The 52,334-nt window shown below is 66.3% G+C and carries 69 protein-coding genes, 1 tRNA gene and 2 pseudogenes (1 of these 72 running past the window's edge); 17 read left to right on the top strand and 55 right to left on the bottom strand.

Annotation, left to right across the window (positions count from 1 at the left end; all coding sequences use genetic code 11):
* Positions 1-189, top strand: the 3' end of a protein-coding gene (locus tag ASE61_RS12700; protein ID WP_061967444.1) for a MarR family winged helix-turn-helix transcriptional regulator. It extends 309 nt beyond the left edge of the window; 189 of the gene's 498 nt are visible here — the last part of the coding sequence; the start codon falls outside the window, past its left edge; its stop codon occupies positions 187-189.
* Between the two features lie 15 nt (positions 190-204).
* On the opposite strand, the gene ASE61_RS12695 is transcribed toward ASE61_RS12700, so the two are convergent.
* Positions 205-642: a DUF1489 family protein gene (locus ASE61_RS12695; protein WP_061967442.1), complete on the bottom strand. Its 438-nt coding sequence runs from the start codon at positions 640-642 to the stop codon at positions 205-207.
* Between the two features lie 64 nt (positions 643-706).
* Complete coding sequence (locus ASE61_RS12690; RefSeq protein WP_061967441.1) at positions 707-1,063, bottom strand: VOC family protein; 357 nt, start codon at positions 1,061-1,063, stop codon at positions 707-709.
* A gap of 33 nt (positions 1,064-1,096) precedes the next feature.
* Between ASE61_RS12690 and ASE61_RS12685 the strand changes: the two genes are divergently transcribed.
* Both ASE61_RS12685 and ASE61_RS12680 read left to right on the top strand, forming a co-directional pair.
* Positions 1,097-1,864 carry an SDR family oxidoreductase gene (locus tag ASE61_RS12685; protein WP_061967439.1) on the top strand — a complete coding sequence of 256 codons (768 nt, stop codon included), beginning with the start codon at positions 1,097-1,099 and terminating at the stop codon, positions 1,862-1,864.
* Complete coding sequence (locus ASE61_RS12680; protein WP_061967437.1) at positions 1,861-2,706, top strand: aminoglycoside phosphotransferase family protein; 846 nt, start codon at positions 1,861-1,863, stop codon at positions 2,704-2,706. The genes ASE61_RS12685 and ASE61_RS12680 overlap by 4 nt, the downstream gene beginning before the upstream one ends.
* A 154-nt stretch (positions 2,707-2,860) precedes the next feature.
* On the opposite strand, the gene ASE61_RS12675 is transcribed toward ASE61_RS12680, so the two are convergent.
* The 4 genes from ASE61_RS12675 to ASE61_RS12660 all read right to left on the bottom strand — a co-directional run bounded on the left by ASE61_RS12675 (position 2,861) and on the right by ASE61_RS12660 (position 7,106).
* Positions 2,861-4,846 (bottom strand): acetyl/propionyl/methylcrotonyl-CoA carboxylase subunit alpha, encoded by a 1,986-nt coding sequence (locus ASE61_RS12675; RefSeq protein WP_061967435.1) that lies wholly within the window; start codon positions 4,844-4,846, stop codon positions 2,861-2,863.
* Positions 4,847-4,877: 31 nt separating this feature from the next.
* On the bottom strand, positions 4,878-5,564 hold the full coding sequence (locus ASE61_RS12670) for a cation transporter (protein WP_061967433.1): 687 nt from the start codon (positions 5,562-5,564) through the stop codon (positions 4,878-4,880).
* A gap of 106 nt (positions 5,565-5,670) precedes the next feature.
* Complete coding sequence (locus tag ASE61_RS12665) at positions 5,671-6,432, bottom strand: SDR family oxidoreductase (RefSeq protein ID WP_061967432.1); 762 nt, start codon at positions 6,430-6,432, stop codon at positions 5,671-5,673.
* Between the two features lie 221 nt (positions 6,433-6,653).
* The gene (locus ASE61_RS12660; RefSeq protein ID WP_061967430.1) at positions 6,654-7,106 is read right to left on the bottom strand and encodes a winged helix-turn-helix transcriptional regulator; all 453 of its coding nucleotides are present in this window, start codon (positions 7,104-7,106) and stop codon (positions 6,654-6,656) included.
* 188 nt (positions 7,107-7,294) lie between these two features.
* Here ASE61_RS12660 and ASE61_RS12655 point away from each other — a divergent pair, with 188 nt between their 5' ends.
* From ASE61_RS12655 to ASE61_RS12645, 3 genes are all read left to right on the top strand, one after another.
* Complete coding sequence (locus ASE61_RS12655; protein ID WP_061967428.1) at positions 7,295-8,515, top strand: MFS transporter; 1,221 nt, start codon at positions 7,295-7,297, stop codon at positions 8,513-8,515.
* A gap of 97 nt (positions 8,516-8,612) precedes the next feature.
* Positions 8,613-9,086 carry a hypothetical protein gene (locus ASE61_RS12650; protein WP_156407081.1) on the top strand — a complete coding sequence of 158 codons (474 nt, stop codon included), beginning with the start codon at positions 8,613-8,615 and terminating at the stop codon, positions 9,084-9,086.
* Positions 9,087-9,332: 246 nt separating this feature from the next.
* Complete coding sequence (locus tag ASE61_RS12645; RefSeq protein ID WP_061967424.1) at positions 9,333-9,869, top strand: hypothetical protein; 537 nt, start codon at positions 9,333-9,335, stop codon at positions 9,867-9,869.
* Between the two features lie 40 nt (positions 9,870-9,909).
* Here the strand turns inward: ASE61_RS12645 and ASE61_RS12640 are convergent, their stop codons facing one another.
* The 3 genes from ASE61_RS12640 to lipB all read right to left on the bottom strand — a co-directional run bounded on the left by ASE61_RS12640 (position 9,910) and on the right by lipB (position 12,600).
* Complete coding sequence (locus ASE61_RS12640) at positions 9,910-11,517, bottom strand: carboxyl transferase domain-containing protein (RefSeq protein ID WP_061967423.1); 1,608 nt, start codon at positions 11,515-11,517, stop codon at positions 9,910-9,912.
* Positions 11,518-11,629: 112 nt separating this feature from the next.
* Positions 11,630-11,797 (bottom strand): hypothetical protein, encoded by a 168-nt coding sequence (locus ASE61_RS12635; protein ID WP_156407080.1) that lies wholly within the window; start codon positions 11,795-11,797, stop codon positions 11,630-11,632.
* A gap of 98 nt (positions 11,798-11,895) precedes the next feature.
* Entirely contained in the window at positions 11,896-12,600 is a 705-nt protein-coding gene (gene lipB, locus ASE61_RS12630; RefSeq protein ID WP_061967419.1) for a lipoyl(octanoyl) transferase LipB, read from the bottom strand.
* Positions 12,601-12,739: 139 nt separating this feature from the next.
* Here lipB and ASE61_RS12625 point away from each other — a divergent pair, with 139 nt between their 5' ends.
* The 5 genes and pseudogenes from ASE61_RS12625 to ASE61_RS12605 all read left to right on the top strand — a co-directional run bounded on the left by ASE61_RS12625 (position 12,740) and on the right by ASE61_RS12605 (position 16,693).
* Positions 12,740-13,009, top strand: a complete 270-nt coding sequence (locus tag ASE61_RS12625; RefSeq protein ID WP_082617404.1) for a FliM/FliN family flagellar motor switch protein — start codon at positions 12,740-12,742, stop codon at positions 13,007-13,009.
* A 125-nt stretch (positions 13,010-13,134) separates the two neighbouring features.
* Positions 13,135-13,219: transfer RNA gene (locus tag ASE61_RS12620), tRNA-Leu, on the top strand.
* 219 nt (positions 13,220-13,438) lie between these two features.
* Positions 13,439-14,212 (top strand): annotated as a pseudogene (locus ASE61_RS12615) (GH25 family lysozyme); the annotation flags it as partial.
* 349 nt (positions 14,213-14,561) lie between these two features.
* On the top strand, positions 14,562-15,527 hold the full coding sequence (locus tag ASE61_RS12610) for a GH25 family lysozyme (RefSeq protein WP_082617402.1): 966 nt from the start codon (positions 14,562-14,564) through the stop codon (positions 15,525-15,527).
* A gap of 173 nt (positions 15,528-15,700) precedes the next feature.
* On the top strand, positions 15,701-16,693 hold the full coding sequence (locus tag ASE61_RS12605) for a CorA family divalent cation transporter (RefSeq protein WP_061967417.1): 993 nt from the start codon (positions 15,701-15,703) through the stop codon (positions 16,691-16,693).
* A gap of 21 nt (positions 16,694-16,714) precedes the next feature.
* Here the strand turns inward: ASE61_RS12605 and dmeF are convergent, their stop codons facing one another.
* Positions 16,715-17,722: a CDF family Co(II)/Ni(II) efflux transporter DmeF gene (gene dmeF, locus ASE61_RS12600; protein ID WP_061967416.1), complete on the bottom strand. Its 1,008-nt coding sequence runs from the start codon at positions 17,720-17,722 to the stop codon at positions 16,715-16,717.
* A gap of 17 nt (positions 17,723-17,739) precedes the next feature.
* Positions 17,740-18,006, bottom strand: coding sequence for a metal-sensing transcriptional repressor (locus ASE61_RS12595; RefSeq protein ID WP_061968262.1), 267 nt, complete (start codon positions 18,004-18,006; stop codon positions 17,740-17,742).
* Between the two features lie 158 nt (positions 18,007-18,164).
* Here ASE61_RS12595 and ASE61_RS12590 point away from each other — a divergent pair, with 158 nt between their 5' ends.
* Positions 18,165-19,337, top strand: coding sequence for an isovaleryl-CoA dehydrogenase (locus tag ASE61_RS12590; RefSeq protein WP_061967414.1), 1,173 nt, complete (start codon positions 18,165-18,167; stop codon positions 19,335-19,337).
* A 14-nt stretch (positions 19,338-19,351) separates the two neighbouring features.
* Positions 19,352-19,870, top strand: a complete 519-nt coding sequence (locus ASE61_RS12585; RefSeq protein ID WP_082617401.1) for a gamma-glutamylcyclotransferase family protein — start codon at positions 19,352-19,354, stop codon at positions 19,868-19,870.
* 60 nt (positions 19,871-19,930) lie between these two features.
* Here ASE61_RS12585 and ASE61_RS12580 read toward each other — a convergent pair whose 3' ends face one another.
* The 3 genes from ASE61_RS12580 to ASE61_RS12575 all read right to left on the bottom strand — a co-directional run bounded on the left by ASE61_RS12580 (position 19,931) and on the right by ASE61_RS12575 (position 22,645).
* Entirely contained in the window at positions 19,931-21,724 is a 1,794-nt protein-coding gene (locus tag ASE61_RS12580) for an ABC transporter ATP-binding protein (protein WP_061967413.1), read from the bottom strand.
* 324 nt (positions 21,725-22,048) lie between these two features.
* On the bottom strand, positions 22,049-22,222 hold the full coding sequence (locus ASE61_RS26470) for a hypothetical protein (protein WP_156134565.1): 174 nt from the start codon (positions 22,220-22,222) through the stop codon (positions 22,049-22,051).
* A 9-nt stretch (positions 22,223-22,231) separates the two neighbouring features.
* Positions 22,232-22,645: a rhodanese-like domain-containing protein gene (locus ASE61_RS12575; RefSeq protein WP_061967411.1), complete on the bottom strand. Its 414-nt coding sequence runs from the start codon at positions 22,643-22,645 to the stop codon at positions 22,232-22,234.
* A gap of 132 nt (positions 22,646-22,777) precedes the next feature.
* Between ASE61_RS12575 and ASE61_RS12570 the strand changes: the two genes are divergently transcribed.
* A complete protein-coding gene (locus ASE61_RS12570; protein WP_061967409.1) occupies positions 22,778-23,470 on the top strand; it encodes a DUF599 domain-containing protein in 693 nt (230 codons plus the stop codon).
* A complete protein-coding gene (locus tag ASE61_RS12565; RefSeq protein WP_061967407.1) occupies positions 23,467-23,733 on the top strand; it encodes a DUF3253 domain-containing protein in 267 nt (88 codons plus the stop codon). Before ASE61_RS12570 ends, ASE61_RS12565 begins: the two co-directional genes overlap by 4 nt.
* On the opposite strand, the gene ASE61_RS12560 is transcribed toward ASE61_RS12565, so the two are convergent.
* The 9 genes from ASE61_RS12560 to crcB form a co-directional block, all read right to left on the bottom strand.
* Complete coding sequence (locus ASE61_RS12560; RefSeq protein WP_061967406.1) at positions 23,734-24,522, bottom strand: YdcF family protein; 789 nt, start codon at positions 24,520-24,522, stop codon at positions 23,734-23,736.
* A 118-nt stretch (positions 24,523-24,640) separates the two neighbouring features.
* Positions 24,641-25,144 carry a lysozyme inhibitor LprI family protein gene (locus ASE61_RS12555; protein ID WP_082617400.1) on the bottom strand — a complete coding sequence of 168 codons (504 nt, stop codon included), beginning with the start codon at positions 25,142-25,144 and terminating at the stop codon, positions 24,641-24,643.
* A 51-nt stretch (positions 25,145-25,195) separates the two neighbouring features.
* The gene (locus ASE61_RS12550; RefSeq protein ID WP_061967403.1) at positions 25,196-25,816 is read right to left on the bottom strand and encodes a glutathione S-transferase family protein; all 621 of its coding nucleotides are present in this window, start codon (positions 25,814-25,816) and stop codon (positions 25,196-25,198) included.
* A 49-nt stretch (positions 25,817-25,865) separates the two neighbouring features.
* Positions 25,866-27,866 (bottom strand): acetyl/propionyl/methylcrotonyl-CoA carboxylase subunit alpha, encoded by a 2,001-nt coding sequence (locus ASE61_RS12545; protein ID WP_061967401.1) that lies wholly within the window; start codon positions 27,864-27,866, stop codon positions 25,866-25,868.
* Positions 27,867-28,122: 256 nt separating this feature from the next.
* Positions 28,123-28,572, bottom strand: a complete 450-nt coding sequence (locus tag ASE61_RS12540) for a hypothetical protein (protein WP_113585097.1) — start codon at positions 28,570-28,572, stop codon at positions 28,123-28,125.
* Between the two features lie 415 nt (positions 28,573-28,987).
* Positions 28,988-29,665: an HAD-IA family hydrolase gene (locus tag ASE61_RS12535; RefSeq protein WP_061967397.1), complete on the bottom strand. Its 678-nt coding sequence runs from the start codon at positions 29,663-29,665 to the stop codon at positions 28,988-28,990.
* A 74-nt stretch (positions 29,666-29,739) separates the two neighbouring features.
* Positions 29,740-30,078, bottom strand: a complete 339-nt coding sequence (locus ASE61_RS12530; RefSeq protein WP_156407079.1) for a hypothetical protein — start codon at positions 30,076-30,078, stop codon at positions 29,740-29,742.
* Positions 30,079-30,333: 255 nt separating this feature from the next.
* The gene (locus tag ASE61_RS12525; protein WP_061967394.1) at positions 30,334-31,587 is read right to left on the bottom strand and encodes an RluA family pseudouridine synthase; all 1,254 of its coding nucleotides are present in this window, start codon (positions 31,585-31,587) and stop codon (positions 30,334-30,336) included.
* Entirely contained in the window at positions 31,584-32,000 is a 417-nt protein-coding gene (gene crcB, locus ASE61_RS12520) for a fluoride efflux transporter CrcB (RefSeq protein WP_320409875.1), read from the bottom strand. Before crcB ends, ASE61_RS12525 begins: the two co-directional genes overlap by 4 nt.
* A 94-nt stretch (positions 32,001-32,094) precedes the next feature.
* On the opposite strand from crcB, the gene ASE61_RS12515 reads away from it, so the two are divergent.
* A complete protein-coding gene (locus ASE61_RS12515; RefSeq protein ID WP_061967392.1) occupies positions 32,095-32,445 on the top strand; it encodes a hypothetical protein in 351 nt (116 codons plus the stop codon).
* A 7-nt stretch (positions 32,446-32,452) separates the two neighbouring features.
* On the opposite strand, the gene ASE61_RS12510 is transcribed toward ASE61_RS12515, so the two are convergent.
* The 3 genes from ASE61_RS12510 to ASE61_RS12500 are packed head-to-tail and all read right to left on the bottom strand — an operon-like array spanning position 32,453 to position 35,375.
* Positions 32,453-32,632 carry a hypothetical protein gene (locus ASE61_RS12510; protein ID WP_061967390.1) on the bottom strand — a complete coding sequence of 60 codons (180 nt, stop codon included), beginning with the start codon at positions 32,630-32,632 and terminating at the stop codon, positions 32,453-32,455.
* A 2-nt stretch (positions 32,633-32,634) separates the two neighbouring features.
* Positions 32,635-33,942 (bottom strand): replication-associated recombination protein A, encoded by a 1,308-nt coding sequence (locus ASE61_RS12505; protein ID WP_061967389.1) that lies wholly within the window; start codon positions 33,940-33,942, stop codon positions 32,635-32,637.
* Positions 33,939-35,375, bottom strand: a complete 1,437-nt coding sequence (locus tag ASE61_RS12500) for a Do family serine endopeptidase (RefSeq protein ID WP_061967387.1) — start codon at positions 35,373-35,375, stop codon at positions 33,939-33,941. Before ASE61_RS12500 ends, ASE61_RS12505 begins: the two co-directional genes overlap by 4 nt.
* 147 nt (positions 35,376-35,522) lie before the next feature.
* On the opposite strand from ASE61_RS12500, the gene ASE61_RS12495 reads away from it, so the two are divergent.
* The gene (locus ASE61_RS12495) at positions 35,523-35,942 is read left to right on the top strand and encodes a BLUF domain-containing protein (RefSeq protein WP_061967386.1); all 420 of its coding nucleotides are present in this window, start codon (positions 35,523-35,525) and stop codon (positions 35,940-35,942) included.
* A 69-nt stretch (positions 35,943-36,011) separates the two neighbouring features.
* Here ASE61_RS12495 and rplQ read toward each other — a convergent pair whose 3' ends face one another.
* The 29 genes and pseudogenes from rplQ to ASE61_RS25955 all read right to left on the bottom strand — a co-directional run.
* Complete coding sequence (rplQ, locus tag ASE61_RS12490) at positions 36,012-36,428, bottom strand: 50S ribosomal protein L17 (RefSeq protein ID WP_061967384.1); 417 nt, start codon at positions 36,426-36,428, stop codon at positions 36,012-36,014.
* 114 nt (positions 36,429-36,542) lie between these two features.
* Positions 36,543-37,559, bottom strand: coding sequence for a DNA-directed RNA polymerase subunit alpha (locus ASE61_RS12485; protein ID WP_061967382.1), 1,017 nt, complete (start codon positions 37,557-37,559; stop codon positions 36,543-36,545).
* 91 nt (positions 37,560-37,650) lie between these two features.
* Positions 37,651-38,040 (bottom strand): 30S ribosomal protein S11, encoded by a 390-nt coding sequence (gene rpsK / locus ASE61_RS12480; RefSeq protein ID WP_043237079.1) that lies wholly within the window; start codon positions 38,038-38,040, stop codon positions 37,651-37,653.
* 115 nt (positions 38,041-38,155) lie between these two features.
* The gene (rpsM, locus tag ASE61_RS12475) at positions 38,156-38,524 is read right to left on the bottom strand and encodes a 30S ribosomal protein S13 (RefSeq protein ID WP_061967380.1); all 369 of its coding nucleotides are present in this window, start codon (positions 38,522-38,524) and stop codon (positions 38,156-38,158) included.
* A gap of 350 nt (positions 38,525-38,874) precedes the next feature.
* Positions 38,875-40,074 carry an ABC transporter substrate-binding protein gene (locus ASE61_RS12470; RefSeq protein WP_061967378.1) on the bottom strand — a complete coding sequence of 400 codons (1,200 nt, stop codon included), beginning with the start codon at positions 40,072-40,074 and terminating at the stop codon, positions 38,875-38,877.
* Positions 40,075-40,311: 237 nt separating this feature from the next.
* Positions 40,312-40,905 carry an adenylate kinase gene (locus ASE61_RS12465; protein WP_061967376.1) on the bottom strand — a complete coding sequence of 198 codons (594 nt, stop codon included), beginning with the start codon at positions 40,903-40,905 and terminating at the stop codon, positions 40,312-40,314.
* Between the two features lies 1 nt (position 40,906).
* Positions 40,907-42,244, bottom strand: coding sequence for a preprotein translocase subunit SecY (gene secY, locus ASE61_RS12460; RefSeq protein ID WP_061967375.1), 1,338 nt, complete (start codon positions 42,242-42,244; stop codon positions 40,907-40,909).
* A 156-nt stretch (positions 42,245-42,400) separates the two neighbouring features.
* Positions 42,401-42,877, bottom strand: a complete 477-nt coding sequence (rplO, locus tag ASE61_RS12455; protein ID WP_061967373.1) for a 50S ribosomal protein L15 — start codon at positions 42,875-42,877, stop codon at positions 42,401-42,403.
* 12 nt (positions 42,878-42,889) lie between these two features.
* Positions 42,890-43,084, bottom strand: coding sequence for a 50S ribosomal protein L30 (gene rpmD / locus ASE61_RS12450; protein WP_061967372.1), 195 nt, complete (start codon positions 43,082-43,084; stop codon positions 42,890-42,892).
* A 10-nt stretch (positions 43,085-43,094) separates the two neighbouring features.
* On the bottom strand, positions 43,095-43,658 hold the full coding sequence (gene rpsE, locus ASE61_RS12445; RefSeq protein ID WP_061967370.1) for a 30S ribosomal protein S5: 564 nt from the start codon (positions 43,656-43,658) through the stop codon (positions 43,095-43,097).
* A 142-nt stretch (positions 43,659-43,800) separates the two neighbouring features.
* Positions 43,801-44,163 (bottom strand): 50S ribosomal protein L18, encoded by a 363-nt coding sequence (gene rplR / locus ASE61_RS12440; RefSeq protein WP_061967368.1) that lies wholly within the window; start codon positions 44,161-44,163, stop codon positions 43,801-43,803.
* 11 nt (positions 44,164-44,174) lie between these two features.
* A complete protein-coding gene (rplF, locus tag ASE61_RS12435) occupies positions 44,175-44,708 on the bottom strand; it encodes a 50S ribosomal protein L6 (protein WP_061967366.1) in 534 nt (177 codons plus the stop codon).
* 38 nt (positions 44,709-44,746) lie between these two features.
* The gene (rpsH, locus tag ASE61_RS12430) at positions 44,747-45,145 is read right to left on the bottom strand and encodes a 30S ribosomal protein S8 (RefSeq protein WP_061967365.1); all 399 of its coding nucleotides are present in this window, start codon (positions 45,143-45,145) and stop codon (positions 44,747-44,749) included.
* A gap of 14 nt (positions 45,146-45,159) precedes the next feature.
* On the bottom strand, positions 45,160-45,465 hold the full coding sequence (gene rpsN / locus ASE61_RS12425; protein ID WP_061967363.1) for a 30S ribosomal protein S14: 306 nt from the start codon (positions 45,463-45,465) through the stop codon (positions 45,160-45,162).
* A 36-nt stretch (positions 45,466-45,501) separates the two neighbouring features.
* Positions 45,502-46,068, bottom strand: coding sequence for a 50S ribosomal protein L5 (rplE, locus tag ASE61_RS12420; protein WP_061967361.1), 567 nt, complete (start codon positions 46,066-46,068; stop codon positions 45,502-45,504).
* Positions 46,061-46,378, bottom strand: a complete 318-nt coding sequence (gene rplX / locus ASE61_RS12415) for a 50S ribosomal protein L24 (protein ID WP_061967359.1) — start codon at positions 46,376-46,378, stop codon at positions 46,061-46,063. Before rplX ends, rplE begins: the two co-directional genes overlap by 8 nt.
* On the bottom strand, positions 46,378-46,746 hold the full coding sequence (gene rplN / locus ASE61_RS12410; RefSeq protein WP_038365406.1) for a 50S ribosomal protein L14: 369 nt from the start codon (positions 46,744-46,746) through the stop codon (positions 46,378-46,380). The genes rplX and rplN overlap by 1 nt, the downstream gene beginning before the upstream one ends.
* A gap of 209 nt (positions 46,747-46,955) precedes the next feature.
* Complete coding sequence (rpsQ, locus tag ASE61_RS12405) at positions 46,956-47,198, bottom strand: 30S ribosomal protein S17 (RefSeq protein WP_061967358.1); 243 nt, start codon at positions 47,196-47,198, stop codon at positions 46,956-46,958.
* Between the two features lie 10 nt (positions 47,199-47,208).
* Positions 47,209-47,421: a 50S ribosomal protein L29 gene (rpmC, locus tag ASE61_RS12400; protein WP_061967356.1), complete on the bottom strand. Its 213-nt coding sequence runs from the start codon at positions 47,419-47,421 to the stop codon at positions 47,209-47,211.
* Between the two features lie 11 nt (positions 47,422-47,432).
* Entirely contained in the window at positions 47,433-47,846 is a 414-nt protein-coding gene (gene rplP / locus ASE61_RS12395) for a 50S ribosomal protein L16 (RefSeq protein WP_038365403.1), read from the bottom strand.
* Between the two features lie 18 nt (positions 47,847-47,864).
* Positions 47,865-48,590 (bottom strand): 30S ribosomal protein S3, encoded by a 726-nt coding sequence (gene rpsC, locus ASE61_RS12390; RefSeq protein WP_061967354.1) that lies wholly within the window; start codon positions 48,588-48,590, stop codon positions 47,865-47,867.
* A 10-nt stretch (positions 48,591-48,600) separates the two neighbouring features.
* Entirely contained in the window at positions 48,601-48,984 is a 384-nt protein-coding gene (rplV, locus tag ASE61_RS12385) for a 50S ribosomal protein L22 (protein WP_061967352.1), read from the bottom strand.
* Between the two features lie 3 nt (positions 48,985-48,987).
* Entirely contained in the window at positions 48,988-49,266 is a 279-nt protein-coding gene (rpsS, locus tag ASE61_RS12380; RefSeq protein ID WP_061967350.1) for a 30S ribosomal protein S19, read from the bottom strand.
* Between the two features lie 8 nt (positions 49,267-49,274).
* Entirely contained in the window at positions 49,275-50,117 is an 843-nt protein-coding gene (rplB, locus tag ASE61_RS12375) for a 50S ribosomal protein L2 (protein WP_061967349.1), read from the bottom strand.
* 10 nt (positions 50,118-50,127) lie between these two features.
* Positions 50,128-50,439, bottom strand: a complete 312-nt coding sequence (locus ASE61_RS12370) for a 50S ribosomal protein L23 (protein ID WP_047582026.1) — start codon at positions 50,437-50,439, stop codon at positions 50,128-50,130.
* Positions 50,436-51,056 carry a 50S ribosomal protein L4 gene (rplD, locus tag ASE61_RS12365; RefSeq protein ID WP_061967347.1) on the bottom strand — a complete coding sequence of 207 codons (621 nt, stop codon included), beginning with the start codon at positions 51,054-51,056 and terminating at the stop codon, positions 50,436-50,438. The genes ASE61_RS12370 and rplD overlap by 4 nt, the downstream gene beginning before the upstream one ends.
* Positions 51,056-51,784, bottom strand: a complete 729-nt coding sequence (gene rplC / locus ASE61_RS12360) for a 50S ribosomal protein L3 (protein ID WP_061967345.1) — start codon at positions 51,782-51,784, stop codon at positions 51,056-51,058. Before rplC ends, rplD begins: the two co-directional genes overlap by 1 nt.
* 69 nt (positions 51,785-51,853) lie before the next feature.
* Positions 51,854-52,162, bottom strand: a complete 309-nt coding sequence (gene rpsJ / locus ASE61_RS12355) for a 30S ribosomal protein S10 (protein WP_043237115.1) — start codon at positions 52,160-52,162, stop codon at positions 51,854-51,856.
* Positions 52,163-52,231: 69 nt separating this feature from the next.
* Positions 52,232-52,334 (bottom strand): annotated as a pseudogene (locus ASE61_RS25955) (elongation factor Tu); the annotation flags it as partial.

Here is a 52,334-nt window from a genome sequence, read left to right as displayed (position 1 = left end):
ACAGCCCCGATCGAGGCCGCCTATGAGCCGCGCAGGATCGCGATGCAGGCGCTTTGGTCGAGCTTCGACGACCAGACGTTACAGGCCGTCACCGACTTCCTGACACGCAGCACGGAACTGCTCGCCCGCAGCACCCGGGACCTCGCCATGCCGGCCCCAGCCGGATCCGATACAACCGCACCGCGCTGATGCGCGGCCTGCCTGCTACAACAATCCCAGCCCCGCCAGCTCGCGCCGCAGCTCTTCCGGCATCTCGCCGAGATCGCCGCCATGCTCGGAGAGATCGCGCGGCGCGTCTTTCGCCTGCAGATAGCGCCAGCCCTGGAAGGGGCGGAACGGCCGCGGCTCGACCGGCACCACGATCGGCTCCATCACCAGATGGCAGCGGCCGATGCCGTCCGCGTCGGTGAAGGGGCGGATATCCATCAGGCGCTGGCGGGCCGAGATCTGGCCCTTGATCACCCAGTAGAGCGAGCCGCCGCTGAGAATCTCCTCGATCTTCTTCGGCACCATCCGCGTGGTGTGCAATTGCTCGGCCGGCTCGCCGCGGGCACGCCGCTGCGCCTGGCGTTCCGCGATCCATTCCTCAAGATCAACGATCGATTCGGCGCCGACGCAGAGCTTGAGCAGATGAAGGGACATGACCTCAAAATAGGCCTGCGCCGGTCGCCAGGCCAGTCTCTGCTACGCTTCTCCACAGCCCGGCTCAGGCCCGATGGGCCAGCACGTTGACGAGCCGCCCGAACGGGTCGCGCAGGAAGAAGCGCCGGACACCCCAGGGCTCGTCGACCGGACCATATGCGATCGCATGACCGGCGGCACGCGCTCGATCGAGCACCGCATCGAGATCGTCGACCTCGATCGACAGATCGGGCACCGGCGCGCCCGAGCCGCCCTCGGAGGCGAAGCTCAGTTGCGGCGCGCCCGATACGACTTCAGCCGCATAGGTCTGAATCCAGCCATGATCCATGGCGAGCGTGAGGCCGAAGAGATCGCCATAGAACGCTTGCGCCAGCCCCGGCTCCGCGGTTGCGATGTTCGCGACGATTCGCTTCACGATCATTCCGACCTCCCGAACCAGACACGGACGCTTCCCATGCGCGGACTAGCAGGCAAGGCCATCCTCGTCACCGGCTCCTCCACCGGCATCGGCTTCGCGATGGCCGAGCGTCTCGTCACTGAGGGCGCCAGGGTGTTGATCCACGGCCGCGACGCCGCCGAAGTCGAGGCCGCCGTCGCCAAGCTCGGCGCCGCGGCCGCTGGCGCGACCGGCGATCTGGCGGAACCCGCAACCGCGCAAGCCATCGTCGATGCGACGATCGCCGCCTTCGGCCGCATCGACGGGCTCGTCAACAATGCCGGCATCTATCCGCGCGGCATTCTCACCGAGACCACCGCCGCCTTCTTCGACCATATTTTCGCGATCAACACCCGCGCGCCGCTGCTCTGCGCGGAGGCCGCGATCCGCGCTTTCCGCGCCCAGAAATCGCCCGGCGCCATCGTCACGGTCGGTTCGATCAACGCCTATTGCGGCCTCTCGAACCTCACGGTCTATTCGATGTCGAAGGGCGCGCTGATGACGATGACGCGCAACCTCGCCAATACGCTCGGCCCCGAACGCATCCGCGCCAACCAGCTCAATGTCGGCTGGACCTGGACCGCCAACGAGGACGCGACCCAGCAGCGCGAGGGCCGCAAGCCCGGCTGGCAGAACCATCTGCCGCTGCGCGACGCCCCGACAGGCCGGATCATGCAGCCGGAGGAGATCGCCGCCCACACCGCCTTCTGGCTCTCCGAGGACAGCGCGCCAGTCTCCGGCCAGATCTACGAGGCCGAGCAGTTCCCGGTGATCGGCCGCGGATGAGCGACCTCTCCGCGAAGGTTTTCGACCCCTGGCTGATCCGCTGGGGTCTCGTTCCGGACGGCGAGCCGATCAGGACCCATGCCAGCCACCTGCTGCCCGTCCTGCAAGGCAGCGCGCCTGCCATGCTGAAGCTGCCTGAGGTCGAGGACGAGCGGCGCGGCTACCTGCCGCTGGAATACTGGAACGGCGACGGCGCCGCCCGCCTGCTCGCCCGCAGCGAGAACGGCGAGGCCATGCTGATCGAGCGCGCCACCGGAAAGCGCTCGCTCGCCGCCATGGCCCGCAGCGGCGCCAAGGGAGACGACGACGCCACCGTCATCCTCTGCGACGCCATTGTGGCTCTTCAGAAACCGCGCGGCCCGGCGCCAACCGGGCTGATCGCGCTCGACACCTGGTTCAGGGACCTGTTTCCGGCGGCGGCGAAGCACGGCGGCATGCTCGCCCGCGCTGCGGCGGAGGCGAGCATGCTTCTGCCTTCCCAGCAGGAGATCCTGCCGCTCCATGCCGACCTGCATCACGACAACGTCCTCGATTTCGAGGGTCGCGGCTGGCTCGCCATCGACCCGAAATCGGTGATCGGCGACCGCGCCTTCGAATACACGATCCTGTTCTGCGATCCCGACCTCGCCGATCCCGAGCCGCCGGTCGCCGTCGCGGCGGGTGCCTTCGAGCGTCGGCTGGAGATCGTGCTGGCGAAGTCGGGACTGGAACGTCAGCGCCTGCTGCGCTGGATCATCGCCTGGTGCGGGTTGTCGGCAAGCTGGTTCCTCGAGGACGAGGACCCGCTGGCGGAGATCAATCTGACGATTTTAGCAAAGGCAGCTGCGGTGCTGGCCGACTAGCGCGCCGTCATGCTCGCCCTTGTGGCGAGCATCCACGTCTTGACCACCGCACTTGATGAAGGACGGCGTGGATGGTCGGGACAAGTCCAACCATGACGAAAACGGCCTGAATCAAAACCTCAGCAATCGCCAGCAAGCGATTCCGCCGACTCGTCTATTCCCCCAGCACGACCACCTTCGCACCCTCGGCCACCTGCCCGCCCGGCTCGCCCACGACCTCGCTGACAATGCCGTCGCGCGGGGCGGTCAGGACATGCTCCATCTTCATCGCCTCGACGATGGCGAGGCGCTGGCCCTTGGTCACCGCCTCGCCCGGCGCCACGAAGAGCGCCACGAGCTTGCCATGCATCGGCGCCTTGACCACGCCGCCAGAGCCTGCTGCCGCGTCGAGATCGACACTGAACGGATCGAACAGCGACACGACCGTCTGCCGGCCGCGGTGCAGCGCGAACCAGGTGCCGCCCTCGCCTTCGGCCAGCGCGATCTCGTGCTCGCCTTCGCCGATCTCGTGACCGGGCAGGCTGACGCGCGCATCGTCGCCATGCCATTCGATCCGCGCTTCGATGCGCTCGCCATCGACCGTCAGCGGCAGGCCGAGCGGCTGGCGCGGCATCAGCGAGAAGGCGTCGGGATCGAGCCAGGGCGAGCGGGATTCGCCCTCGACCCGGCCGGCAGCCGCGATCATGCCCGCCGCCTGCCGCTCCTCCTCGAGTTGCAAGGCCGCAGCCGCCACCGCAGCCGCATCGAGCGGCTGCGGCTCGGCGCCGAGCGCGCTGATATTGCGGTCTATGAAGCCAGTATCGAACGGCCCCTCGCGGAAGCCTTCCGCCTCGGTCAGCTTCTTCAGGAAGGCGAGATTGGTGCGCGGCCCGGCGACCACCGTCTCGCCCAAAGCCGCGCCCAGCCGGTCGAGCGCCTCGTCCCTGGTAGACCCGTGGGCGATCACCTTGGCGATCATCGGGTCGTAGAACGGCGTCACGGTATCGCCGGCCTCGACGCCGGTATCGATGCGGATGCCCTCGCCCTCCGGGAATTGCAGCGCCCAGAGCTTGCCGGTCGAAGGCAGGAAGCCTTTCTCGGGGTCCTCGGCATAAAGCCGCGCCTCGACCGCATGGCCCTTGGCCGTCACATCGGCCTGCGTGAAGCCGAGCGGCTCGCCCGCCGCGACCTTCAACTGCAATTCGACGAGATCGAGCCTGGTGATCGCCTCCGTCACCGGGTGCTCGACTTGGAGGCGGGTGTTCATCTCCATGAACCAGAAGCCATCGGCCTTCAGCCCGTCGCGTCCGTCCGCGATGAACTCGACCGTGCCGGCCCCAACATAGCCGACGGCCTTGGCGGCCTCGGTCGCGGCCTTGCCCATGGCGGCGCGGACCTCGGCGCTCATGCCCGGCGCCGGCGCCTCCTCGATCACCTTCTGGTGGCGGCGCTGCAACGAGCAGTCGCGCTCGTAGAGATGGACGACGTTGCCGTGGCTGTCGCCGAACACCTGGATTTCGACATGGCGCGGCGAGAGCACGTATTTCTCGACCAGCACGCGCGCATCGCCGAAGGCGTTCTTGCCCTCACGCTGGGCGCTGGTGAGCGCATCGTCGAAATCCTCGGGCCGGTCGACCTTCTTCATGCCCTTGCCGCCGCCGCCGGCGACCGCCTTGATCAACACGGGGTAGCCGATCCGTCGCGCTTCCGAGCGGAGGAAATCGGCGCCCTGCTCGGCGCCGTGATAGCCCGGCACCACCGGCACATCGGCTTTCTCGACCAGCGCCTTGGCGGCATCCTTCAGGCCCATGGCCCGGATGGCCGAGGCGGGTGGGCCAACGAAGACGATGCCCGCAGCGGCGCAAGACTCGGCGAATTCCGCATTCTCGGAGAGGAAGCCATAGCCCGGATGGATGCAGGCAGCGCCCGCTTCCTTCGCCACGGCGAGAATCTTGTCGGCGTCGAGATAGCTCTCGCGGGCGGGGGCCGGGCCGATATGGTAGGCCTCGTCCGCCATCTCGACGAACAGCGCCTCGGCATCGGCGTCCGAATAGACGGCGATGGTGCGCAGGCCCAGCCGCTTCGCCGTGCGGATCACGCGGCAGGCGATCTCGCCGCGATTGGCGATCAGGATGGAGGGCAGCTTGGCGGCGATCGTCATGGCGGCGGCATCCTCAGGAGACGTGCCGCCTTTATAGCCCGCCCGTCGCATCTGTCTGCGCCTTGTTGCGCAAACCGGGTTGGGACGCTTCCGGCTCGGCGCTCCGGCGCAGCGAGCGCCAGATCGCCCAGGTCGCCTGGAAGCAGATGCCGGCGACGACGAGATCGAACAGATATTCCGGCCAGCGCACAGGCGCGACGCGGGCGGCAAGACCGACCAGCGCGAACCCGCTCGTCGAGATCGTGTCGTTGCGGCTCGACAGCCAGGTCGCCTTGATGACCGGGTTCTGCTCGCGCCGGAAGCGCCAGAGCGCGGCGACGACGAGGAAGGCGATGACGATGGCGCTCGCGGCGGCGAAGCCGAGCGTCCAGACCTCGATCGGCCGCGGCCGGGCGATCTTGTCCCAGAGATCGTAGAGCGTGTGCAGCCCGGCGACCGCCATGACCGCGCCGATCGCGACGGCCGCGAGCCGCTCGATCCGCGCATCGCGGCCGAAGACGATCGCCGCAATACCGTAGAGCGCGACGTCATAGACCCAGTCGACGCCATCCTTGAAGAGCTGGACATTGCCGATGGCGAGCGCCCAGGCGACGGTGGCCATCGCCTGGATCAGGATGCCGAGCGCAATGGCCCAGATCGTCAACGTATAGGCGCGGGCGACGGCGGGCTCCGTTCCGAGGCCCGCGGCATCGTCAGGAGCGTTCTCGATCGCCGCCATGCGGCCTCCCGTGATTCTCGGGCGCAGCGAAGCGGAGACCCGAGAATCTCATCATCCAGCTGGACGAGATGCCCGGGTCAAGCCCAGGCATGACGGACCTGCCCGATTAGCCGCGCCCGACGAGCGGAGCCTTGGTCGCCATCACGGTGACGAACAGCACGTTCGCCTCCAGCGGCAGGCCAGCCATGTGCAGCACGGTCGTCGCGACATGGTCGACATCCATCACCGGCTCGACCTTCACCGAGCCGTCAGCCTGCCGCACGCCGGTCGTCATCTTCTTCGCCATCTCGGTCAGCGCATTGCCGATATCGACCTGTCCCACGGCGATGTCGTATTTGCGCCCGTCGAGCGCGGCGGTCTTGGTCAGGCCCGAGATCGCATGCTTCGTCGCGGTATAGGCGACGGAGTTCGGCCGCGGCGCATGGGCCGAGATCGAGCCGTTATTGATGATGCGCCCGCCGCGCGGTTCCTGGTCCTTCATCGCCCTGAAGGCGGCCTGGGTGCAGAGGAACGGCCCGGTCAGATTGGTGTCGACGACCTTCTGCCAGTCCTCCAGCGAAAGGTCCTCCAGCAGCACGCCGCCCGGCGCATTGACGCCGGCATTATTGAAGAGAACGTCGACGCGGCCGAACGAGGCCTTCGTCCTGGCGAACAGGTTCTCGACCGAGGCCTTGTCGGTGACATCGGTCGGCACCGCGAGCGCGCGGCCCTTGTCGGCGCCGGAGAGCGCGATCGTCTCCTCCAGCGCATCGGCGCGGCGGCCGGCCAGCACGGTGCGGTAGCCGTCCTTCAGGAAGGCGATGGCGACCGAGCGCCCCACGCCCGAGCCGGCGCCGGTGATGATCGCGACCTTGTTATGCCCAGACATGCGTTTCCCCGTGTTTCCCTAGGCCTAAATCGTTTGAGATGGCATCCGACCATAACGGGCGAAACCGCCCAGGGGAACCATGAGGCGGCGGTCGTTTCATGCGCTTTCCGCCCGTCGGCCCTGCCTTATCGGTGTAGTCGGGAGGGCGACGCGATGACCAGCCTGAACCGCCGCCTTGGCTTGCGGCCAGCGACATGGGCGGAGCGAGGCGGGTCAGGCGTTCAATCCGGCTCGGGCACTTTCAGGATGACCGCCTGATCGGGGCCGATCGCGCGGCCGTCTTCGGTGCGAACATCCAGGCGCACCGACAGGCCGGTCTCGCGCTCGACCAGGCGTGAACGCTCCTCCTCCGGCGCAAAGAGGTGGCGCTCGCCGAATTGTCGCAGCGCGACCATCACGGGGAAGAGGTCCTTGCCCACCGCCGTCAGGCGATATTCCAGGCGCGCATTGCCGTCACCGATGGGAACGGCTTCGAGAATACCGCTCTGGACGAGCGTCTTCAGCCGGTCGGTCAGGATGTTCTTGGCGATTCCGAGACTCTTCTGGAATTCGCCGAAGCGGGTCATTCCGTCGAAGGCATCGCGGACGATCAAGAGCGACCACCAGTCCCCGATCACGTCGAGAGACCGCGCGCTCGGACAATAATCCCCCTTGAGGCTCTTGCGGGCGACCATCAGCGCAGCCTTTCCCCGCTTCGTGCCGGCAGCGGCATTTTCGGTTGCATAATAAAACCAATACCGTTACAGCTCGTGTCGGTTTCATTATAAAACCAAACCACCCGGAGTCTCCAATGAAATTGGATCAGGACGCGGCGCCATCGGCGCCCGCGAAGGAGGACGCATGTCCGCAAAAGCCGGCCGCTATGGCCTCGCCGGCAGGGACCGCCCCGCCCGCTCCCCTGAATGGCCGGACCATCCTGCTCTTCGCCGTCGCCAGCGGACTGGCCGTAGCGAATGCCTATTTCGCCCATCCCCTGCTCGATGTGATGGCCGACGATCTCGGCCTGTCGCGGACCATAGCCGGGCTGATCGTCGGCGCGACACAACTCGGCTACGGCCTCGGCCTGTTCCTCCTCGTCCCGCTGGGCGATCTGCTCGATCGCAGCAAGCTCATTCTCGGGCAGTCCCTGCTCTCCGCGCTTGCGCTCGCCAGTGTCGGCTTTTCCCAATCGGCCGCGATGCTGCTCGGCGCGATGGCTGCGGTCGGGCTTCTGGCGGTCGTGACACAGGCGCTCGTCGCCTACGCCGCAAGCCTCGCACGCCCGTCCGAGCGAGGCCACGTCGTCGGCATCGTCACGAGCGGCATCGTCGTCGGCATCCTGCTCGCGCGGACCATCGCAGGCGCCCTGACCGACCTTTCCGGCTGGCGAACCGTCTATTTCGCTTCCGCAGTGCTGACGCTGGCGATCACGATCCTGCTCTGGCGCATGCTGCCGCGGCAGGAGCGTGCTGCCCACGGTCTCTCCTATGGCCGCCTCATCGCCTCGCTGGTCACGCTGATCGTCGAGGAGCCCGTCCTGCGCATTCGCGGGATCATCGCCATGCTGATCTTCGCGAACATCACGACGCTGCTCGCTCCGCTCGTCCTGCCGCTGAGCGCCCCGCCCTTCTCCCTTTCGCATACGCAGATCGGCCTGTTCGGACTGGCCGGCGTGGCAGGCGCGCTGGGCGCCACCCGCGCCGGACGATGGACCGACCGGGGCCATGGCCAGCGCACCACGGGAATCGCATTGGGATTGATGCTGCTATCCTGGCTGCTGATCGCCCAGTTGCACAACTCGATCCTGTGGCTGATCGCCGGGGTACTGATCATCGACTTCGGGCTTCAGGCCGTCCATGTCACCAATCAGGCAATGATCTACCGGGTCCGGCCCGAGGCGCAGAACCGCCTGACGGCAGCCTACATGGTCTTCTATTCCATCGGGAGCGCCGCCGGCTCGTCGGTCTCGACCGTCGTCTACGCCCATGCGGGCTGGACCGGAGTCTGCGTGCTGGGCGCCGCGATCAGCCTGGCCACGCTGCTGTTCTGGATCGCAACGCGAAGGGCGACGCCAGCCGCGGCCACGATGCCACTGCACATTTGAGAGCCGACAGGGTCATCGGGAAGCGGCACATATCCGATATCGACAGGCACAGCCGATGATGCCCTGATAGCGCAGAACGCCACAGAGGATGCTCGCCTTGCTTCGCCCCCTGCTGATCCTGCTCGCCTTGTTCGCAGCCGCCCCGGTGCTCCGCGCCGAGGAGCCTGCCGTCGCGCTCACCGGCATCGGCTCCGCGCCGATCCAGCTGACACCGCAATCGCTCGCGGCCCTGCCCGTCGCCGAACGCGAGGTGGCTTTCGAGACGTCGAAAGGGCCGGCGACGCGACGCTACAAGGGCGTGCTGCTCTGGGACGTCCTGCAGGCCAACAAGGCGCTCGGTGGCCTCAAGCCAGCAGAGCAATTGAAGAAGACCTTCCTCGTCAGCGCCAGGGACGGCTACCAGATCGCCTTCTCGGTCGGCGAGATCCATCCCGATTTCGGCAACCTGCCCCTGCTTCTCGTCTCGGCGGTGGACGGCAAGGCGCTCGACGGCGGCTGGCGCCTCGTGGCACCCGGCGACAAGCGCGGAGCGCGAGCCGTTTACGAGGTCGTGAAGATCGAATTGCGCTGAGAGCGGACGCGCAGGGGGCGTTTCAAACCACGCGCCTGTCGGGGCGGCAGCGCCTGCAATGTCTCTGTCATGACGATCTGCTAACGGACTGCGACCCCGCTTTCAGATCATACTGAACAAGATGTTAGCAGCGTATGACGGCGGTTAACGCCATTGTGGACTTGGCGCATCGATAGCTTGGAATGAAAAAGGACAGATGTTATCCCCGCTGTCGAATATGCGTATGCCTAGGGATTGGTGCATTCCATGAAAAGCGCCGTCGTTGTCGTTGCAAGCGTATTTGTTCTGGAGCTTTTCGCTCTGCGGCCCGCTTATGCCGGCTTTCTTGACTTTCTGCTTGGCCCGCCGCCTCGCACCGAAACGCCCTATGTCTCGACGCCGCTTGAGATGACGATCCGCGCCAAGCGGCGATCGGCCAAGGCGCCGAAGAAGGTGCAGGTCGAGCGACCGCCCGTCCTGGTCACGCCGATGGACCCGGTGAAGGACCCCAACTGGTTCTTGAGCGACCCGACCCTTCGCAAGGGGGATGTCGTGGTGCTGCCGGGCAAGATCGTCGTCTTCAACGGCAACAGGGGCGAGCGACGCCGGTCCGACTTCGAGGACCTTCTGAGAACGCGCCTCGTCTCGCTGAAGGAGCGCAGTCGTATCCGGGCGTTCACCGACTATTTCAACGGTGCGGTCAGGGCATTCAAGGCCGGAGCGGCGACGGCCCTGCAGGTCGAGCGTCCCGCCCGACAGACCGCGCCGGGCGAAGTTCGCATCGTTTCGACTGTGAAGAACTAAGGGACAAGGCGCGGGTTACACCTGCCTCATCCGAGCCCTATTACATCCGGAACACGCCGAACTTGGTCTCGGGTACCTCGGCGTTCAGCGTCGCGGAGAAGGCCAGCGCGAGCACGCGCCGCGTCTCCGAGGGCAGGATGATGCCGTCGTCCCAGAGCCGCGCCGTCGCGAAATAGGGCGAGCCTTCCTCTTCATAGCGATTGCGGATCGGCGCCTTGAATGCCTCCTCCTCGGTAGGAGGCCAGCTCTTGCCCTCGGCCTCGATATTGTCGCGGCGCACGGTCGCGAGCACGCTCGCCGCCTGCTCGCCGCCCATCACCGAGATTCGCGAATTCGGCCAGGTGAACAGGAAGCGCGGCGAATAGGCCCGGCCGCACATGCCGTAATTGCCGGCGCCGAAGGAGCCGCCGACCAGCACCGTGATCTTCGGCACCCGCGCCGAAGCCACCGCCGTGACCAGCTTGGCGCCGTCCTTGGCGATGCCGCGCGTCTCGACATCGCGGCCGACCATGAAGCCGGTGATGTTCTGCAGGAAGAGCAGCGGGATGCGCCGCTGGCAGCACAATTCGATGAAATGCGCGCCCTTGACCGCGCTTTCCGAGAAGAGGATGCCATTATTGGCGATGATGCCGACCGGGATGCCGTGGATGCGGGCGAAGCCGGTCACCAGGGTCGTGCCGTAGAGCTTCTTGAACTCGTCGAATTCCGAGCCGTCGACCAGCCGCGCGATCACCTCGCGGATGTCATACTGCTTCTTGAGATCCGTCGGCACGACGGCTTCGAGCTCGGCCGGGTCGTAGAGCGGCTCGACCGGCTCGGCGATGTCGAGATCCGGACGCTTCACGCTGTTGAGATTGCCGGCGATGCGCCGGGCGATCGCGAGCGCATGGGTATCGTCGCCGGCATAATGGTCGGCGACGCCGGAGAGGCGCGCATGGACATCGGCGCCGCCGAGATCCTCGGCCGAGACGACCTCGCCGGTCGCAGCCTTCACCAGCGGCGGACCGCCGAGGAAGATCGTGCCCTGCTTCCGGACGATCACCGTCTCGTCCGACATCGCCGGCACATAGGCGCCGCCGGCGGTGCAGGAGCCCATCACCACCGCGACCTGCGGGATGCCCTCGGCCGAGAGCGTCGCCTGGTTGTAGAAGATGCGGCCGAAATGCTCGCGATCGGGGAAGACCTCGGTCTGGTGCGGCAGGTTCGCGCCGCCGGAATCGACGAGATAGATGCAGGGCAAGCGATTCTCGCGCGCGATCTCCTGCGCCCGCAGATGCTTCTTCACCGTCATCGGGTAATAGGTGCCGCCTTTGATCGTCGCATCGTTGCAGACGATCATGCATTCACGACCCGCGACGCGGCCGATGCCGGCGATCATGCCCGCGGCATGGACATCGCCCTCATACATGCCGAAAGCGGCGAGCGAGCCGATCTCGAGGAAGGCCGAGCCTGGATCGGTCAGGCGCAGCACGCGCTCGCGAGGCAGGAGTTTTCCGCGCGCCGTATGGCGCTCGCGGGACCTGGCATTGCCGCCGAGCGCGGCGGTAGCGCGATGCTGCTGGAGCTCGTCGCGCAATCCGGCCCAGGCTTCGGCATTGGCGCGCGTCTCGGCCGAATTCAGATCGACCTTGCTCTCGATGACAGGCACGGGCGCGCTCCTCGGTAACAATCTCTGCCGAGGTTATGGCGCGCCGCGTCGAAAACGCCAACCGGCGCGGACACACGGACGCGACCGTGCAAATCCGCGCCGCTGGACGGGCTCATTCGCTCATCTTGTTGATCGATCCGGTCACCGACGGCGCCGCGACCGCACCGATGGCGCCGCCGGCAATGGCTCCGATCGGCCCGCCGACGAGCGCACCGGCGCCCGCGCCGGCCGCAGCACCGGCGATGCGTTGGTCCGTCGTATTGCAGGCCGCGAGCAGCACGGCGAGGCTCCCCGCCAGAAAAACGCTTCGCATTGTCATCCCCATCTTCGCCCCGGCCCCGGTCGAAGATGGCGGCGGCATGGCTAACGGATGGTAAATCAGGCCTGAACGGTTGGCCCGAACACCCGCTCGAACGCCTCGCGCAGGACCGAATCGACCTCCGGCATCGTCACCGGCAGGCCCAGATCAACCAGCGAGGTCACGCCGTACTGGCTGACGCCGCAGGGCACGATGCCGTCGAAATGCGACAGCTCCGGCTCGACATTCAGCGAGATGCCGTGGAACGAGACCCAGCGCCGCACGCGGATACCGATGGCCGCGATCTTGTCCTCGGTGTCGACACCCTTGTTCGGCCGGCGCACCCAGACGCCGACGCGGTCCTCGCGCCGCTCGCCACGAATATTGAAATCGTCGAGCGCGCCGATCAGCCAGCTCTCCAGCGCGGCGACGAAACGGCGCAGGTCGGGCTGGCGCCGCTTCAGGTCGAGCATGACATAGGCCACACGCTGGCCGGGGCCGTGATAGGTGAACTGCCCCCCCCGCCCCGAACGGAACACCGGGAAGCGCTCCGGCGCGATCAGGTCCTCGTCGCGGGCCGAGGTGCCGGCCGTATAGAGCGGCGGATGCTCGACCAGCCAGACGCGCTCGCGCGCCAGCCCGTCCGCGATCAGCCCGGCACGGGCCTCCATTTCGGCGACGGCGTCGTCATAGCCGACGAGCCCCTCGGCTATGACCCATTCGACCGGCTCGGACACCCCTTCCGGCAGGAAGGAAACGGCCAGCTCCTCACGCATCTTCACCATGGCTTAACCATGTTCCGTCCAAAGTTTCCGGGCCGGCGACATCATCCGGCGCGACCCTCGAACCGCCTCTTGCGCCGAAAACCGGCAGGCAGGCAAGTTTCGCTGGTCGAATTCTGAAGTAGGGTTCCGGAGGCAGGACTTGAAGGCCGATCTCGATCTCGTCCCGGTGGAACTCACGGTGGTGCTCGGCCAGACCGAAATGCCGATCTACAAGCTGCTGCGCCTCGGCCGCGGCGCCATCATCGAATTGAACACCAGCGAGACCGACGAGGTTCAGATTCTCGCCAACAATCACCCCTTCGCCAAGGGAATCGTCGTGGTCAGCGGCGCGCGGATTTCCGTCGAGATCACCCAGATGCTGAAACGGCCGACGATCTACACCCTGCAGGCCGTCGCCGAGGCCGCCTGATCCGGCCGATCGGGGGAAAAGTCGCGCTTCTGCGTTTTTCCGCGATGACACCCTTGTGGCAGCGGATTCGATTTGCTAGATCGGCGCCGCTCCCTGGTTGCACCGCCCGCAACCGGAACCGAGCTGCGGTCGTGGCGGAATTGGTAGACGCACTACCTTGAGGTGGTAGCGGGGAGACCCGTGGAGGTTCGAGTCCTCTCGACCGCACCAAATTCGGATGAAAATCCAACGAAAGGCGACCCAGCGGGTCGCCTTTCGTGTTTCCGGTTGATGCCAATCGCTTGCACCCGAATCTTCGAGCTCTGCGACAATCGCGATTCGCCGTGTTCACAGCGGCCCGACACACTCCTGCCCCCGATTTGGCTGACAGATGGCAAAACTTTGGTAACGTAAACCGGCCATCAAGCATTCCAAGCAATTCTCCGGGATATGAACGCCCGCCGCATGCCCAGCTTCCGTGCCCTGCCCCTTCTGGCTGCCGCCGCTTTTGCGGCTCTTGGCGGCTGCGTCGCGCTCGACAGTTATCCGTCGAAGGGCGACGCCCGGCCGCACCCCGGTGTCGCGGCCGCGCATAAATACCCGGTCCACGGCATCGACATCTCGCGCTGGCAGGGCGAGATCGACTGGAGCGCCGTCAAGGCGGCCGGCACCCGCTTCGTCTACATGAAGGCGACCGAGGGCGGCGACCATGTCGACCCGAACTTCCGCCGCAACTGGGAAGGCGCGCGCCGCGCCGGCGTTCCGCGCGGTGCCTACCACTTCGTCTTCTGGTGCCGCCCGGCCCATGAGCAGGCCGTCTGGTTCAAGCAGCAGATCCCGAACGATCCCGACGCGCTGCCGCCGGTGCTCGATGTCGAATGGAATGGCCATTCGCGCACCTGCCCGCAGAAGATCGACCGCGAGCTTGCCCGCGAGAAGATCCAGCTGATGCTGACCGAGCTCGAGCAGCTCACCGGCAAGAAGCCGGTGATCTATACCGACATCACCTTCCACCGCGAGGTGCTGGAGGGTCAGTTCAACAACTACCCCTACTGGATCCGCTCGACCGCGGCCCTGCCGGAAGCCCGCTACAGCAACCGCCCCTGGGCCTTCTGGCAGTTCACCACCACCGGCCGCGTGCCGGGCATCAAGGGCGATGTCGACCGCAACGCCTTCTTCGGCAGCGAAAGCCAGTTCGCCGGCTGGCTGCGCGGCGAATACGACATCGGCACGCGCCGCTGGAACCGCCGCGAGGAGCCGGCGCCGGCGCCGCAACCTGCTCCCGCGCCGCAGCCAGCGCCGATCCCAGCCGTTCCCAGCCCGGATTTCGGGCCGGAGCCGCTGGCGCCGCAGCAGGACGTGCCGATGGCGCGCGTTCCCGGCAGCGTGCCCGCGGTCACCTCTGCCCTGCGTGCCGTCGACAACCAGGTCGAGCCCGTCGTCATCGACTGAGCCGACGGGCCTGAATCCGGCCGGTTAACCAAAGCTGAAATTGATTCTTAGACTGCGCCGCAATTCTAACCGGCGCTTAACCACGCTCCTCGCATCTGGACCTGTGATGCAGGAGAAACACATGCCAGCGCGCAAGCTGACCAGTCGACGGTCAGGCCTCGGAGCCTTCGCCCTTGCGGCGCTTCTGACCTGTGTCGTCGAGCCGGCGCAGGCGCTCTATCCGAAGAAGGGCGACAGCGCCCCGCATCACGGCGTCCGCGACGCGCGGCGCAAGGTGATCCAGGGCATCGACGTCTCCCGCTGGCAGGGCGAGATCGACTGGGCGAGGGTCAAGGACGCCGGCACGCGCTTCGCCTTCATCAAGGCGACCGAGGGCGGCGACCATCTCGATCCCAATTTCAAGCGCAACTGGGCCGAGGCGAAGAAGCACGGCGTCGCACGCGGCGCCTATCACTTCGTCTGGTGGTGCCGCTCGGCCAAGGAGCAGGTGCGCTGGTTCAAGAAGCACATTCCCCGCGATCCCGACGCATTGCCGCCGGTGCTCGACGTCGAATGGCAGAACGGCTCGCAATGCACCCGCAGGATCTCGAAGGAGCTGGCGCTCGCCAAGATCAACGAGATGCTAAAGGGCCTGCGCGAGCACACCGGCAAGAAGCCGATCATCTATACCGACATCAATTTCCACGAGGACGTGCTGGAAGGCGAGCTCAAGGACCACCCGTTCTGGCTGCGCTCGACCGCCGCTCCGCTGGCGAAGCGCTATGAGCGCGACCGCTGGGAGTTCTGGCAGTTCACCACCACCGGCCGCGTGCCGGGCGTCAGCGGCGATGTCGATCGCAACGCCTTCTTCGGCAGCGAGCGCGAATTCGACGCCTGGCGCCAGGGCCGCTTCGACATCGGCTCGCGCAAATGGCATGGTGGCGAGCCGAAGGTGGCGATCCGCACACCACCACCGACCCCGGCCGGCCTGCGCGCTCCGAAAGCAGCCGGTGGGACCAAGCTGAAGTTCGCACCACCCGGCCGCATCCCGTCACGTACGGCCGCTAACCGCGATATCGGCGTCACCGGCTCGATCGGGAAGAACTGAAGCACCTTTTGCCGGCTGTCACGCCGCTGTCACATCCGCGGCGCCTTAGATCATCGCGCGTCCTATCGGACGCGATAACGATGATCTACCTCACGAGTGTTGCACCGGATTGATCCGATGCGACAGGCGCCGCGCTGCCGGGAGCCGCCCTGCAGCGGCAGCGGAAACCCGGCATGCACAGCGACGTCCAATCCCAATCCGGCATCATCTGGGCCTATCGCTTCGCCGAGGACGGACGGCCCGGCCGCGTCCCCCGCGACGAGATGCCGAACGTCGCTCCATCCGAAGGCTTCGTCTGGTTGCATCTCGACCTCGTCCACACGCGGGCGCAGAGCTGGGTCGCCGAACAGGACCTGCCGAACGCGACGCAGGAAGCCTTCCTCTCGCACGAACCCCACCAGCGGCTCGACCACTCCGCCAATCTCGCCTGGGGCGTCTCGCACGACCTGATCCGAGACATTGCCGACAAGTCCGAGGAGGTCGGCGCATTGCGCTGGATCGTCGGCGACAGGTTCCTGCTGACCGGCCGGCGCGAGGCCCTGCACTCGATCCGGATGACCGCCGAGGCGCTCGATCGCGGCGATCCGGCCGGAAGCCCGGCCGAGCTGTTCGAGCAGATCATCGAATACATCATCGACGACGTCACCGACGCCGTGGTGCGCCTCGTCGACGAGACCGACAGCGTCGAGGACCATATCCTGCTGGACCGGCTGCATGACGGGCCGCAGCGCGTCGGCTCTGTGCGCCGCACCGCCGTCCGGCTGCATCGCCAGCTCAGCGGCCTGCATGTCCTGTTCCGCCGCTTCGCCGAGACCCAGTCGGGCCGCAGCGCGCCCGATGCCGTCAAGGCCGCTGCGTCGCGGCTGCTCCAGCGCGTCGACGGGCTGCATCACGATGTCCAGTCGGTGCAGGATCGCGCCAGGCTGCTGCAGGACGAGATCGCCGCCCGCTCGGCCAGCCGCACCAACCGGCAGCTCTACGTGCTCTCGCTGCTGACGGCACTCTTCCTGCCCGCGACCTTCATCACCGGCCTGTTCGGCATCAATGTGAAGGGCCTGCCCTGGGTCGAATCGGAGGGTGGCGCTGTCTTCGTCGCGCTGACCTGCATCGCCGCAGCCCTGCTCACCCTCGTCCTGCTCCGGCGCAGGGGCGTGATCGGAAGCTGACCGGCCGGCGTCCTGCTTCGCTCACGCTGCGATCGGGCGCGCATTCACCTCGATGGTGACATGGGACAGCGTCGGCAGGTCGGCGAGCAGGGCCTTGTAGGCCGCGGGCGGCCTGGGCTCGCCGGTCACGATCGAGACGATGGCGCTGCGATGGCCCGGCCCGACCTGCCAGAGATGGAGATCGGCGACCTCGGCCCCCTCCGCGGCCAGCCGCTCGCCGATGCGCTCCGCCAGGGTCTCGTCCGGGACGGTGTCGAGGAGCACCGCGCCGGAGCTGCGCAGCAGCCCGATCGACCAATGCGCAATCACCGCGGCACCGACGATGCCCATCACCGGATCGAGCCAGACCCAGCCATAGAACCGCCCGCCGAGTAGCGCCGCGATTGCCAGAACCGAGGTAAAGGCATCGGCAACGACGTGCATATAAGCCGCGCGCAAGTTGGTATCGGCGCCATGCCCGCCATGGGAATGATGGCCGTGATGGTGGTCGCCGTGGTCGTGATGGCCGTGAACGTTCCCATGGCCATGATGCCCGGTGCCGCCATGGCTATGACCATGGTGCTGATGGCCGTGCCCGTCCCGGAGCAGCCAGGCGCTCGCCAGGTTCACCGCGAGCCCTATCACCGCGATCGCCGTCGCCTGGGTGAAATCGATCGCGATCGGCGAATAGAGTCGCAGCGCCGATTCGCCTGCGACCGCGAGCGCGATGAACATCAATAGCAAGGCGCTGGCGAAGGCGGCGAGATCACCGAGCTTGCCAGTTCCGAAGCTGAAGCGACGGTCATGGGCATGCTGCCGCGCGAAGCGATAGGCGAAGGCCGCGATGCCGAGCGCCGCCGCATGGGTCGACATGTGCCAGCCATCGGCGACCAGCGCCATCGAGCCGAAGACAGTGCCGGCAGCGATCTCGGCCACCATCATCACGGTGGTCAGGCCGACGACGAGCCAGGTGCGCCGCTCGTGGCGTTCGTGCTCGCCGCCGAGAAAGACGTGTTGATGCTGGGCAGGAAAGCTGTTGGCAGCCGGCATCGGTTCGCTCCGGGGCTTCAGAGATATTTGGTCAGAGCCTTAAGGCCCTCGATCGTGCGGCGCGCCTCCGGCGTCGCCACCTGCGCGTGGTCGAACAGGTGATGCTCGATATGGTCGAAGATCAGCAGCGACTTGACCTTCTCCAGCGCCTTCTCGACAGCCTGGAGCTGCTGCACGACGTCCGGGACCTCCCGCCCCGCCTCGACCATGCCGACGACCGTGCCGAGATGCCCCTGCGCCCGGCGCAGGCGGTTGAGGATATCGGGGTTCATCGCGTGGCTCATGAGCATATCCTATCCCCCTGGAGGGGATATGCAAGTGCCCTCTGCCGCGCCGACGCCAAGACGCGGCGGGCGCGGCTGCGCACTGACGCTCCTGCTGCGGGCCGCTATAACGGGGCAAAGGGAGCGATGCTCTCAACGCTTTGCCGGGAGGACCAGCCATGCTTGCCAACGCGCCGCGCCCGTTCAATTTCGACCTCGGCGAGACCGCCGACGCAATCCGCGACACCGTTTTCGCCTTCGCGCAGGAGAAGATCGCCCCGCGCGCCGAGGAGATCGACAAGACCAATCAGTTCCCGCGCGATCTCTGGCCGGAAATGGGCGCGCTCGGCCTGCACGGCATGACGGTCGATGAGGAGCATGGCGGCACGGGCTTGGGCTATCTCGAGCATTGCATCGCGGTCGAGGAGGTCTCGCGCGCTTCGGCCTCGGTCGGCCTCTCCTACGGCGCCCATTCGAATCTTTGCGTCAACCAGATCAGCCGCAACGGCAACGAGGCGCAGAAGCGGAAATACCTGCCCAAGCTGATCTCGGGTGAGCATGTCGGCGCGCTCGCCATGTCCGAACCGGGCTCGGGCTCCGACGTCGTCTCGATGCGCACCCGCGCCGACAGGAAGGGCGACCGCTACGTCCTCAACGGCAACAAGATGTGGATCACCAACGGCCCGATCGCCGAGACGCTGGTCGTCTACGCCAAGACCGATCCGGAGGCCGGCCCGCGCGGCATCACCGCCTTCCTGATCGAGAAGGGCATGAAGGGCTTCTCCACCCACCAGAAGCTCGACAAGCTCGGCATGCGCGGCTCGGACACGTGCGAGCTCGTCTTCCAGGATTGCGAGGTGCCGGAGGAGAACGTGCTCGGCACGGTCGGGCGCGGCGTCAACGTGCTGATGTCGGGCCTCGACTACGAGCGCGTCGTGCTGGCGGCAGGCCCGCTCGGCATCATGCAGGCGGCGCTCGACGTGGTCATGCCCTATGTCCATGAGCGCAAGCAGTTCGGCCAGTCGATCGGCGAGTTCCAGCTCGTCCAGGGCAAGGTCGCCGACATGTATGTCGCGATGAACTCCTGCCGCGCCTATGTCTATGCCGTCGCCAAGGCCTGCGACCGCGGCGAAACCACCCGCGAGGACGCCGCCGGCGCGATCCTGATCGCGGCCGAGAAGGCGACGCAGGTCGCGCTCGACGCGATCCAGCTCCTCGGCGGCAACGGCTATATCAACGACTACCCGACGGGCCGCCTGCTGCGCGACGCCAAGCTCTACGAGATCGGCGCCGGCACCAGCGAGATCCGGCGGATGCTGATCGGACGGGAGCTGTTCAACAAGACGAAGTGAGGTTAGAGGGCCTGATGCCCCTCTATTTCGCCTACGGCCTCAACATGGACCCCGTCGGGATGGCGCAGCGCTGCCCCAAGGCGCAGCCGCTCGGCCCGGCCCGCCTGCCCCGGCACCGCTTCATCGTCACCCGCGACGGCTATGCCTCGGTGATCCGCGATCCGCGCGAGGAGGTCCATGGCGTGCTCTGGGACTGCTCGCTCGGCGAGATGCGCGTCCTCGACAAGTTCGAGGAACTCGCCAGCGGGCTCTATGTGAAGCTCAACCAACCGGTGATCGTACCGGGCGGCGCCAAGCGCGCGCTGATCTATATCGGCCGCTCGGCCGATCCCGGACGGCCCAGGCCCGGCTATATGGAATCAGTCATTTCCGGGGCGAAGCATTACGGCCTGCCAGAGACTTACATCGCCGACTTGAATCGTTTTCTGACCAAGCCGACTCTGGATCTTAAGGGCATGAATCAGGATGCGAACGCGCCGCTGCCACCCGGCCCGGTGAAGGGCGTGCGGCCAAGGGCGTTAGCGCCGAAATAGACTCCAAACGAAAAGGGCCGCTTGCGCGGCCCTTTCCTTGTTCGGGGAAACCGGCGGCGATCATGCCGCCAGTCCCTTGGCCAGCTCGCTGACCTGCTTCTCGAACAGCGCGCGATAGGCGCCGTCCTTGCGGGTCAGCAGAGCCTCGTGCGGGCCTTCCTCGATCACCTGGCCGCGATCGAAGACCAGGATGCGGTCCATGGCTCGCACCGTCGAGAGACGATGCGCGATCACGATCGTGGTGCGGCCTTCCATCAGGCGTTCGATCGCCTGCTGGATCAGCGCCTCCGATTCCGAATCGAGGCTCGAGGTCGCCTCGTCCAGGATCAGGATCGGCGCATCGGCCAGGAAGGCGCGGGCCAGCGCGACACGCTGGCGCTCGCCGCCCGAGAGCTTGATGCCGCGCTCGCCGACGAGCGTGGCGTAGCCCTTGGGCAGGCGCATGATGAACTCATGCGCGTTGGCGAGCTTCGCCGCCTGCTCGACCTGCGCCTGGCTCGCGCCCGGCCGGCCATAGGCGATGTTCTCCGCCAGCGAGCGGTGGAACAGCACCGGCTCCTGCTGCACGATCGCGATCTGCTGGCGCAAGGACGCCTGCGTGACATCGGCGATATCCTGCCCATCGATCGCGATGCGGCCCCCGGTGACGTCGTAGAGACGCTGCACCAGCTTGACGAAGGTCGTCTTGCCGGAGCCCGAGCGGCCGACGAGGCCGACCTTCTCGCCGCCACGGATGGTCAGCGAGAAATCGCGGTAGAGCGGATCGTGATGCCCCCCGTAATGGAAGGTCACGTCCTCGAAGGCGATCTCGCCCGCGGTCACGCCCATGTCCACCGCGCCCGTCCGGTCCGGCACGCCATAGGGAAGATCGTGCATCCAGACGAGCTCCTCCATGTCGTTGACCGAGCGCTGCAGGTTGTGGACGTGCTGGCCGACATCGCGCAGATAGCCATGCACCACCGCATAGGCCGTCAGCACGAAGGCGACGTCGCCGGGCGAAGCCTGCCCGTTCGCCCAGAGCCAGATCACCAGACCGATCACCGCCGCGCGCAGGAAAAGCAGCACGATGTTCTGGCCGGTACCCGACCAGGTGCCGCGAATCCAGGCGCGGCTCGTCCTGAGGCTCCACTTCGACACGACGGTCGCGAGCCGCAGGTCCTCGCGCGCCTCGCCGCCATAGGCCTTCACCACCGGATTGCAGGTGATGGCATCGGCCAGTGCGCCGCCGAGACGCGTATCCCAGGCGTTGCCGAGCCGTGCCGCCGGCGCGACGAAGCGCAGCGAGAGCGCCAGCGTCAGCCCGATATAGGCGAGAGCGCCGAGCGCCACGACGAGCCCCATCGCCGGCCAGTGCCAGGCCAGCACCGCCGTCATGCCGAGCAGGATGACCAGCGACGGCAGGAGCGCGATCAGGACCGTATCGGTCAGCAGGTCGAGTGCCCACATGCCGCGCGTGATCTTGCGCACCGTCGAGCCCGCGAAATTGTTCGCGTGCCAGTCGGTCGAGAAGCGCTGCAGGCGTGCGAAGGCCTCCTGCGAGACGTCGCTCATCGTGCGCAGCGTCATCACGGTCAGCCCGACGAAGGCGAAATGCCGCCCGAGCACCATGATGGCGGCGAGCACCATCATCGCGCCGAGCGCCCACAGCGCCGCCTCCGTGCCGCCCGCGCCGCTCGACACCGCATCGACGAGGCGCCCGGCATAGACCGGCGTGAACAGCTCTGCGAGCGTGGCGGCGACGGTGACGCCGGCCACCCAGGCGACCTGCCCGGGCTGGCGGGCCCAGTGGCTGAAAGTGAAGCCGAGAACGGCCCGGAACGGCTCGCGCCGCCCGGTTTGAGTATCGTGAGACATAGCGTCATTCGGCGCCAGGACGGCTGCCGACTCCGAAATCAGGCGAAGACGACGACGCGCGCCGGCTTCGGCAATGAAAGACAAAAATTGGAAAAAGGCTCAGGAGGCAGCCCGGAGGCGGGCCTCGTGCGAGACCGACCTAGTGCCGGGTTGGTCGCATGGGAGTGGCTGCGGTGTTGATGAATTTCATTCAGCCCTCCCTTTCTTGAGTTGGAGCCAAGGCGAAGGAAGATGCCTGATGTTTAAGCAGCGCGCAAGTCCGCCTCTCATGCAATGACTGCACGGGGCGTCTTCGCCCAATTCAAGGCGAAGTTGCGCGTCGCCTTACCAGAACAATGCCACCAAGCGAACCGCGATCACCAGCAGGAAGGCCGCGATGATCGTGCCGAGCACCTGCTGGCGCTTGGCGTGATTGGGCCAGCGCCGCGCGAGCAGCCTGCCCAGCGGCTTGCGGAAGACGAAAGCCGCGACCAGCAGAACGATGACGTAGTGGGACAAGGTCGGGTCTTAAGCCTTCTTGTCGGCGGGGCCGCTATCGACCGGCGCGCCGGCCTTCTTCCAGGCGCCGAAGCCACCGGCCACATGCGCGACCGGCTTCAAGCCCATCTCCTGCGCCACCTGCGCGGCCAATGCCGAGCGCCAGCCGCCGCCGCAGAAGAAGACGAAGCGCTTGTCCTGTTGGAAGACCGGCTTGGCATAGGGGCTTTCGGGGTCGATCCAGAATTCCAGCATGCCGCGCGGACAATGGAAGGCGCCGGGCATCCGCCCTTCCCGCTCCAGCTCGCGCGGATCGCGCAGATCGACGAAGACCACATCATCGCTGCCGTGCAGCGCCTGCGCCTGCTCGACCGACAACGTCTCGATCCGGCTCTCGGCCTCCGCGACCAGCGCCTTGTAACCCTTGGTGATGGTCTGCGGCACGCTTGGGCCTCCCCGATTCCGGCCGCACCGTGGCGCCTTGCCGATGCAGCGTCAATGCTGCCGCCTTGCAGCCACGCAGCACAGAGCACAAGCTGCTTGCCTGAGCCCCGGGCGAAATGGCAGAGCGGCGACATGTTCGGCTTCAGCAATCTCGATCTGATCGCCCTGGCGTTCTTCATCCTGTCCTGGCTCGGCTACCACTACGTGGTCGAGATGGGTCCCTATGCCGCCCGGACACTGAACATGCGGATGAACCTGCGCCGCGCCCGCTGGATCCGTGAGTCGGCGGCCCGCGAGGTCAGGATCGTCGATACCCAGGTCATGGGCGGACTGCAGAACGGCACCGCCTTCTTCGCCTCGACCTCGCTGCTCGCGATCGGCGGCACGCTCGCCCTTTTGAACGCAACGGACCGCGCCGTCGCCATCTTCAGCGACCTGCCCTTCGTGCCGGCGACCCTTCGCTCCGTCTGGGAACTGAAGATCATCGGGCTCGTCGGCATCTTCGGCTACGCCTTCTTCAAGTTCGCCTGGAGCTACCGGCTGTTCAACTACTGCGTCATCCTGGTCGGCGCCTTGCCCCCGTTCGACAGCAAGGACGAGGCGACGATGGCCCATGCGATCCATGAGACCACCGAGATGAACATCGCCGCCGGCCGGCATTTCAACCGCGGCCAGCGCGCCTTCTTCTTCGCGCTCGCCTATCTCGGCTGGTTCCTCGGCCCGGTCAGCTTCATCGGCTTTACCGGCGCCGTGCTGGTCGCGATGTACCGGCGCCAGTTCGCCTCCGACGCGACCCGCGTCTTCAACTATCCGGGCCAATCATGAGCATCGAACCCGAGGTGATCGAGAGCACGATCCTCGACCTGCTGTCGCAGCGGGAGGCAGGGCTGACGATCTCGCCGATGGATGTCGCCCGTGGCCTCGGCGGCGATCACCCGGATGGCTGGGGGCCGTTGATGCAGCCGGTGCGCCGGGTCGCCGTGAAGCTGATGAAGGAAGGCCGGCTCGTCATCACCCGCAAGGGCCGCCCGGTCGATCCCGACGACTTTCGCGGCGTCTACAGGCTGGTCCTGCCGGCGACGCCGTGATTACGGCCCCGGAAAGAGCTCGTCCGTATAGCCTGCGAGCCGATAGGCCAGGAGCCCGACCCATTCCTTGAAGCCGTTATCGGCGATCTCGAGCGCGCGCGGGGCACGGCTGTAGGGACGGATGAAATCGCCAGGCTCGCCGCTCGACCAGAAATCGACCGGAAAGGCCTCGACCGCGAAGCCTGCCTTGCGGAAGACGCCGATCGAGCGCGGCATGTGCCAGGCCGAGGTTACCAGCAGCCAGCGTTCGCCGGGCTTCGGATCGACGAGCCTGCGGGTGAAGGCGGCGTTCTCGCGCGTGTTGCGCGACTTGTCCTCCAGGATGAGCCGGGCGGGATCGAGCCCCAGCCCTTCGAACAGCAGCTTCGCGCCATCGGCCTCGGTCACCGTCGCTTCCGAGATCAGGTTGGCGGCCCCACCGGTAAAGACAATCTTCGCCTGCGGATGCAAACGTGCCAGTTCGACCGCCTTGGTCATACGTACAGCGGACGAATTCATCACGACGTCGCCCCGCGCGACGCCGATCGCGCCGCCGAGCACGACGATGCCGGTCACCGGCCCCTTACGGGCGTCCTGCTGCGGAAACCGGTCCTCCAGCGGCCGGAGCACGATGCGCGGCAGCGGGCTGAACGCCATCAGGCCGAGCGCGATCAGGGAGATCAGCCCGATCCAGCGCGCGGGCCGCGCGAAACGCGTGAAGGCCAGCAGCCCCGAAAGCCCGGCGAGCAGGATGGCGAGATTGACCGGCGACAGGACGAACCAGACGACCTTGGACAGAACGAAGAACATCGGGGCTCGCAAGGATGAGGCGGGGCGGCGACTGCGCTCGCTTTAGCCGCGATCGCTATTCGAGGATATCGGCATGATGGTCCCGCCGCAGTCGCTCCGGCGCAAGCGGCTGGCAGCTTCAGCGAATGATCCGAGGCGGCGCTTGCGGGCGTCGGGCGCCGGCCCGCGGCAGGGCTTTCGCGAGTTCGATCGCCCGGCCGGCGACCTCCCGCAATTCGCAGCCTGCCTGCCTTCCGGCTTGCAGCGCCTCCCGCTGGGTCGCGCCGTAGAAGGCGCATTTCTGCGTGACATAGCTTTCCCAGGCGAGTTGCAGCGCCGCGAGCCGGCTGCGCTGGCCGGCATCGAGCCCTCGCCCCGTCACCTGCAGGGCAAGCGTCAGGCGCTCCCGCCAGGCAGCCTCCTCGCGCCGGGCGCAGGCGGCTTCAGCCCCGCGCGGATCGTTGCTGGCGGCGCGCACACAAGCCACCGCCACCGAGCCGACGCACATCGAAGGCGAGGCGTTGCTGTCACGCAGGCAGCCGGAGAGCGCCGCGAGATCTGTCCGCAGCGTCGGCGAGGTCTGTGCGATTGCCGGCGCGGCAGCGAAGCTGCACAGGAGCAGGACCATCCGAAAAACGTTCATGCCGCCATCATGCCAGCGGCGGCGCCGGGATCAAGCGCCGTCGCGCTGCCTTCACGTAATCGGCAACGGCAGCGCGGCCTGCGCTGCCGGCCTTGCGAAGAGCGCCTCGTACCAGCGCTGCACCGCCGGCCTTGCGATCCGCTCGACCGGCATGTTGAGCCAGCGATGGACACCGCAGCCGACAGCGATATCGGCCATGCCGAAGCGTTCGCCTGCGAGGAAGGGACGATCCGCCAGTTGCGCCTCGAGGATCGCCATCAGCGCCTCGGCCCGCGCGACACCATCGGCGATCGCCTTCGGATCGGTGAAGGCCGGCACCTTGCGCACCACGCCCCAGAGCACCGGCGCCAGCGCCGGCTGGAGCTCGGACTGCATCCAGTCCACCCAGCGATCGGCCAGTGCCCGCCGCGCCGGATCCTCGTCCCAGAGCACGCCTGCGGCATAACGGGCTGCGAGGTAGCGCAGGATGCTGCTCGATTCCCAGAGGACGAGCTCGCCGTCACGCAGAACGGGGATCTGCTTGTTCGGGTTCATCGCCGCGAACTCGGGCGTGTCGAGCCCACCGAACGGCCCGCCGACATCGATCCGCTCGAAGGCCTGCCCGGCCTCCCCGGCTGCCCAGACCACCTTCTGGACGTTGATCGAGCTCAAACGGCCCCAGATCGTCAGCATGACAGGCTCCTCAACCGCTTCGTGTCCCCCGGATAGCGGAGGGAGGCTCTCAGGCGAATTCCATGATGACGGCATCGACCGCGAGCGAGTCGCCTTCCTTCGCCAGGATCTTGGCGATGGTGACGTCCTTCTCGGCGCGCAGCACGTTCTCCATCTTCATCGCCTCGACCATGGCGAGCGGCTCGCCAGCCTTGACCTCCTGGCCCACGGCAACCGAAATCGCCTTGACCAGGCCCGGCATCGGGCAGAGCAGGAACTTGCCGGTATCGGCCGCGACCTTCTCCGGCATCAGCGCGGCGAGCTCGGCCTCGCGCTGCGTGTAGACATGGGCATTGGCATAGGCCCCGGCATGGCCGAGCGCGACGCCGTTCAGGATCGGCCGGACCTGCGCCGCGACCTTCACCCCGTCCAGCGTGCCATGCCAGACCGGCTCGCCCAGCACCCACTCGCTGACGACGCTGACGCTGCGGCCCGCGAAGGCGATGGCGACTGCCTCGCCCTGCTCCGTCACCTCACCCTCGAAGCGCTCAGCGCCGAGCTGGACGATGCGCAAACGGTCGAAGGAAACCTTGCGCCAGCCTTCCATCTGCGCCGAGACATGGCGCTTGCGCTGGTTCATGCGGTGGTCGCAGGCGATCGCGATCGCCGCCATGCGCTGCGCGGTTTCGCCCTGCGGCACCGGCAGCGAGAAGCCCTCGGGAAACTCCTCCGCGATGAATCCGGTCGAGAGATTGCCGGCGATCCAGCGCGGATGCTGCATCACCGCCGCGACGAAGGGGATATTGTGGCGGATGCCATCGATGGCGAAAGCATCGAGCGCCCGCGCCTGTGCCTTGATCGCCGCCTCGCGGGTCGGCGCATGGGTCACGAGCTTCGCGATCATCGGGTCGTAATAGATCGAGATCTCGCCGCCCTCGAAGACGCCGGTGTCGTTGCGCACAACCGCTTCGCCATCCGGCCCCTCGCTCGGCGGCCGATAGGTCACGAGCCGGCCGGTCGAAGGCAGGAAGTTGCGGGTCGGGTCCTCGGCATAGACACGACTTTCCACCGCCCAGCCGTCGAGCTTCACATCCGCCTGCGAAATCGCGAGCTTCTCGCCATAGGCGACCCGGATCATCTGCTCGACGAGGTCGATGCCGGTGATCATCTCGGTCACCGGGTGCTCGACCTGCAGGCGCGTGTTCATCTCCAGGAAGTAGAAGGACTTGTCCTGGCCTGCGACGAACTCGACCGTACCGGCGGAGTCGTAGTTCACCGCCTTGGCCAGTGCGACAGCCTGCTCGCCCATCTTCCGGCGGGTCGCCTCGTCGAGCAGCGGCGACGGCGCCTCCTCCAGCACCTTCTGATTGCGGCGCTGGATCGAGCATTCGCGCTCGCCGAGATAGATGACGTTGCCGTGCTTGTCGCCGAGGACCTGGATTTCGATATGGCGGGGATCGACGATGAACTTCTCGACGAAAACGCGATCATCGCCGAAGGAGGACGCCGCTTCCGACTTGGCGCGAGCAAAACCCTCAGCCACCTCGCCTGAAGAATGGGCGATGCGCATGCCCTTGCCGCCGCCGCCGGCCGAGGCCTTGATCATCACGGGATAGCCGATCTCGTCGGCGATCTCCACCGCATGCTCGGGGCTCTCGATGATGCCGAGGAAGCCCGGAACGGTCGAAACCTTCGCGGCGGCCGCCGCCTTCTTCGATTCGATCTTGTCGCCCATCGCGGCAATGGCGCCGGGATTGGGGCCGATGAAGACGATGCCGTTGTCCTTGAGCGCCTGGGCGAAGGCCTCGCGCTCGGAGAGAAAGCCGTAGCCCGGATGCACGGCCTGCGCCCCGGTTGCCTTGCAGGCGTCGATGATCTTGTCGATCAGGAGATAGGACTGCGCTGCGGGCGCGGCGCCGATATGCACGGCCTCATCCGCCATCTCGACATGCAGCGCATCGCGATCCGCATCCGAATAGACGGCGACCGTCTTGATGCCCATGCGCCGCGCCGTCTTGATGACACGGCAGGCGATTTCGCCGCGGTTCGCGATCAGGATCTTCGAGAACATGCGCGGACCACCCCAGCTTCAGACCAGACTGCAATAGCCGGGGTGTATGGGACGCCGCAACTGCCGTCCACCGATGCGAAAGTCGGCAGCCCGCCAGATCGTTGTGCACGGATGCGCAGACCCGGCATCCTGCCCTTGTGAAGGAAGTGTCGAGCCGACGCCGTCATGCCCGGGCCTGCCCCGGGCATCTCTCGCAAGAAGCGCTTACCTTCTCCCGTCCAGGACTCTCGAGCCAAGCCGGAGAATGGCGCCGGGTTCAGCTCGCGAGCAGGACGCGCGGCGCGGCACCGATGCCGAAGCGAACCACATCCTTCGCCGCCCCCTTGGCGAAGGCGAAGGCGAGCAGCGTCTCATCGCAATGCTCGGCTTCGCGGGCAATCTCGTTGGCGATGCGCTGGGCGGTGGCGGTCGGCCCCTCGCCGGCGGAGAGCGTCGTCACCAGCCAATGCGCCTTGTCGCGGTCGATCACGCCGGTGGGACGGTTTTCCCAGACGGCGAAGTCGACAACCAGCGCCACGAGGTAATCTGCATAGGCCTTGCAGCTTTGCGGCACGGCCCGGTCGAGCGCGACCAGAACATCGACGATATCCCGCGTGACGACGACGTCGTTCAAGATGTTGCGCTGAAGCATCTTGACGTCTTCTTCGTCGATCGCGCGACGATCCATCACGCGATCGACGAATTCACGAAGCTCATGACCCATCATGTTCGAACCCCTGTCCGGCGTTGTTTTGTGCCGGTACGTTCCTGTTGTGGGAACACCATGAACCCGGTCCCCGCATCAGGTGGTTAACGCGCAAATCTGAACGGATATTCAGGTTAAACGGAACTGAGTCGACTTGGTTGCGAGGGTGTTACTGCGGGTGGCGCAGGCGCGGCAAAGAGCGGCCCTCAGCCCGTGTCGGCGGCAAGGGCGCCGGATGATATCGCCGCTGCGAAATCATGCAGGCGAACACGGACAAGGCCCAATTGGGTGAAGACATTCTGTGACGCAGACGCGGCCTGGAGATCAATCGCCTCCGGCCGGAACCACCCTTGTCATTCCAGGACTCGCGCCGCTGGCGCGCCCCGGAATGACAAAGGCTGCGCCGGGAAACCACGGCGATCCGCTGTGGATGGCCCTACGCCGCCACAGCCTTCGGCAATCCGAGCGCCGTCGGCAGCTCCGGGAACGCGCGCAACACATGCCGGGCACCGAGCGCGACGAGGCTCTCGACCGGCTGGAACCCCCACGAGACGGCGACAGGCACGACGCCGGCGGCAACCGCCATCTCGATGTCGAAAGAGCTGTCGCCGACCATCGCGGTGCGCTCCGGCGCCGCACCGGTCTCCGCCATCGCCCGCTGGATCATGCCGGGATGGGGCTTCGAGGGAGCATCGTCAGCCGACTGCACCGTATCGAACAGGCCCTGCCAGCCATGCCGGGCGACGATGAACTCCGCCCCCTTGCGCGACTTTCCGGTGGCGATGCCGAGCTTCAGCCCGCCATGGCGCCTCAGCTCGGCCAGCGTCTCGGCGACGCCCGCGAAGAGCGGCTCGTCCAGCGACGGATCGGTCTCGGCCTGCACACGCATCGCGCTGAAGACCTGGCGATAGGTCTCGGTCAGCACATCGTCGGGCTCGGCCAGCCCGGCAAGCCGCGCCATCGCGATGTCGAGCGTCAGCCCGACGATGCCGAGACCAGCTTCACGCCCGGGATGAACCCGTCCGCAGCGCCTGAAAGTCTCGTATTGCGCGCCGAGGATGATCGCCTCGGAATTGATCAGCGTGCCGTCGAGATCGAAGATGATGAGATCCATGCCGGGGCTTTATCCCGGATTGCCGAGGCAATCCACTGCAAGCCCGTCATGGCATCATACCGCGCGTGAGCGGCTCAGCCCCTGGCTTCGCGGGCGCAGGCATCGACCGCCTTGCGCAGATCGGCGCCATCGAGCCCCTTGGCACGCGCCTCCTTGCGGCATTCGGAGCGCTGGGCGAGATCCGGCCGCTTGCCGTTGAAGCAGGCGGTCAATGCCGCGATGCGTTCCGGGCCCTGCAGCTTGCGACCGTCGGCCTCTTCCTTGCAGGCGGCCCGCGCCGCCACCGCCGTCGGTTTGCCGTCGCGCGTGAGACCATCATGGGCATAGAGCTGCACGCCCGGGAACTTGCCCTGCATGCAGATGCGCATCGCCGCGCGCAAATCCGCGCCGGCGAGCGCGATATTCTCGGACACGCAATCCTGCCGGGCCTTCGCCCGCTCGGCGCGAGGGATCGGCTCATCCGCCGACGCGGCGACGGCAGCCGGCGCGGGTGCCGTCGCCGGCGCGGTGGTCTGCGCCTAGGCGGCTCCCGCAAGACCGAGAACAAAGCTGAAAACGATCAAAACCGAACGCATGGTCAGCCCTCCGATGACGAGAACATAGTTAGAACAGAAAGCGTTTTGTTCCGCAACTGTTCTCTGACGTTTCGTCACCGCCTGGGAGAGGCCTCACTCGTCCGGCGCCTCGACGATCGGATCGTAGGGCGCGTCATCGAAGCCGAGCAGGTTCCAGCTCTGGCGCATATGCGGCGGCAGCGGCGCGCTGACGTCGATCGTGCCCTTGCCGCGCGGATGCGGCAGCACGATCCGCCGCGCCAGCAGGTGCAGCTTGTTCTGGATGCCGCCGGGCAATTCCCAGTTCTGGATGTTGAAATATTTGGGGTCGCCGATGATCGGGTGGCCGATATGGGCGGCGTGGGCGCGCAGCTGGTGGGTGCGCCCGGTCACCGGCTTGAGCGACAGCCAGCCGAGCTTCTGCGCCGCCGTCTCGACCACCGCGTAATAGGTGACGGCGTGCATCGCGCCGTCCTCGCCATGCTTGGCGACGGCCATGCGCTGGTCGCCGTCATAGGCCTCCTCGCGGGCGAGATAGGTCGAGATCCGGCCCTGGCGCACGCGCGGCACGCCCGCCACCAGCGCCCAGTAGACCTTGCGGGCCGAGCGCGAGCGGAAGGTCTTGGCCAGCGTCGCCGCCGCGAAGCGCGACTTGGCGATGACGAGGCAGCCGGCGGTGTCCTTGTCGAGACGGTGGACGAGGCGGGGCTTCTGGCCGCTCTTGTCGGTCAGCACCTCGAGCATCTGGTCGACATGCCGCGTCGTGCCGGAACCACCCTGCACGGCAAGGCCAGCCGGCTTGTTGAGGACGATGACGTCGTCATCCTCGTAAAGCGTGATCGAACGCAGGAATTCGACCGTGTCGGTATCCGCCTTGAGCGAGCGCGGGCGCTGCTCCTGCGGCTCGAGCTTGAGCGGCGGGATGCGCACCGTCTGGCCTTCTTCGAGCCGATCCTTGCTGTCGGCGCGCTTGCCGTTGACGCGCAATTCGCCCTTCCGGACGATGCGCTGGATATGGCTGAAGGAGAGCTGCGGGAAACGCGCCTCGAGGAAGCGGTCGATCCGCATCTCGTTCTCGTCCGGCGTCACCACGAGCTGCTGCACGCCGGTCGAGAGCACCTCGGAGGTCTCGGCCTTGACCTGGGCGCGGGTCGGCTTGGGGGCCTCCTCCACCGGCCGCGGGCGCGGAGAGCGCTGCACGCGCTCCTCGCCGGCAGCCGGACGCGCGGCTGCCCTGCGCCGGGCATCATGGCTCGGCCGCTTGCCGCGCGGAGCCCCCGCGGATGGCGACTTGCCACCGCGCCCGGAGCCGCCGGGGCCCTTGCCGCCAGCGCCCTTGTTACCGGGACCTTTGCCGCCCGTCTTCATGACATGCTCCGCATCATCGCGAGGCCACCGAGCAGCGCCGCCAGCGACAGCACGACCGAGCCGATCACATAGGTGGCCGCCAGCATCATCTCGCCCCGCTCCCAGAGCAGGACGGCATCGAGCGAGAAGGCCGAGAAGGTGGTGAAGCCGCCGAGCACGCCGGTGGCGAGGAAGAGCCGCAGGTCATGCGGCACGCCCTCGCCGGCACGGAAGGCGAACCAGCCGGCGACGAGCCCCATCAGGGCCGAGCCGATGATGTTGATGGCCATGGTCCCGTAGGGAAAGCCCATGCCGAACCAGCGCGGCGAGACGACATTGATGCCGTGGCGCAGGGCGCCGCCGATGCCGGCGCCGATAAAAACGAAAGCGGTGGAGATCATCGTTGTGGAATAGAGCGCACGATCGCCTTGCACAAACGAAATCCGCCGCAATTGCACGGCTCGGTGCAGCCGAGCAGGAAGCCCGGCGTCAGGAATAGGCCCGGCAGGAACGATGGGAACGGCAAGGATGCGTCTTCAGCTTCGGATCGGCGGCGCAGGGCTGCTTGCCGCCATGGTCATCCTCGGCAGCGCGGGCGCCTTCGCCCAGCAGAGCGGCAGCACGGGCACCGACTGGCCGACGGAAAAATGCAACCGCTACAGGAAGGCCTATGACCAGTCGCTGGCGCGCCTCGGCAAGAAGGGCCTGGGCGCGGAATTCCTCGCCAGCCACGACGCCTTCCTCGCCTCGAACTGCCAGGCCCGTGCCGAGGTCTGCGCCCGCAGCAAGGAGGAGCTCGAGCTTGCCAACCGGCTCGTCGTGATGGCGATGAACAGCGGCATGTCCAGCACCTTCCTGCCGTTCAATTGCCGCAACTGAGCCCGGCTCAACGCTGGCGGCGCTGCCGCAGCCGGGGATGCACGTACAGCTCGAAGGCGATGGTCAGCACGATGAAGACGAGCGCAATGGCGAAGGCCACGACCCAATAGGAGACATCGTCCTTCGAGACGAACCAGCCCGCGATCACCGAGGGCACGATCATGAACAGGCGCGCCAGCAAGAACATCTCTACTCCCCCCGCTCCTGCCGGAGCTTCTCCCAATATTCCAGCCGCTTGCGGATCTCGCGCTCGAAACCGCGCTCGGGCGGATCGTAGAAGCGCTGGCGGCCCAGCACATCCGGCCAGTAGTTCTGCCCGGAGAAGGCATCGGGCTGGTCGTGGTCATAGGCATAGTCGGCGCCGTAGCCCTCCTCGCGCATCAGCTTGGTCGGCGCGTTGAGGATGGTCTTGGGCGGCGTCAGGGAGCCCCGCTCCTTCGCCACCCGCACGGCAGCCTTGTAAGCCATATAGGCCGCGTTCGATTTCGGTGCGGTCGCCAGATAGATCACGCAATTAGCCAGCGCGAGCTCGCCCTCGGGCGTGCCGAGCTGCTCATAGGTCTGCGCCGCGGCGCGGGCATGCAGCAGCGCCTGCGGATCGGCGAGGCCGATATCCTCGACCGCCATCCGCACCAGCCGCCGTGCCAGGAAACGCGGGTCCTCGCCGGCATCGAGCATGCGCGCGAAATAGTAGAGCGCCGCATCGGGATCGGAGCCGCGGATCGTCTTGTGCAGGGCGGAGATCAGGTTGTAGTGGCCGTCCTGCGCCTTGTCGTAGATCGGCGCGCGACGCTGAATCACGTCCGAGAGGCCGTGCTCGTCGAGGATTTCGCCGGGTTTCGCCGCCCGCCAGATCTCCTCGGCCAGCGTCAGCACGGCGCGTCCGTCGCCATCGGCGAAGCGCGCCAGCGCCAATCGCGCCTCCGGCGTCAGCGGCAGTTCCCGGCTTTCCAGGACCTCGGCCCGGCCGAGCAGGAAGAGCAGCGAGCCCTCGTCCAGCGACTTGAAGGTCAGGACGCGCGCCCGCGACAGCAGCGCCGCATTGAGCGCGAAGGACGGGTTCTCGGTGGTCGCGCCGATCAGCGTGATCGTGCCGTCTTCCATGACCGGCAGGAAGGCATCGAGCTGGGCGCGGTTGAAGCGGTGAATCTCGTCGACGAAGAGCAACGTGCCCCGGCCGCCCAAACGGCGCCCGCGCGCCGCCTCGAACACCTTCTTGAGATCGGCGACGCCCGAGAAGATCGCGCTGATCTGCTCGAAGCCGAGATCGACCAGCCCGGCGAGCAGCCGGGCGACCGTCGTCTTGCCGGTACCCGGCGGACCCCAGAAGATCAGGCTGCCGATCGTACCGGAGGCGACGAGCCGCGTCAGCGCCCCGTCCGGCCCGGTCAGATGCTCCTGGCCCGCGACCTCGGCGAGCGTCGTCGGGCGCAGGCGGTCGGCAAGCGGCCGCGGGCCGGACTTGTCCAGCCCCGAGGCTGAGAACAGGTCGCTCACCCCGGGAAGACCGAGGTGATCGTCTGGCCGTTGCGGGTGATCGTCACCTCCCAGGCGCGCCTGCGATCCTTGAGGATCGTCTCGACCTCACGCGACGTGGTCATCGCCTCGCCGTTCAGCGCCTTGATGATGTCGCCCTTCTGGAAGCCGACATTGGCCGCGGTGCTGCCCTCCTCGACCTCGCTGACGACGACGCCTTCATTGCCGGTGTCGATCGAGAGTTCCTCGGCCAGCGCCGGAGACATGTTGCCGACGGTCAGGCCGGCAAGCGGCGAACGGCTCGTCAGCTTCACCATGTCGCGCGGCCGGGTCTCGGGCGCAGCGATGAGCTTCACGGGGATCGAGATGCGCTTGCCGCTGCGCAGCACGCTGAGCATCGTCGTGCCGCCGATCGGCCGGGTGGCGAAGCGGTAGCCGAAGGATTCGGGATCGTCGACATTGACGCCATCGACCGAAAGGATGACGTCCGAGCGCTTCAGGCCCGCCTGGTCGGCCGGCCCCTTCTCGACGACGCTGGCGACGACCGAGCCCGCCGGCCGGTCGAGCCCGAGCCCGTCCGCGACCTCGGCCGTGAGGCTCTGCAGCCGCGCCCCGAACCAGGGACGCTTGACCGTCTTGACGCCGGCCTTGGCGCTGTCGACGACGAGGCGCACCATCGCCGAGGGAATGGCGAAGCCGATGCCGACGCTGCCGCCCGAGCGCGAATAGATCGCGGTGTTGATGCCGACGACGCGGCCCTTCATGTCGATCAGCGCGCCGCCCGAATTGCCGGGATTGATCGCCGCATCGGTCTGGATGAAGGATTGCGCATCGCCGACGCCGATCTGCGTGCGCGCCAGCGCTGAGACGATGCCCTGAGTCACCGTCTGGCCGACGCCGAAGGGGTTGCCCATCGCCAGCACGATGTCGCCGACCTGGAGTTCGTCGGTATCGGCGAGCGCGATCGCGGTCAGGTTTTTCGCGTCGGCGAGCTTGAGCACGGCAAGATCGGTGCGCGGATCGCGCAGCAGGATCGTGGCCTCGACCTCGCGCTTGTCGGCGAAGGCGACCTTCACCTCGCTCATGTTCTCGATGACGTGGTTGTTGGTCACCACGAGCCCGGCGCCGGCATCGACGATCACGCCGGAGCCGAGCGAGCGCTGCACCCGCTCGCGCGGTACGCCGAAGCCGCCATCGCCGAAGAAGCGGCGGAAGAACGGGTCGTCCATGAAGGGGTTCTGCGGGCGCTTCTCGACGCGCGCGCCATAGACGTTCACGACCGCAGCCTGCGTCTGCTTGACCAGTGGCGCGAAGGAGAGCGTCACCTGCTCGCGGGTCTCAGGCACCTGCCGCTGCTGGGCAAGCGCCGGCCACGGCGCGACGCTGGCCAGCAGAGCGCCCGCCAGGGCAGCCGCGGCCAAGGTCTTCCGATAGGGTGCGGGGCGGTGGATCATGCTCGTCCTCGTTCAGAAACAAAAAGCGCCGGCGCGGAGTTTTCCGTTCAGGCGTGGCACCCGCTATACCCGTGTAACGCCCTGCGGTTCCCGCAGCGGCATCTCCCAACCCGATATGGCCATTTCTGGCCGGATAGGAAGAGCAGGATGAGCCTGATTCGGCTTGTGTACGCCAGCGAGAGCCGGCTCGTCGACGCCAATCGCCGTGCGGAGCTGGACAGGATCCTGACAAGCGCCCGCCGCTTCAACGACCAGAACGGCATCACCGGCTTCCTGTTGGCGACGGAGAAGGCCTTCGCGCAGGTGCTGGAAGGATCGCGGGACAACGTGGCCGAAACCTATGGCCGGATCGTGATGGACCCGCGCCACACAGCCTTTCGGGTGCTTTCGGAAGAACCGATCGTCGCCCGCTCCTTCGCCGGCTGGGCGATGGGCATCGCCGAGCGCGACGAGACCACCAGCTTCATCTTCGGCCTGTATGGGGTGACACCCGAAGCCGACCTCCATGCCCAGCCGCTGGAGATCCTCGTCGACCTCGCCGGGGAGCTCGCCGGACGGCCCGCCTAAGGACTGCACAACCAAAGAAAAAGGCGGCCCCGAAGGACCGCCTTTTCCAATTCAGTCAGGGGAAGCCGATCAGGCGGCTTCGTCTTCCGCCGTGAAGACCGGGCCCGAATCCTTGCCCTTGGCATCGACGTCGCGGTCGACGAACTCGATGATCGCCATCGGGGCGTTGTCGCCGAAGCGGAAGCCCGCCTTCATGATGCGGAGATAGCCGCCGTTGCGCTCCTTGTAGCGCGGGCCGAGGACCGCGAAGAGCTTGCCGACCAGCTCGACATCCTTGATCTGCGCGATCGCCTGACGGCGGGCGTGCAGGTCGCCGCGCTTGCCGAGGGTGATCAGCTTCTCGACGACCGGACGCAGGTCCTTGGCCTTCGGCAGCGTGGTGGTGATCTGCTCGTGCTTGATCAGGGCCTGAGCCATGTTGGCGAACATCGCCTGGCGATGCTCGGCCGAGCGGTTGAAACGACGACCGCGGAAACCGTGACGCATTGTTTGGCTCCTTCGTTGCTTACGGCCGCCGTGCCACGGTACGGCCGTTCCTTATGCTCCGGCTGGGACCAGCCGGGCGGGGTTGGCGCGGGATGCCTCCCGCGCCGTTGAGGCTCAGTAGTGCTCTTCGAAGCGCTTGGCCAGCTCTTCGATGTTCTCCGGCGGCCAGCCCTGGACGTCCATGCCCAGGTGCAGACCCATGGTCGCCAGCACTTCCTTGATCTCGTTCAGCGACTTGCGGCCGAAGTTCGGGGTGCGCAGCATCTCGCCCTCGGACTTCTGGATGAGGTCGCCGATATAGACGATGTTGTCGTTCTTCAGGCAGTTCGCCGAGCGGACCGAAAGCTCGAGCTCGTCAACCTTCTTGAGCAGCGCCGGGTTGAAGGGCAGCTGCGGCGCGGTCGAGACGGCCTCTTCCTTGCGCGGCTCCTCGAAGGTGATGAACACCGCGAGCTGGTCCTGCAGAATGCGGGCGGCGAGCGCCAGCGCGTCCTCGGGGGTGACCGAGCCGTTGGTCTCGATCGCCAGCGTCAGCGAGTCCTTGTCGAGGTTCTGGCCCTCACGGGTGTTCTCGACGCGGTAGGAAACCTTCTTGACCGGCGAGTACAGGCTGTCGACCGGGATCAGGCCGATCGGCGCGTCCTCGGGACGGTTCTGCTCGGCCGGGACATAGCCCTTGCCGGTGTTGACCGTGAACTCCATGCGGATCTCGGCCCCGTCGTCCAGCGTGCAGAGCACGAGGTCGGGGTTCAGGATCGCCACGTCGCCGATGGTGTTGATGTCGCCGGCGGTGACGGTGCCCGGGCCGGACTTGCGCAGCGTCATGCGCTTGGGGCCCTCGCCCTGCATCTTGACCGCGATGGCCTTGATGTTGAGGACGATGTCGGTGACGTCCTCACGGACGCCCGGGATCGAGGAGAACTCGTGGAGAACGCCGTCGATCTGGACGGCGGTCACGGCCGCGCCCTGGAGCGACGACAGCAGCACGCGACGGAGCGCATTGCCGAGCGTCATGCCGAAGCCGCGCTCGAGCGGACGCGCAACCACAGTCGCCTGACGCTTCGGGTCGTCTCCGACCTTCACTTCGAGCTTGTTCGGCTTGGAAAGATCCTGCCAGTTCTTGCTGATCACGACCGCACTCCTGGTGCTGAATTCATCTGGCGGCCACCGCCGCCCCGGACAGGCGCCCGCCCCTGCGGGCGCCTCATGCAATGGTCAGACGTCAGACGCGACGGCGCTTGCGCGGACGGCAACCATTGTGCGGGATCGGCGTCACGTCGCGGATCGAGGTCACGGTGAAGCCCGCGGCCTGGAGAGCGCGAAGAGCCGACTCGCGGCCCGAACCCGGACCGGTCACCTCGACCTCGAGGGTGCGCATGCCGTGCTCGGCAGCCTTGCGGGCGGCATCCTCGGCGGCGACCTGGGCGGCATAGGGGGTCGACTTGCGCGAGCCCTTGAAGCCCATCGTGCCGGCCGACGACCACGAGATCGTGTTGCCCTGCGCGTCGGTGATGGTGATCATGGTGTTGTTGAACGAGGCGTTCACATGCGCGACGCCGGAGACGATGTTCTTGCGTTCGCGACGACGGACGCGCTGGGCTTCCTTGGCCATATCTCTTCTTCCATCCTTCAGGCGCGCCCGTCATGCCAGGCGCTGGGGATGCCGGCGGCCCGTAAGCGGACCGTCCGGCGTATAGACAGCGGGCCGACTTAGCGGCCCACTGAGATCACTTCTTCTTGCCGGCGATCGGCTTCGCCTTGCCCTTGCGGGTGCGGGCGTTGGTGTGCGTGCGCTGGCCGCGGACCGGCAGCGAGCGACGATGACGCAGGCCGCGGTAGCAGCCGAGGTCCATCAGGCGCTTGATGTTCATCGAGACTTCGCGGCGCAGATCGCCCTCGACGAGGTAGTCGCGGTCGATCGTCTCGCGGATCTGCAGGACTTCGGCGTCGGTCAGCTGGTTGACGCGACGCTCGGCAGCGATGCCGACCTTCTCGCAGATCTCCTGGGCCTTGGACGCGCCAATGCCGTGGATGTACTGCAGGCCGATGACGACGCGCTTGCCGGTGGGAATGTTGACGCCCGCGATACGAGCCATGGTCTCATCTCCATGTCGGCCGAAGCACCCGATGGCACCCCGGCGGTGGGAAAAAATCCTGCGTCCGGTGGAGGCCGGCTCATGCAGGACGTTGAACGGCTCCACGCGATAATGCGACGTCGTCCCTTCTCGCGAAGGCAACGGCATCGCTCCCATGAAACCGGATTGCGGCTCGTTAACGGGTTGGGCGCAACGAGTCAACCCGTCGCAACCAAGAAACATGCCAAGGCCGGCGAAGTGGCCGAAGCGCTGCGAGGTCAAGGCGGTAGCCGCGATTGCTATATAAGGGCCCCGTCATTCCAGGCAAGCGGCGGAACCGCGCCCGGAACGACGGACTCAAGCGAGAACCCTCACTTCTTCACCAGGCTGCACTTGCTCTCCGAGAGCGGCGCGATGATCTCGGCCGCCGGGATCTTGCGGACGACCTTGAAGTAATCCCACGGCGCCTTCGAATCGGCGGGCTTCTTCACCTCGACCAGCAGCATGTCGTTCATCAGCCGGCCATCCTCGCGGATCTTGGCGCCCGGCGCATAGAAATCGTCGACCGGCATCTCCTTCATCTTCGCCGCGACCGCAGGGCCCGCTGCCGTACCGGCCGCCTTCACCGCCTTGAGGTAGTGCAGCACCGAGGAATAGACGCTGGCCTGGATCATGCCGGGCATCTTCTTGGTCTTCGCCATGTAGCGGTCGGCGAAGGCGCGGCTCGGCTTGTCGGCGTCATGATAGTAGGCGGTGGTCGTAATCAGCCCCTTGGCCTTGTCGAGCCCGAGCCCGTGGACGTCGCTCAGCACCACGACCATCGCCGCGAGCTTCTGGCCGCCATCGACCAGGCCGAACTCGCCGGCCTGCTTGATCGAGTTGATCGTGTCCGTGCCGGCATTGGCGAAGGCGACGATCTTGGCCTTCGAGGCCTGCGCCTGCAGCAGGAAGGAGGAGAAGTCCGGCGTTCCGAGCGGCGCGCGCACCGTGCCCAGCGTCTTGCCGCCATTGGCCTTCACGATCGACTCGATATCGGCGGTGAGCTGATGGCCGAAGGCATAGTCGGCGGCGATGATGTACCAGCTGTCGCCGCCCTCGCGCAGGACCGACAGCGCCGTGCCCTTGGCCGAGGTCGCCGTGTCGAAGGTCCACATGAAGCCGGTCGGCGAGCAATCCTCGTTGAACAGCCGCGTCGTCGCCGGGCCGTTATAGAGGGCGATCTTCTGCTTTTCCTTGGCGATGCCGGCCACCCCCAGTGCAACGGCGGAGTTGGTGAGGTCCGCGATCGCGGTGACGCCGTCCACATCATACCAGCGCCGGGCCAGCCCGACGGCGATATCCGGCTTGTTCTGATGATCGGCCGCGACGATCTCGATCGACTTGCCCAGCACCGAGCCGCCGAAATCCTCGATCGCCATCTTCGCAGCCTCGACCGAGCCGAGACCGCCGAATTCGGCATAGTTGCCCGACTGGTCGTTGAGGATGCCGATCTTCACCGCATCCTGCGCCCGCGCCGCCGCCGGCATCAGCGCCAGCGTGCTCGCGACCAGCAATGCACCAAACCTCGTCATGCGCCTGCTCCCTGTCCTGCATCCGGACCCGGAAAGGCGCTTCGCCACCTGGTCGACGGACGCTTGCCACCGCTTTGCGCGGATTGGGTCTCAGCACATCCGCCGGGGGTAAGCCTGTCAACGCACGGGTGGAGCGAGAAAAGGCAAAGGCAATCCCGCAAAAGCGCACCGCGGAAATGAAAAACCCGGCCGGACCGCAAGGTCCGCCCGGGTTCAAACTTGTTCGCCTAGGAGCGCTCAGCCCTGCGCCGCCACCGAAAGCGCGTCGCTGATCGCCCGCGAGACGTCGTCGATCGGCTGCATGCCGTCGATCGCGGTCAGCTGGCCACGCTTGTCGTAATAGGGCGCAACCACCGCCGTATCGCGGTTATAGGCCTCGAGCCGGGTCTTGAAGACCTCCGGATCGTCATCCTTGCGCACCGGCTGCCCCGCCGCCCTCGCCTCCTCGGCGCGGCGGACGATGCGGTCGACAAGCTTGGTCTGGTCGACCCGGAGCTCGAGCACGGCATCGAGCTTCAGGCCCTTGCCGTCCAGCATCTTGTCCAGCGCCTCGGCCTGCGCCAGCGTCCGCGGAAAGCCGTCGAGGATGAAGCCTTTCCTGGCGTCGGCCTCTTCGATGCGGTCGGCGACGATGCCGATGACGATCTCGTCCGAGACCAGCCCGCCTGCATCCATCACGGCCTTGGCCTTCTGGCCGACCGGCGTGCCGGCGGCGACGGCCGCACGCAGCATGTCGCCGGTCGAGAGTTGCGGAATGCCGTGCTTCGCGACGATGCGCGCCGCCTGAGTGCCCTTACCCGCCCCCGGCGGCCCCAGGAAAATCAACCGCATCTTATCTCCGCGCTCCTCGCAACTTGGCCTTCTTGACCAGCCCTTCGTACTGATGGGCCAGCAGGTGCCCGTGAACTTGCGCCACGGTGTCCATCGTCGTCGTCACCACGATGAGCAGCGAGGTGCCGCCCAGAAGGATGATCGGAATCTGAGCATAGGTGATCATGAACTCGGGGATAAGGCAGACAATCGTCAAATATCCTGCGCCGAGAACGGTGATGCGGGTGAGGATGCGATCGATATGCTCGGCGGTCCGCTCGCCCGGGCGGATACCCGGCATGAAGCCGCCATGCTTCTTGAGATTGTCCGCCGTCTCCACCGGATTGAACACGATCGCGGTGTAGAAGAAGCAGAAGAAGATGATCAGCGCGGCGTAGAGGATCATGAACGCCGGCCGGCCATGCGCCAGATAGGTCGCCATCGTCGACAGGAAGCCGGTGCCGCCCGAGGCCTGCGAGAAGCTCGCGACGGTGGTCGGCAGCAGCAGCAGGGACGAGGCGAAGATCGGCGGGATGACGCCCGAGGTGTTGAGCTTCAGCGGCAGGAACGAGGTCTGGCCCTCGTACATGCGGTTGCCGACCTGGCGCTTCGGATAGTTGATCAGCAGGCGGCGCTGGGCGCGCTCCATGAACACGCAGAAGGCGATGACGCAGATCGCCATCACGAGCACGCCGAGCAGCAGGCCGGTCGAGATCGCGCCCTGGCGGCCGAGTTCGAAGGTCTGCGCGAGCTGCGATGGGAATTCCGCGATGATGCCCGCGAAGATGATCATCGAGGTGCCGTTGCCGATGCCGCGGCTGGTGATCTGCTCACCCAGCCAGAGCAGGAACATCGTGCCGCCGACGAGCGTGATCGTGGTCGAGAGCAGGAAGAACGGCCCGGGTTCGAGCACAAGGTTACCCGAACCCTGGAGACCCACGCCGATCGCGTAAGCCTGGAATACGGCCAGCACGAGGGTCAGGTAGCGGGTGTACTGGTTCAGGGTCTTGCGACCCTGCTCGCCTTCCTTCTTCAGCGCCTCGAAAGTCGGCACAACGCTCGAGAGCAGCTGCACGATGATCGAGGCCGAGATGTAGGGCATGATCGCCAGTGCGAAGATCGCGAGACGCCCGACGGCACCGCCAGAGAACATGTTGAACATGCCGAGCATGCCGGACTGGGTCTGGCGGAACAGGTCGGCCACCGCGTCCGGGTTCATGCCCGGCAGCGGGATATAGGTACCAAGCCGGTAGATGACGAGCGCGCCCAGCGTGAACCAGATTCGCTTCTTGAGTTCATCCGCCTTGGCGAAGGCCCCGAAATTGAGGTTCGCCGCAAGCTGTTCAGCCGCCGATGCCATGCGTCCGGTCCCTGGGTCTCAAACTGGTCGTTGAAGCACAACTGCCAACGCACGCGTGCGTGCTGTCTGCGGATTCGTGCCTTGCGTCAAACAGTCAAACGGCGGCCAAGGCGCTGGGCCCGGCCGCCGTTCGCAAACGTCATGTAGGCGTTCGGATCACGCCTGTGAAGCGGCAGCCAGAATCTTGACCGAACCGCCAGCCTTCTCGATCGCAGCCACGGCCGACTTGGACGCGCCGTAGACCTCGAAAGCGAGCTTGGTCTTGAGCTCGCCGACGCCGAGAATCTTGACGCCGTCCTTGGCCTGACGGGTGATGACACCGGCGGCGACGAGCGCCTCGATGGTCACAGCGCCCTTGGCGTCGAGCTTGCCGGCTTCCACTGCCTGCTGGATGCGGCCGAGGTTCACCTCGTTCAGATCCTTGGCGAACAGGTTGTGGAAACCGCGCTTCGGCAGGCGACGATACAGCGGCATCTGGCCGCCTTCGAAGCCCTTGATGGCGACGCCGGCGCGCGAGGTCTGACCCTTCACGCCGCGACCACCGGTCTTGCCCTTGCCGGAGCCAATGCCACGGCCGACGCGCATGCGCTGCTTCAGAGCGCCTTCGTTGTCACGGATATCATTGAGTTTCATGTGACGCCCTCCTCACTTCGCGTCGACGACGCGGACGAGGTGCTTGACCTTCTCGACCATGCCACGCACCGCGGGGGTGTCCTGGAGGGTCGAGCGGCGGCGGATCTTGTTCAGGCCGAGACCGATCAGGGTCTGGCGCTGGGTGGCCTCGCGGCGGATCGGCGAACCGATCTGCTCGATGGTGAAGGTCTTCTCAGCCTTTGCCATGATACCCCCCTCACGCTTCCGCGGCCGCATCCGTGCCGGCATCGCGGCGACGGGTCTGCAGGGCCGAAACCTTGAGCGAACGACGCGCCGCGACCGAACGCGGGCTGTCTTCGTTCTTCAGCGCGTCGAACGTGGCGCGCACGAGGTTGTACGGGTTGGAGGAGCCGAGCGACTTCGACACGACGTCCTGCATGCCGACCGCCTCGAAGACGGCGCGCATCGGGCCGCCGGCGATGATGCCGGTACCAGCCGGAGCCGCACGCAGCACGACCTTGCCGGCGCCATGGCGGCCCTGCACGTCGTGATGGAGGGTGCGGCCCTCGCGCAGCGGGATGCGGACGAGGCCGCGCTTGGCGGCTTCCGTCGCCTTGCGGATCGCCTCGGGAACTTCACGGGCCTTGCCGTGGCCGAAGCCGACGCGGCCCTTCTGGTCGCCGACGACGACAAGCGCGGCGAAGCCGAAGCGACGCCCGCCCTTCACCACCTTGGCGACGCGGTTGATGTGGACGAGCTTGTCCACGAACTCGGAAACTTCCGCTTCCCGGTCCCTACGCTCACGCGGCTCTCTAGCCATGTCTGTCCTCTTACTTGCGCGGACGAGGATCGAAGCCCCGCCGCTCGCTCGAGCCTAACCCCGTGCGTCATTGCGCGGGGAAGCCTAAAACGGATGCCGCCCGGCCGGCGCGAAACGCCTTGCCGGGCGAAACCCGATAACCTCAGAAGCTGAGGCCGCCCTCGCGGGCTGCATCGGCCAGCGCCTTGACGCGGCCATGGTACATGTACGGGCCACGGTCGAAGACCACATCCGTCACGCCGGCCTTGACCGCGCGCTCGGCAACGATCTTGCCGATCTGGGTGGCGGCTTCGACATTCGCGCCGGACTTGATCTGCTCGCGCACATCCTTGTCCCGCGACGAGGCGGAAGCGAGGGTGACCCCCTTCACGTCGTCGATGACCTGGGCGTAGATCTGCTTGCCGGTGCGATGCACCGACAGGCGCGGGCGACCATTGGCAACCGCCTTGATCGCGCGGCGGACGCGGGCCTTGCGGCGCGCAGTCACATCGTTCTGCTTGCTCATGGCTGGCGTCCTTACTTCTTCTTGCCTTCCTTGCGGAAGATGAATTCGCCGGCGTACTTGACGCCCTTGCCCTTGTAGGGCTCGGGGCCGCGATAGTCGCGGATTTCCGCGGCGGTCTGGCCGACGATCTGCTTGTCGATGCCGACGACGACGATTTCCGTCGGCTTCGGCGTGGTGATCGCGACGCCTTCCGGGATGGCGTAGTCGATGTCGTGGCTATAGCCCAGCGACAGCTTCAGCACCTTGCCGTTGACCGCGGCCTTGTAGCCGACGCCGTTGATCTCGAGGCGCTTCTCGAAACCGGCGGTGGTGCCGATCACGAGGTTGTTGATGCGGGCACGCGAGGTGCCCCAGAGCGCACGGGCGCGCTTTGACTGCGAACGCGGCTGGACCGCGATCGCACCGTCCTCCATGGCAACCGAGACGTCCTCGGGAACCGTGAAGGAGAGCTCGCCCTTCGAGCCCTTGATCTTGACCAGCTGGCCGGTGACCGAGGCAGTGACGCCCGCGGGAACCGAAACCGGCTTCTTACCGATACGAGACATTTGGATCTCTCCTGAAAGTGAGCGGGGCGCCTGTAAGGTCAGAAGACCTTGCAGAGCACTTCGCCGCCCACGTTCTGCTCGCGGGCCACATGATCGGCCATCACGCCACGCGGCGTCGAGACGATCGTCACGCCAAGGCCATCGGCCACGCGCGGCATTGTCTCGACCGACGAGTAGACGCGGCGGCCGGGCTTCGAAACACGGGAGATCGACCGGATGACCGGCAGGCCCTCGTGATACTTCAGCTCGATGTCGAACTCCGTCCGGCCGTTGCCGAACTCGGTCTGGCTGTAGCCGCGGATGTAACCCTCGGACTGCAGCACGTCGAGCACGCGGGCGCGCAGCTTCGAGCCGGGGGTGGAAACGCGGGACTTGCGACGCATCTGCGCATTGCGGATGCGGGTCAGCATATCGCCGAGCGGATCAATGATTGCCATTGTTCCAGTCCTCCTTACCAGCTCGATTTCACGAGGCCGGGAACCAGCCCCTTGTTGCCGAGCTCACGCAGCGCGATACGCGACATCTTGAGCTTGCGATAAACCGCGCGCGGGCGGCCCGTCACTTCGCAACGGTTGCGAACGCGGATCTTGGCCGAGTTGCGCGGCAGTTCGGCCAGCTTCAGGCGAGCGAGAAAGCGCTCGTCCATGGGCTGGTTGTCGTCATTGGCGATCGCGAGAAGGCGAGCCCGGCGGCCGGCGAATTTCTTCACCAGCTTCCTGCGGCGCTCGTTGTTCTCGACGGAGCTTTTCTTAGCCATCGATCTCTCCTGGTTTCCGCGTATGAACGCTTAGGTTCACTGCCGGAACGGGAAGTTGAAGTGCTTGAGCAGGGCGCGTGCCTCGTCGTCCGACTTCGCAGTCGTGCAGACGATGACGTCCATACCCAGGACCTGGTCGACCTTGTCGTAGTTGATCTCAGGGAACACGATGTGCTCCTTGATCCCGAGCGCGAAATTGCCGCGCCCGTCGAACGACTTCGGGTTGAGGCCCCGGAAGTCGCGCACGCGCGGCAAGGCGATGGTGACGAGCCGGTCGACGAACTCGAACATCTTGGTCTTGCGCAGCGTGACCTTGCAGCCAACCGCCATGTTCTCGCGCAGCTTGAAGCCGGCGATGGCGAGGCGGGACTTGGTGATGACCGGCTTCTGGCCGGCGATCATGGCGAGATCCGCGGCAGCGACGTCGACCTTCTTACGGTCCGCAGTCGCTTCGCCAACGCCCATGTTGATGACGATCTTCTCGATCGTCGGCACTTCCATGACGTTCTTGTAGCCGAATTCGGCGATCATCGCGGGACGGACGACGTCCTCGTAATGCTTCTTCATACGCGGCGAGAGAGCCGCCTGCTGAGCCTCAGCCATCGATCAGATCCCCCGAACGCTTGGCAAAACGAACCTTGCGGCCGTCATCGAGCACCTTGAAACCGACGCGGGTGGCCTGGCCATCCTTCGGATCGGCAACAGCGATGTTCGACAGGTCGATCGTCGCTTCCTTGCTGATGATGCCGCCCTCGGACTGCGCGGACTGCTTGGTGTGACGCTTCACCAGGTTGACGCCGCGAACGACCGCACGGCCGTCCTTCGGCAGGACCTGGAGCACTTCACCCGACTTGCCCTTGTCGCGACCAGCGAGCACGACGACCTTGTCGCCCTTCTTGATCTTAGCAGCCATCACAGCACCTCCGGCGCCAGCGAGATGATCTTCATGTGGTTCTTGGCGCGCAGCTCGCGCGGAACCGGTCCGAAGATACGCGTGCCGACCGGCTCCTTCTGGTTGTTGATCAGCACCGCCGCATTGCGGTCGAAGCGGATCACCGAACCGTCCTGGCGCTTGACGTCCTTGGCGGTGCGAACGACGACCGCCTTCATGACGTCGCCCTTCTTCACGCGACCGCGCGGGATGGCTTCCTTGATCGAGACGACAATGATGTCGCCGATGCGGGCATAGCGCCGCTTCGACCCGCCGAGAACCTTGATGCACATCACGCGACGGGCGCCGGAATTGTCGGCGACGTCGAGATTCGTCTGCACCTGGATCATGGCCTTGATCCTTCCAATCTGTGTATCAGCGCGGTTTCCCGGCCAGCCTCAGCGCTGGCGGGGACTACGACTGACGGGGGTCGATCGCCCCCTGGCCTCAAAACAAAACACGATCCGCAAAAGTGGGAACCACTCTTGCGGAGAAACATGCCCGGCTTCTTTCCTGCCGCGCCCGCCCCTGATTCGGGGCCGGGCGAAGCCGTCTCGAATCACGCCTTGGGGGCGTCCTCGAGCACAACCCAGCTTTTCAGCTTGGAAATCGGCTTGGACTCCTCGATCCAGACCGTGTCGCCGACCTTGAACGCACCCACTTCGTCATGGGCGTGATAGTTCTTCGTGCGGCGCACCGTCTTCTTGAGGAGCGGGTGCGTATAACGCCGCTCGACCTTGACCACAACAGTTTTGTTCTGCTTGTCGCTGACGACGACGCCCTGCAGTACGCGCTTAGGCATTATTCTCTCCTCACGCGCTCGCTGCGACGGTCTTCGACCGCTGCAGCGTCTTGATGCGGGCGATGTCCTTGCGCACTTCGGTGACGCGCGCGGTGTTCTCGAGCTGGCCGGTCGCCTTCTGGAAGCGCAGGTTGAACTGCTCCTTCTTCAGCTTGAGCAGCTCGTCCTGGAGCTGGTCCGTGCTCATGGCCTTCAGGTCGGACTGACGCTGTGCAATTTTCATATTGTCCTCCCTTACTCGGCGATGCGCTGAATGAAGCGGGTCTTGATCGGCAGCTTGGCGGCGCCGAGGCGGAGCGCCTCGCGGGCGATCTCCTCGGACACGCCGTCGAGCTCGAACATGATCCGGCCCGGCTTGACCTTGGCCGCCCAGAACTCGGGCGAACCCTTGCCCTTACCCATGCGGACTTCGGTCGGCTTCTTCGAAACCGGCACGTCCGGGAAGATGCGGATCCAGACACGGCCGACGCGCTTCATGGCGCGGGTGATCGCGCGGCGGGCCGCCTCGATCTGCCGGGCGGTGACGCGCTCGGGTTCCTGGGCCTTCAGGCCGAACTGGCCGAAGTTGAGATCCGTGCCGCCCTTGGCGACGCCGGAGATGCGTCCCTTGAACTGCTTGCGGAACTTGGTGCGTTTTGGTTGCAGCATGGCTCTTCTCGATCAGCCTTACGCAGCCTGCTCACGACGATCGCGATGGTCGCGATCACGGCCGCCTGAGCGGCCGCCCTCGTCGGAGAGGCGCTTGTCCTGGGCCATCGGGTCATGTTCCAGGATCTCGCCCTTGAAGATCCAGACCTTGATGCCGCACGTCCCGTAGGTCGTGAAAGCGGTGGCGACGCCGTAATCGACGTCGGCGCGCAGCGTATGCAGCGGCACGCGGCCCTCACGATACCATTCGAGGCGGGCGATCTCGGCGCCGCCGAGGCGGCCCGAGCAGTTGATGCGGATGCCTTCGGCACCGAGACGCATCGCCGACTGAACGGCGCGCTTCATGGCGCGACGGAAGGCGACGCGGCGCTCGAGCTGCTGGGCGATCGAGTCGGCGACGAGCGTCGCGTCGATCTCGGGCTTGCGCACCTCGACGATGTTGATCGTCACGTCGGCCTTGGTGAGCTTCGAGACTTCCTTGCGGAGCTTCTCGATGTCAGCGCCCTTCTTGCCGATCACCACGCCCGGACGGGCCGAGTGAATGGTGACGCGGCACTTCCGGTGCGGACGCTCGATGATGATCTTCGAGACGGCGGCCTGCTTCAACAGCTTCATGAGGGCGGCGCGGATGGCCATGTCCTCATGCAGAAGCTGGCCGTACTCGCCCTTGGCCGCGAACCAACGCGAGTCCCAGGTGCGGTTGATGCCGAGGCGAAGGCCGATCGGATTGATTTTCTGACCCATCGTTCTCTCCTCAGGCCTTGGCCGCAGCGACTTCGCGCACGATGATCGTGATGTTCGCGAAGGGCTTCAGGATGCGGGCGCCACGACCACGGGCACGAGCGTGGAAACGCTTCATGACGAGGGCCTTGCCGACGAAGGCCTGTGCCACGACGAGATCATCGACGTCGAGATCATGATTGTTCTCGGCGTTGGCGATCGCGCTCTGCAGGCACTTGCGCACGTCGAGCGAGATCCGCTTGCGCGAGAACTCGAGATCGGCGAGCGCGGTCGAGACCTTCTTGCCACGGATCAGCTGGGCGACGAGGTTCAGCTTCTGCGGCGAGACGCGAAGGTTGCGAGCGATCGCAGTGGCTTCGTTCTCGGGCAGCGCACGGGGGGCTGATGCTTTACCCATGGCTTACTTCCTCTTCGCCTTCTTGTCGGCAGCGTGGCCGTGGAAGGTGCGCGTCGGCGAGAACTCGCCGAACTTGTGGCCCACCATCTCCTCGGACACGGACACCGGCACATGCTTGTGACCGTTGTAGACGCCGAACGTCAGACCGACGAACTGCGGCAGGATCGTGGAGCGACGGCTCCAGATCTTGATAACTTCACTACGGCTCGAGGTCCTGGCGACCTCGGCCTTCTTCAGGAGGTATCCGTCGACGAACGGACCTTTCCAAAGCGAACGCGCCATGACGGACCTCAGTTCTTCTTCTTGCGGGCGTGACGGCTCGACACGATGAACGTATCGGTCCGCTTGTTCGAGCGGGTCTTCTTGCCCTTGGTCGGCAGACCCCAGGGCGTAACCGGATGGCGACCACCCGACGTCCGGCCTTCACCACCACCATGCGGGTGGTCGACCGGGTTCATCGAGACGCCGCGGTTATGCGGACGGCGGCCGAGCCAGCGCGAGCGACCGGCCTTGCCGTCGTTCCGGTTCATGTGATCCGGATTCGAGACGGCGCCGACCGTGGCGTAGCACTGGCCGGAGATCAGGCGCTGCTCGCCCGAGTTCAGGCGAACGATGACGTAGCCCTGGTCGCGGCCGACGATCTGGGCGTAGTTGCCGGCCGAACGGGCCAGAGCGCCACCCTTGCCGATCTTCAGCTCGACATTGTGGACGATCGTGCCGATCGGCAGCGAGCCCATCGGAGCCGCGTTGCCGGGCTTCACGTCGACCGAGTCACCGGCAACCACCGTGTCGCCGACAGCCAGGCGCTGCGGCGCCAGGATGTAGGCCTGCTCGCCGTCCTGATACTTGATCAGGGCGATGAAGGCGGTGCGGTTCGGATCGTATTCGAGCCGCTCGACGGTCGCCGGGATGCCGGTCTTGCCGCGACGCTTGAAGTCGACGAGGCGCAGCGTGCGCTTGTGACCACCGCCGCGGAAGCGGACGGTGATGCGACCGGTGTTGTTGCGGCCGCCCGAGGACGAAAGGCCCTCGGTCAGCGCCTTGACCGGCTTGCCCTTGTAGAGCTCGCTGCGGTCGACGATCACGAGCTGGCGAAGGCTCGGCGTGATCGGCTTGAAATGTTTCAAAGCCATGATGATTCCCTCACAGGCCCGTGGTCACGTCGATGGAGTGGCCCTCTTCGAGGGTCACGACCGCCTTCTTGACGTCCGAACGCTGGCCGGGACGGCCACGGAACATCTTGACCTTGCCCTCGGTGACGATCGTGTTGACGCTCTTGACCTTGACGTCGAAGAGCTTCTCGATCGCCGCCTTGATCTGCGGCTTCGTTGCGGTCTTGGCAACCTTGAAGACGACCTTGTTGTGCTCGGAGAGCATCGTCGCCTTCTCGGTGATGACCGGCGCCACGATCACATCGTAGTGGCGCGGGTCGAGGTTCTTGGCGGACTGGCTCATTTGAAGCGCGCCTCCAGCGCATCGACGGCCGCGCGCGTCAGGACAAGCTTGTCGCGACGCAGGATGTCGTAAACGTTGATGCCCTGGACCGGCAGCACGTCGACGTTCGGGATCGAGCGAGCGGCCAGGCCGAAATTGGTGTCGATCTCGGCGCCGCCGATGATCAGCGCGCTCGACAGGTCGAGCTTGCCGAAATGGCCGAGCAGCACCTTGGTCTTCGGCTCGGAAAGCGTGGCATCGTCGATCACGATGATGCCGGCATCCTTGGCCTTGGCCGAGAGAGCGTGACGCAGGGCCAGCGCACGGACCTTCTTGGGAAGATCATGACCGTGGTCGCGCAGGACCGGGCCGAAGGCCTTGCCGCCGCCGCGGAACTGCGGAGCCGAAGCCGCGCCGTGGCGAGCGCCGCCGGTGCCCTTCTGCTTGTAGATCTTCTTGCGGGTGCGATCGACTTCCGAGCGGCCCTTGGACTTGTGAGTCCCGGCGCGACGCTTGGCGAGCTGATAGCGGACCATGCGGGCGAGCAGATCGGCGCGCGGCTCCAGGCCGAACACCTCATCCGACAGCTCGACCGAACCGGCCGACTTGCCCTCAAGAGTGGTGATATCGAACTTCATCACGCGTTCTCCTCAGCCTGGGCCGCAGGAGCCTCATCCGCCTTGGCCTCGCCGGAAACCTTGAACTTGCCCGGCAGCGGCGCATCCTTCGGCAGGGCGCGCTTGACGGCGTCACGGACATGGATCCAGCCGCCGGCGACGCCGGGAACGGCGCCCTCGACGAGGATCAGGCCGCGCTCGACATCCGTCTGGACGACGCGCAGGTTCTGCGTGGTCACGCGCTCGGCACCGAGATGGCCCGGCATCTTCTTGTTCTTGAAGGTCTTGCCCGGGTCCTGACGGCCACCGGTCGAACCGATCGAACGATGCGAGACCGACACGCCGTGCGTGGCGCGCAGACCGCCGAAGTTCCAGCGCTTCATACCGCCGGCGAAGCCCTTGCCGGTGGTGGTGCCGGAGACGTCGACGAACTGGCCGACGACGAAGTGGTCCGCGGTCAGCTCGGCGCCGACGGGGATCAGCGCGTCGTTGCTGACGCGGAACTCGACCACCTTGCGCTTCGGCTCGACCTTGGCGACCGCGAAATGACCGCGCTCGGCCTTCGAGACATTCTTCACCTTCGCCGTGCCGGAGCCCAGCTGCACGGCCGCATAGCCGTTCTTCTCGATCGTGCGATGCGCGACGACCTGGCAGTTGTCGAGCTTCAGCACGGTGACCGGGATGTGTTCGCCGGCATCCGTGAAGATGCGGGTCATCCCGACTTTCTGTGCAATCACACCGGAACGCATCGGTGCATACCTTCCTTTGGGGTCATGTCCATCCGGAAGAACCGGAAACAGAGGACCCGTTTAATCGGATCAGAGCTTGATTTCGACGTCGACGCCGGCGGCGAGATCGAGCTTCATGAGGGCGTCGACCGTCTGGGGGGTCGGGTCGACGATGTCGAGAACCCGCTTGTGGGTCCGCATCTCGAACTGCTCGCGCGACTTCTTGTCGATGTGGGGCGAGCGGTTGACGGTGAACTTCTCGATGAGCGTGGGCAGCGGAATCGGTCCGCGGACCTGGGCGCCCGTCCGCTTCGCGGTCGACACGATCTCGCGCGTCGAAGCGTCGAGGATACGGTGGTCGAACGCCTTGAGGCGGATCCGAATGTTCTGACCGTTCATGGTCTTAGTTCTCCGTGACGTGAGAAAAGGCAAAGGCCCCGAAGGGCCCCTGCCCCTCACGCAAACGCGTTACGCGATGATCGATGCGACGACGCCGGCGCCGACGGTGCGGCCGCCTTCGCGGATGGCGAAGCGCAGCTTCTCTTCCATCGCGATCGGGGCGATCAGCGTC

The organism is Allobosea sp. Root670 (assembly GCF_001429415.1).
Classification (GTDB): domain Bacteria; phylum Pseudomonadota; class Alphaproteobacteria; order Rhizobiales; family Beijerinckiaceae; genus Allobosea; species Allobosea robiniae.
The sequence above is the reverse complement of the archived record's forward strand: the minus strand, read 5'-3'. Positions and strand labels throughout refer to the sequence as shown.

Bases quoted from the DNA above. Each gene is read 5' to 3' on its own strand.
- rpsE (WP_061967370.1), bottom strand. From the start codon at position 43,658: ATGGCTAGAGAGCCGCGTGAGCGTAGGGACCGGGAAGCGGAAGTTTCC.
- rplX (WP_061967359.1), bottom strand. From the start codon at position 46,378: ATGGCTGCTAAGATCAAGAAGGGCGACAAGGTCGTCGTGCTCGCTGGT.
- rplO (WP_061967373.1), bottom strand. From the start codon at position 42,877: ATGAAACTCAATGATATCCGTGACAACGAAGGCGCTCTGAAGCAGCGC.
- ASE61_RS12660 (WP_061967430.1), bottom strand. From the start codon at position 7,106: ATGGTCGCCCGCAAGAGCCTCAAGGGGGATTATTGTCCGAGCGCGCGG.
- ASE61_RS12540 (WP_113585097.1), bottom strand. From the start codon at position 28,572: ATGATGGGTCATGAGCTTCGTGAATTCGTCGATCGCGTGATGGATCGT.
- ASE61_RS12580 (WP_061967413.1), bottom strand. From the start codon at position 21,724: ATGTCTCACGATACTCAAACCGGGCGGCGCGAGCCGTTCCGGGCCGTT.
- ASE61_RS12545 (WP_061967401.1), bottom strand. From the start codon at position 27,866: ATGTTCTCGAAGATCCTGATCGCGAACCGCGGCGAAATCGCCTGCCGT.
- rplB (WP_061967349.1), bottom strand. From the start codon at position 50,117: ATGGCTTTGAAACATTTCAAGCCGATCACGCCGAGCCTTCGCCAGCTC.
- rplV (WP_061967352.1), bottom strand. From the start codon at position 48,984: ATGGGTAAAGCATCAGCCCCCCGTGCGCTGCCCGAGAACGAAGCCACT.
- rpmD (WP_061967372.1), bottom strand. From the start codon at position 43,084: ATGGCAAAGGCTGAGAAGACCTTCACCATCGAGCAGATCGGTTCGCCG.
- ASE61_RS12570 (WP_061967409.1), top strand. From the start codon at position 22,778: ATGTTCGGCTTCAGCAATCTCGATCTGATCGCCCTGGCGTTCTTCATC.
- ASE61_RS12595 (WP_061968262.1), bottom strand. From the start codon at position 18,006: ATGAGCCACGCGATGAACCCCGATATCCTCAACCGCCTGCGCCGGGCG.
- ASE61_RS12610 (WP_082617402.1), top strand. From the start codon at position 14,562: ATGCCAGCGCGCAAGCTGACCAGTCGACGGTCAGGCCTCGGAGCCTTC.
- ASE61_RS12655 (WP_061967428.1), top strand. From the start codon at position 7,295: ATGGCCTCGCCGGCAGGGACCGCCCCGCCCGCTCCCCTGAATGGCCGG.
- ASE61_RS12670 (WP_061967433.1), bottom strand. From the start codon at position 5,564: ATGGCGGCGATCGAGAACGCTCCTGACGATGCCGCGGGCCTCGGAACG.
- rpsQ (WP_061967358.1), bottom strand. From the start codon at position 47,198: ATGCCTAAGCGCGTACTGCAGGGCGTCGTCGTCAGCGACAAGCAGAAC.
- rplR (WP_061967368.1), bottom strand. From the start codon at position 44,163: ATGAGCAAGCAGAACGATGTGACTGCGCGCCGCAAGGCCCGCGTCCGC.
- ASE61_RS12585 (WP_082617401.1), top strand. From the start codon at position 19,352: ATGCCCCTCTATTTCGCCTACGGCCTCAACATGGACCCCGTCGGGATG.
- ASE61_RS12525 (WP_061967394.1), bottom strand. From the start codon at position 31,587: ATGAAGACGGGCGGCAAAGGTCCCGGTAACAAGGGCGCTGGCGGCAAG.
- rpsN (WP_061967363.1), bottom strand. From the start codon at position 45,465: ATGGCTAAGAAAAGCTCCGTCGAGAACAACGAGCGCCGCAGGAAGCTG.
- ASE61_RS12560 (WP_061967406.1), bottom strand. From the start codon at position 24,522: ATGTTCTTCGTTCTGTCCAAGGTCGTCTGGTTCGTCCTGTCGCCGGTC.
- dmeF (WP_061967416.1), bottom strand. From the start codon at position 17,722: ATGCCGGCTGCCAACAGCTTTCCTGCCCAGCATCAACACGTCTTTCTC.
- ASE61_RS12495 (WP_061967386.1), top strand. From the start codon at position 35,523: ATGAGCCTGATTCGGCTTGTGTACGCCAGCGAGAGCCGGCTCGTCGAC.
- ASE61_RS12510 (WP_061967390.1), bottom strand. From the start codon at position 32,632: ATGTTCTTGCTGGCGCGCCTGTTCATGATCGTGCCCTCGGTGATCGCG.
- ASE61_RS12470 (WP_061967378.1), bottom strand. From the start codon at position 40,074: ATGACGAGGTTTGGTGCATTGCTGGTCGCGAGCACGCTGGCGCTGATG.
- rpsS (WP_061967350.1), bottom strand. From the start codon at position 49,266: ATGGCGCGTTCGCTTTGGAAAGGTCCGTTCGTCGACGGATACCTCCTG.
- rplQ (WP_061967384.1), bottom strand. From the start codon at position 36,428: ATGCGTCACGGTTTCCGCGGTCGTCGTTTCAACCGCTCGGCCGAGCAT.
- ASE61_RS12465 (WP_061967376.1), bottom strand. From the start codon at position 40,905: ATGCGGTTGATTTTCCTGGGGCCGCCGGGGGCGGGTAAGGGCACTCAG.
- secY (WP_061967375.1), bottom strand. From the start codon at position 42,244: ATGGCATCGGCGGCTGAACAGCTTGCGGCGAACCTCAATTTCGGGGCC.
- ASE61_RS12590 (WP_061967414.1), top strand. From the start codon at position 18,165: ATGCTTGCCAACGCGCCGCGCCCGTTCAATTTCGACCTCGGCGAGACC.
- ASE61_RS12565 (WP_061967407.1), top strand. From the start codon at position 23,467: ATGAGCATCGAACCCGAGGTGATCGAGAGCACGATCCTCGACCTGCTG.
- rpsH (WP_061967365.1), bottom strand. From the start codon at position 45,145: ATGGCAATCATTGATCCGCTCGGCGATATGCTGACCCGCATCCGCAAT.
- rplF (WP_061967366.1), bottom strand. From the start codon at position 44,708: ATGTCTCGTATCGGTAAGAAGCCGGTTTCGGTTCCCGCGGGCGTCACT.
- rplN (WP_038365406.1), bottom strand. From the start codon at position 46,746: ATGATCCAGGTGCAGACGAATCTCGACGTCGCCGACAATTCCGGCGCC.
- rpsK (WP_043237079.1), bottom strand. From the start codon at position 38,040: ATGGCCAAGGAAGCCCAGCGCGTCCGTCGTCGCGAACGCAAGAACATC.
- ASE61_RS12685 (WP_061967439.1), top strand. From the start codon at position 1,097: ATGCGCGGACTAGCAGGCAAGGCCATCCTCGTCACCGGCTCCTCCACC.
- ASE61_RS12515 (WP_061967392.1), top strand. From the start codon at position 32,095: ATGCGTCTTCAGCTTCGGATCGGCGGCGCAGGGCTGCTTGCCGCCATG.
- rplP (WP_038365403.1), bottom strand. From the start codon at position 47,846: ATGCTGCAACCAAAACGCACCAAGTTCCGCAAGCAGTTCAAGGGACGC.
- ASE61_RS12695 (WP_061967442.1), bottom strand. From the start codon at position 642: ATGTCCCTTCATCTGCTCAAGCTCTGCGTCGGCGCCGAATCGATCGTT.
- rpsM (WP_061967380.1), bottom strand. From the start codon at position 38,524: ATGGCTCGTATCGCGGGCGTCAACATTCCCACCGGCAAGCGCGTCGTC.
- rpmC (WP_061967356.1), bottom strand. From the start codon at position 47,421: ATGAAAATTGCACAGCGTCAGTCCGACCTGAAGGCCATGAGCACGGAC.
- ASE61_RS12675 (WP_061967435.1), bottom strand. From the start codon at position 4,846: ATGACGATCGCCGCCAAGCTGCCCTCCATCCTGATCGCCAATCGCGGC.
- rplD (WP_061967347.1), bottom strand. From the start codon at position 51,056: ATGAAGTTCGATATCACCACTCTTGAGGGCAAGTCGGCCGGTTCGGTC.
- ASE61_RS12645 (WP_061967424.1), top strand. From the start codon at position 9,333: ATGAAAAGCGCCGTCGTTGTCGTTGCAAGCGTATTTGTTCTGGAGCTT.
- ASE61_RS12535 (WP_061967397.1), bottom strand. From the start codon at position 29,665: ATGGATCTCATCATCTTCGATCTCGACGGCACGCTGATCAATTCCGAG.
- rplE (WP_061967361.1), bottom strand. From the start codon at position 46,068: ATGGCTGAGGCTCAGCAGGCGGCTCTCTCGCCGCGTATGAAGAAGCAT.
- rpsC (WP_061967354.1), bottom strand. From the start codon at position 48,590: ATGGGTCAGAAAATCAATCCGATCGGCCTTCGCCTCGGCATCAACCGC.
- ASE61_RS12665 (WP_061967432.1), bottom strand. From the start codon at position 6,432: ATGTCTGGGCATAACAAGGTCGCGATCATCACCGGCGCCGGCTCGGGC.
- ASE61_RS12555 (WP_082617400.1), bottom strand. From the start codon at position 25,144: ATGAACGTTTTTCGGATGGTCCTGCTCCTGTGCAGCTTCGCTGCCGCG.
- rpsJ (WP_043237115.1), bottom strand. From the start codon at position 52,162: ATGAACGGTCAGAACATTCGGATCCGCCTCAAGGCGTTCGACCACCGT.
- ASE61_RS12550 (WP_061967403.1), bottom strand. From the start codon at position 25,816: ATGCTGACGATCTGGGGCCGTTTGAGCTCGATCAACGTCCAGAAGGTG.
- lipB (WP_061967419.1), bottom strand. From the start codon at position 12,600: ATGGTGAAGATGCGTGAGGAGCTGGCCGTTTCCTTCCTGCCGGAAGGG.
- rplC (WP_061967345.1), bottom strand. From the start codon at position 51,784: ATGCGTTCCGGTGTGATTGCACAGAAAGTCGGGATGACCCGCATCTTC.
- ASE61_RS12690 (WP_061967441.1), bottom strand. From the start codon at position 1,063: ATGATCGTGAAGCGAATCGTCGCGAACATCGCAACCGCGGAGCCGGGG.
- ASE61_RS12680 (WP_061967437.1), top strand. From the start codon at position 1,861: ATGAGCGACCTCTCCGCGAAGGTTTTCGACCCCTGGCTGATCCGCTGG.
- ASE61_RS12605 (WP_061967417.1), top strand. From the start codon at position 15,701: ATGCACAGCGACGTCCAATCCCAATCCGGCATCATCTGGGCCTATCGC.
- ASE61_RS12370 (WP_047582026.1), bottom strand. From the start codon at position 50,439: ATGAGCCAGTCCGCCAAGAACCTCGACCCGCGCCACTACGATGTGATC.
- ASE61_RS12500 (WP_061967387.1), bottom strand. From the start codon at position 35,375: ATGATCCACCGCCCCGCACCCTATCGGAAGACCTTGGCCGCGGCTGCC.